Here is a 55,079-nt window from a genome sequence, read left to right as displayed (position 1 = left end):
CACCAGGAACGGCAGCACGTCCGGACCACCGAACTCGCCCGTCCACCACAATCGAGCCGACCCGTACGGCGTGAGCCACGCCCGCGCGCCTGGTGCGGCCACGGACAGTACGCCGTACAAGCCGAGCGGCAGCAGGATCGTGAGGACCGCCGCGATCCAGCCACGGCCGATCAGCAGGCCAAGCCCGGTACCGACCAACTGCGCGACGATTTGCGTGACGAAGGCCCCAACCACGATGATCGGCGCATGCTCCCACGGGCTGTTCGCGGTCGACGGCACCAACCAGGCAACGAGGATCGACGCCACCAGCCCGGCGGCCGCCAACCCCACGGCGTACCCGAGGGCCAGCTTGAACATAGACCGCTCCCGCCGAGCCGCGGCCACCGCACCGATGAACGGCACCCCGATCGAGATCAGACTCTGCGCCACGGTCGAAGTCGACGCGAAAGTCCGGTCGGCGCTGACGGCCGCGACCTGACTTCCTACCGCCCCCAGCACCCCGACAGCCCCGGTAACACCGGCTATCACACGGCAAGTTCGCATCGGATACCCCCGCTCCTAGTCGATGCCGCATCATGCCAGCGAGTAGGTTCTCGATGAGATCTCACGTCGGCTGGTCGGGAGCAGTCCCGATCGAGCATCTGTGGTTGCCACGAGTACCTCGACCTGAGTCTCAGCCAAGGGTCGGGATCCAGCGTGCCAGCGCGGTCTCGATCTCTGCTGGGGAGTCCTCGGGCAGGAAGTGGGATCCCTTGACTGTGATCTCCTGCTGGGCCGGCCAGTCGCGGCAGAACTCACGCAGTGGGCCGGTGAGCAGTGCACCGGGGGAGCCGTTGATGAACAGCTTGGGTACGTCGCAGGTCGCCATCCATCGGGCGTTGGCGGTGACGATCTGATGGACGTCGGCGGGTTCGCCGTCGATGGGGATTTCCTGGGCCCAGGTGAGCATCGGGCGGCGTGATTCACCAGGTTCGAGGTAGGGGCGCCGGTACGCCGCGAGGTCATGGTCACTCAGATGCCGCAGAGTGCCGGCCTGAAGGACTTGTTCGATGAAGATGTTGTCGGTCAGGATCAGGTGCTCGCCCGCTGGGCCGCGGAGTGGTTGGAAGAGGTCCGGGCTGGGAGCGTTGGGGCTGTCCCAGGTGACCGGCGCGACGAGGGTCTCGAGGTAGGCGATTCCGGCGACGTCGTCCGGATGACGGCGGGCCCAGCTGGTGGCGAGCACGCCACCCCAGTCGTGTCCGACGAGCACGATGGGCTGGTCCAGGTCCAGGTGCAGGGCGTCGAGGAAGGCGTCGAAGTACCGCTGGTGGGTGGTGAACCGGTACCGGTGTGGGTCGGTGCCGTCTACCGCGTCGGAGTTGCCCATGCCGGGCAGGTCGGGTGCGATGCAACGACCGAGGCGCGGGCTCATCACCTTCCGCCAGAGGTACGACGACGTCGGGTTGCCGTGGACGAACACCACCGGTCGGCCCTCGCCAACCGTTCGGCAGGCGAGCCGGAGGTCCAGGACGGGGAGCAACTCGAGCGCTTCGGCGGTCATGGCTCATTGTCACTGGGGCAGCGGACCGGCTCGACGACAGTCCGCCGTACGACACCTACATCGAGGAGACGCCGGCCTATGACCGGCTGGGATCGGTACTGCCGGTACGGCGAGCCGCTGGGCCTGCTGCCGACGGGCGTGTCGCCGCCTTGCGAGGCTCCGTCTTGCAGACGATGCAGGTGCACACGACGGAGGTGGTTGAGCCGCCGAAGTCGTGCCGACCACACGCATCGACGACCCCGTTGGAGGGGATGGTGTTGGCTTCGCTGCCGCCGGCCGGTACGTAGGCCAGATTGCAGGTGGTCGCCGAGCCGGGGCAGCCGTCGCCCGCCAGCCAGACCGAGTCGCCAGGCTTCGAGAACGCGATCTGCCCGTGCAGGTTGCCGGTCGAGGTGTCGCGCCAGAGGCGAACGCGCTGCGCGAAGTTCGTAGTCTCGGCGACGAGCGTGAAGCTTGCCGCCTTGCCGTCCAGGACCTGCGCCATCGTGTCGTCGATCTTGAGGGCGGTGGTTTGGACCCCCATGGTGACGCCGGCGGCGGAATCGGGCGCCGGGGACGCGGCGTGGGCCTGGCTGACCGTCACGAACGGCGCGACAGCCACGATCGCGGCTGTGACGAGTGCGCGAGTCTTCATCGTTTCTCTCCATCGACGTACTTCAGGGACGTCCCGGCTGGAACGCCCGGACAGTGCTGCTCACCGCTGGGCAGACCGCTGCTCCCACATCTTGGGTTCGTCAGATGTGGGAGCAGCGGCAGATGGCTACCTGAACTGCGCGCCGGCCCGCGTTGCGTTCCCTGCACCCGAGGCGCAGGTTGCCGACGTCAAGATGCCGTAGGAGTTCCAGGCGCCGTACACGATGGTGCCGTTCTGGCACTGGACCATGGCCCGGAACTGCGTGGTGCCGGCAGGGCCGCTGTAGCAGCGGATGAGGCCGGTCGCACCGCTCAGGAACCCTTCACAGTCGACGGCCGTGATTCCTGCGGTGCTGACCTCTCCGGCCGGAGCCACCCACATGCTCTTGCTGGTGACGTTGACCGCTTCCGGCCCGGCCGCAGCGGCGGGCAATGACAAGCCGAGCGCCACGAAAGACCCGATGGAGGCGGAGGCGACGGCAACTTTGCGAAGGTTGAACATGGTTCCCCAGACATGATCGTGAGACGACCACCCGCGAGTGCGAATGTCCGGCCGAACCTACGCACAGTGTGTTACCGAACGCTTACAGATCAGTGACCTCTGCCCGGACGGTGGCGGGTGACCGTGTGAGCGATCGATGGTCGTGGTGTCGGGGGAACTTTGTGATGGTGGGCGGGTATGAACAGGGCATGGTCGATGAATCCGCGGGTGACGCTGCTCAGTGGCAGGCGATGCGCGGCGGTGATATGGCTGCGCTGGGGGTGCTGTTCGATCGTCATGCGGATCGGGTGCATCGCTATTGCCGGCGGGCGGCGGGGGGATCGGTCGATTCCGAGGACGTGTTGTCGGAGACTTTCATCGAGGTCTGGCGCTCGCGGAGATCGTTCGTGGTGCGTGAAGGATCGGCGTTGCCGATCTTGCTGACGATCGCCAAGCGGGTTCTGCAGAAGCAGGTCCGGAGTGCGGAGCGCGCCACCCGGCGCGACGGGCGTGCAGGTGATCCCACACTGCTGGTGGTGCCGGATATCGCCGAGGACGCTGTGCGGGCAGTCGAGCTCGAGCGGCAGCGTGTGTGGTTGCGGCGGCAGGTGGCCGCGATGCCGGTGCCGTATCGCAATGTCTACGAGCTGTGTGTCTATGCCGAACTGGGCCAGGACGAGGTCGCCCGGCTGCTCGGGATCCCGTTGGGGACGGTGAAGTCTCGGCTCTCCCGTGCACGCAAGAACGTTGCTGAGGCTGCTCAAGAGGCGTTTGAGCAGCACACGATCGAAGGGGTTTTCTGATGGATTTCGAGAGCGCTGTACTCGAGGCCGAACCGTTGACCGATGACGGGAAGAGCCGGGCTCGCGCGACAGTTCTGGCCGGCGTCGCCGGTGTCGAGCGCCGCCGGCGGCGCAACGTGGTGCGAGGTTCGGTGGCAGCTGCCGCGGCCGTGATGGCGGGTGTGGTGACTTATCCGCTGCTGTTTCCCGCGTCGGCGTACGCGTCGTGGACGGCGATCCCGCGACCGGTGACAATTTCGGCCGATGACCCCCGTCTGGGACAGTGCACGTCGTCGGTTCCCTCTGGACCGACCGACTCGGTGGGCAGCGCGCTGCAGTTGCGGCCGGTAGTGACCGAGCAACGAGGTGACTTCACCGCCGCGCTGCTCGGCGGAGGCGACAGCATCGCGGTGTGCATCTTCGACGACACCAACCGGTCAGCCGGACGGACGATCGCCGTTGCGTTGCCTGCCGGCAGTTCCGTGTCGCTGATCGGCAACGGTGGATCGCTCGATGAGGGCGAAGGCGCCAGATACGTCTACGGGCGAGTGGCGGCCGGGGTCGAGAAGGTCAAGGTCGTGACGACCGAAGGCGTGGAAGTGACCGCGTCGGTGGCCGACGGCTACTACCTGGCGTGGTGGCCGGCACCGGCCGGGCCGGCCACGGTGACCGCGTTTGGTCGCGACGGGGCCGTTCTGCAGAAGCTGATAGCTTCGTGAACCTGACTGCCGGTCGAGGAGGCTGCGATGTTTGACCTGTCATGGTTCGATGGGCTGCTGATCGCGCTAGCGATCTTCGCGCTGGCTCTGCTGCTGCGGTGGCTGTTCAGGGCGCTCACCTCGTCAAGGCGTCGTGTCGAGACCGACGAGTGGGATGCGAAGATCAGTGAGGACCACCGCGCCGGCCGGTCGCGCGGACCTGCCCGTCCGGAGACGGACAAGCCCGCGGAACGCTAGCTAGCCGAGGTTGCAGTTGGCCCGGTACGAGTACAGCCCTGTCTTGCCGCCGCGGATCTGCATGCAGGGGTTCGCGCTGGCCCACACGACGCTGAACTTGAACGACTGTGCCTGGCGCACTGCCCAGCTCACGTTGCTGGCGCCTTGGCCTGCTCCTGCGCAGTCGGGGCCCGCTTCACGGCCGGCCCGGACGCTACTTCCTGGCTGGTCCAGTTGGCCATCCGGGCAGCGAAACGACCTGCGGCCGCGATCTCGTCACTCGACGGCGAAGGTCCCGCACACTTCAGCCCAGCCAACCTAGATGTCGGGCTGTTCGAGCGGGTTGGTTCCGACTGGAGCATGCTTGCCCGAAGCAACAATCGATAAGTTCTGGGGTGGTGCGTGGCCGAGTGCGAGCTATCACTTCGACGCAGCCAACGGGACCAGTGGAAACACCAGCGCGAGTGCTAACTTCGAGGCGTGGTGGTAAAAGGCACACCGTTGGTATCTGCTCAAGGGCTGACTGTGCGCTATGGAGCACAGTCAGCCCTCGAGGATGTCAACCTCACGCTCCAGGCCGGTGTCACTGTGCTGCTCGGACCGAACGGGGCCGGAAAGACCACCCTTGTGAAGTGCATAGCCGGCGAGAAACGGCCGGCCACGGGCGAGCTCGCCGTCTGCGGGCTGGACCCGTTCCGTCAGCGTCGCGAGATGATGAGACTGCTCGGGGTCCTGCCGCAGGAGCCACGGTTACCTCGTCGAGCGAGCATCCTTGAATTCGTCACGTATGCCGCTTGGCTGAAACAGTGCCCTCCCAAAAGGGCCGACGCGTTGGCGTCGAAGGCACTAGCTGCAGTGGGATTGACCGAGCAGGCAAACAAACCGGCCAAGAAGCTATCCGGCGGGATGCAGCGTCGGGCATCGATCGCGACGGCCATCGTGCACCGCCCGCCTGTTGTGCTCTTGGACGAGCCGATGTCGGGACTTGACCCAGCACAACGCGCCAACCTTCGGGCCACGATCAGAGATATCGCAGGCGATGACGCGTGTGTGCTGGTCACCACCCACATCCTGCAGGACGTGCCCGAGTTGGCCGACCGCGTGATCGTGCTGACCGATGGCATGGTGCGCTTCGACGGTTCGGTGGAAGAGTTCGCGAGGCGCGCCGATAGCGCGGCATCGGCAACACAGTTGCTGGAGTCGGCCTACCAGGCGATCGTCAACGCTCCCGGGGAGCCGCGTTGAGCATTCTGTATCTGATCCGGTCGTCGTCATCTCGCTACTTCACCGTACCGGCGTTCCTCGCGGGACTGGTCCAGCTCCAGGGAAACCGGCTGTGGGTCGGTGAATGGAACATGGGCCAGCAAACAGCCGTGAACTATGCGCTGGTGGCTGTCATCGGAGTGGCGGCAGGGTCAGTGCTCGACGCCCGAACGGCCCGGGCAACGGTTCCAGACCTGACGATGAGTTCACGCAGGCTGCCGCCGCAGTTGCCGCAGGTGGTGGCCAGCGCCTTCTGGGGCTACGTGGTACTTGTCTTGCTCGTGTTGGTCACCCTGGGGACCAACACGGCAGCCTCGTCATGGCGGACACCGAACTTCGCGATTCTCTTGGCAGGAGCAGCCTGGATCACCCTGCACTCCGCAATAGGCTGGCTGCTCGGCTGGTACCTCGTATTCCCGATCGCAGTACCGATGGCCCTGTTCCTGGGGTGGATGGTCAGCGCCATCCCCGCCGGCACGCCCGACGCGGCGTTCAACCTGCTGACCGGAATCGACGACGGCGGATTTCCCGCCGGCTTGGAGCCACGGACCGCGGTCATTCTCACACAATGCCTGATCTTGCTCGCGCTCGCGATCCTCGTCTCTGTGCCGACCATCTGGCGTCAACTGACGCCTCGCGCCAAGGGCGCCTTCCTGGCGGTCCCAGTAGCGGCGCTACTCGTCGCAGCGGTATCAGTGTCCGTGACCGGGCCGCAACGCCGGGTCGAACTGGTCGCGGCGAAGGGCCCGATGGTGTGTGCCGACACGCCAGTGCCGTCGTGCTCGTTCCCAGACCACGATCGGCGCAGGAACACCGCTGCCCAGTTGGTGGCGAGGATGTGGGCGCCCCTGGCCGCTGCAGGCCGGCCGCTGCCCGAAGGAATCATCGAGGATCGACTGGAACGACCCGCGAACTGGATCCCGGTCAACCTCTGGGCATCCGACCCGGTCGCAGCTGCTGGAGAGCTGGCAAGGGAAACCACAACCTGGCATCTGTGCGGCCCTGGTAATCCCGGTCAACGGGTCTTGGGGAGCGGAGCGAACCAGCGCATCGCCTGGCTGCTGTCGCAGCTCGATGACGCCACCGCGCCACAGCGCCGCGACTCCATCGCGTCCATTCTGAAGCTGCCGTCAGACCAGCAAGTTGTCTGGTGGTACCAGCGCCCACCTGATATCTCGTGCGTCTAGCCGCGACCTTTCTGCGGCTGCACGGCTTCGACCTGTTCACCGCAGCAGCAGCGGCAGCCGGTCTGCTGGGATTCGGCCTCGTACAAGTCCAGCTGCCGCAGGCCGTGGAACAGAGCTACGGCGACTACACCCGGCTGACTGGATTTCACATCTTGCCCTTGCTGTTGGCGCCGATCGTCGGATTCGTTCTCACCGGTGAGGCACCACAACTCGAGCGCCAGGCCTCACGACGAATGCAGGCTGCGAGAGGCGGTCTCCTGCTCGGCTGCACTGCGGTCGCACTCTGCGCGCTGCTGCCCGCCTCACTCGTGGTCGACGTGGATCACGCCGTCCAGGTCACAGCAGAGAACACCCTGTTCGTGCTCGGCGCGTCAGCGGTCCTGAGTGTCTGGTTCGACCGCACCTGGGCGTGGTTCCCCGTCTTCGCCATTGGCACGGCCGGGCTCATCGCAGCCGATCAGAGCACCTTGAGCGCGATCGCGGTGATCGACCGCACTCCCGGTGACACCACGATCTGCATCATCGTCTGGCTCGTCGGACTCGTCCACTACGTCGTCAAGGGCGCGAACAAGCGATCCCAGGAGACAGGCGTCGACTGACGTGGCTGTGCCCCGAGTACGACGACGCGGCGCGGATCGGTATTGCCGGTGGTCGTGAGCTGATGCGACCTGGTGAGAAAAGGTCAACTACTCGACAGGGTGGCCGCTGCTGCAGCTAGTTCGCGGTCGGCTTGGGTAGGGAGGCTGTATCGGCGGGTTTGGTCGAGGCGGGCGTGGCCCATGAGTTCGGCGACGAGGACGAGGTCGTGTCCGTCGCGGACGAGGGTGGTGCCGAAGGTGTGGCGTAGGGCGTGGCTGGTGAAGTCGTGGCCGATGCCTGCTTGGTTGGCGATGGCGCCGATGACGTCGTGGGCGCCGCGGGCGGACAGCCGGGCGCCGCGGTGGTTGAGCAGCAGCGCGCTGGTGTCGGCGGCGCCGGGCCAGGTGGGTCGTTCGTCGTTGATCCACAGGGTGAGGTCGGGGCGTAGCCCGGCGTGGATGGGTACTTCGCGGTAGCGCTCGCCCTTGCCGGCCCGGACGGTGATGAGTCCTTTGCGGGCGGACAGGGCGATGTCGTCGAGGTTGAGGGCGACGACTTCGCCGAGGCGAAGCCCTGCGTAGAACGGGATGAGAGCCAGAACCCGGTCGCGGGGGTTGACCCATCGTTCGACGGTCCGTAGCCAGCGGGTGATGTCGCGTTCGGACAATGCCCGGGGTGCGGCTTGGGGCAGGTCGAGGCGGCGCACGTCGGGGGCGCCGAGGCCGAGGCGTAGATAGAGGTCGCCGATCGCGGCGAGGGTGGTGTTGATGGTGGAGGGTTTGCGTTTGGCGACGGTCTGCAGGTGGCTGCGGTAGTCGCGGACGGCGCCGTCGCGGGCGTGGGGTTGGGTGAGTGGGTCGCCGTCGAGATCGGCGGCGTCCAGCCAGATCAGGTAGCCGCGGACCCGGGAGGCGTAGGCGCGGCGAGTGTTGTCGTCGAGCATTCCCGCGGCAGCGAGCGCAGCGGTATAGCCGGCGTGGATTGCGGCATAGCGGTCCGGCAGCTGCGCCGGCCGGCGTCCACGTCGCGGCCGATCGGGCGCCGGCGTCGTGTTACCTGGAGTCACGCCGGAGAGATTACTTCAGATAATCCGCGGTATCTGCAGTAGTGTCTCGTCGAATGGCATCGGAAGAATCCCCCTGATGGGATTGCGACTGGGAGCGTGGGTACATCGTGACTCCGTTGGTGGGGCGTTGGCGCCAGTTGAATGCGTTGCTCCAACTGGTTGCTGTCCCGCCTGTCGTGGTGCGGTTGGAGGGCGAAGCCGGAGTCGGAAAGACTCGGTTGCTGCACGAGCTCTTCGCGCACAGCGCGCTGGGGAACCATCAGAAACTGATCGGAACCTGTCAGTCCCTGCGTGAGCCGTTTCCCCTGGGCCCGGTGGTCGATGCGTTGCTGCCACTCGCCTCCGCGAAGTTGTCCGAGGCGACCGATCCGCTGCTGGGCGCGCTAGTGCCTCTCCTGCCAGAGCTCGGTTCCCGGTTGCCGCCGCCCTTGCCGCCGTTGGCGGACCTGCGAATGGAGCAGCATCGCCGATATCGCGCAATCAGTTCGTTGCTGACGGCAGCCGGCCCGGCTGTGCTGGTGCTCGACGACTTGCACTGGGCCGACTCGGGGACCATGGAGTTTCTCCAGTACCTCTTCGGTCACCTGCCTGCCGAGTTGACGGTGGTCCTCAGTTATCGGCCCGGTGAGCTGCCTCGAGGAGCCGCGGCCGACCTTGGACGGTCGGGTTCCGCAGCCACGATCGAGCTTCCGGTGCTGGCCGAGAGCGAGACAGCAGCGATGCTGCATGCGATGGTTGGTCGTGGCCGGCCGCCGCGCAAGGTTCGGCAAGCGCTGCAGCGGCGTTCAGGCGGCATACCGTTCGCTGTCGAGCAGATAGTGCACTCGGCGTTGGAGCAGCTCCACCCGGCGTCAGTGGGTTCCACCGCGTGGGATCAGTTCCTTCGAGATGATGTACCGGCCGGCTTTCGCGAGGCGATCGCGCGGCGGCTGTCGGGCCTGAGCGATACCGCCAGACGGCTTGTCGTGGCGGCCGCCGTGCTCGCGGTACCGGTAGGCGAGGAGGAACTTTTCGCTGTCGCCGACGTACCGGTGGACGCCGGCGAGCTCGCGCTCGACGACGTGCTCGATGCCGGGCTGCTGCAGGAAACGAACGGCCGGTTCGCCTGTCGGCATGAACTGCTGCAGCAAGCTGTGCGGCAGGTCACGAGCCGGTCGAGCCTTCGGCGGCTCCACCGGCGGGCCGCCTCGGTTCTCCTCGACGCATCGGGCGCCCTGCCCTACTTCCGGATCGCGTCTCATCTCGAAGCGTGCGGCGACCTGGACGGTTGGCGAGACAACAGCGAGCTCGGCGCCGATACCGCGATCTCAGTAGGGGACACCGGAGCTGCGGTGACCACACTGCTGCAGTTGATCGCTGCTGCCGAGGGAGACGAAGCCGGGCGCCTCGCCCTGAAACTCGGCCGAGCCGCACTGGACGGCTTGGACTGCGGGGCGACGGTCGAGCTGTTGCGCGCCTTGGTGAACGAGGTCCAGCAGCTGCCCTTAAGGATCCGGGGAGAGTTGCGCAACGATCTGGGATTGTTGCTGCTGAATCAGCTCGGCGACGCGACCGAGGGCTATCGCGAGCTCGAGCGTGCCGCAGGTGAACTCCGAGAACCGCGGCCCGACCTGGCCGCCCGAGTGATGTCGTCGCTGGCCAACATCCACGCTGGTCATCAGCACGTCGACACGCATCTCAAATGGCTGACCGAGGCAGACTCGCTCGCCGGCGCGATCGCCGAACCGTCGGACCGGACAGCCTTCCTGGTGAACAAGGCGACCACTCTGATGACCTGCGGCCAGCGGTCGGCATGGCCGCTCGCCGACTCCCTGTTCGAGGAGACCACCGACCCGGCGCTGGGCCGGCACAAGACGCGTGCTTGCCTGAACTTCGCGGACGCTTCGTTGTGGCTCGGCCATTACGGTCGGGCGTCCGGCTACCTGGCGTCAGGGCGGGAGCTGGCGAGCCGGTTCACCGCTGCCTACACCCGCGAACAGCTTGAAGTCGCGGAGGCGATGCTGGACTGGATGCTGGGGCGCTGGGACGCTCTGCCGGAGCGCACTGTTGCCTTGGTCAACCGGTTCGAGAGTCTTCCGCGCGTCGCGGCCGAATGCAGGCTGATCGCCGGGGCACTGGCCGCTGAGCACGGGGACGTCGACCAGGCGCTGCAGCTGATCCATCCTCTGGTGAGCGCGGACCAGCCACCCGCGCCGCCGGTCACGGCTACGGCACATACATTGCTGGCCGAGGTGCGGTTACGTCAGTCGGCGCGGACCGAGGCGCTGCGGAACGTCGACCTGGCCGTTCAGGTTCTGAGGCGGACCGGTATGTGGGTGTGGGCCGGCGAGGTCACGCCCAGCGCCGTAGAGGTCCTCACCACGCTGCGGCGACCGACCGATGCTCAGCGCCTCATCGACGAGCATCGTGAGGGGATCGCCGGCCTGGACTGCCCTGCCTCGGCGGCCGCACTGCGGTTCGGCGAAGCGGTCGTTGCCCAAAGCATCGGTAATTTTCATCAGGCGCTGGACGGCTACCTGACGGCGGAAGTCATGTTCTCGGAGTTGCCAAGGCCGTTCTGGCTCGCTCGGACGAAGCGAAGGCTGGGGGAGTGTCAGCTGCAGCTGGGTCTGGACGGTATACCGCAACTCTTGGCCGCAGAGAGGTTGTTCGATGAGCTCGGCGTACGCCGCCGGTCGCGGTCCTGCCGTGAGGTGCTTCGTGAGCAGCAAGCGGCTCCGCAGCGCAAACGCGGGCGCCCCAGCTACGGTGAACGTCTGTCGCCACGGGAACTCGAGGTCGCTGCGCTGGCTGCCGCCGGGCAGACGAACCAGCAGATAGCCACAGCGCTTGGGTTGTCGCGTCGCACGATCGAGCAACACGTCGCACGGTGCCTGCACAAGCTGCACGTGTCATCACGCAAAGAGCTGACCGTCGTATTGGCATCAGGGATTCGCACCTCGGATTGAACACCGCCGACGAACTGCGCCGGCCCGAGACAGCACGGACCGGCGCAGTCACACTGTTTGGTTGTTGCGAACGTGGTTGAGGTTCAGCCGGTGGTGATGCGGAGGTCGTCGATGCCGGCTTCGACGAGGCTGCCGCCGGAGATGTCGCCTGCTTCGATGATGAGGCGGATCGACTTGCCGGCCAGCGGGGTGAGGCTGGCGGTGGCGGTGTTCCAGGTGGCCGCGGTGTCGGCGGAGGTGGTTTTCTTGTCGAAGAGGACTGTGCTGCCGGTGGGGGTGACTGCGCGGACTCGGAGGTAGTCCGCGCCGGCGGAGTTGGACAGGTGTCCGAGGTACCACGACATGGTGAGCTTGAGGTCTCCGTTGGTGGGGAGTTGGATTGGCGCTGAGGTGGCGCTGGTGGCGCCGCCGTCGAGGTCGTGGTCGCCGACGGCTGTGCCGGCTGGTGCGCCGGTTACGAGGGCTTTGGTGCCGCTGACGGTGTTGCCGGGCTGCATGGTTTTGCCTGAGTAGTTGGTGGCTTGGGGGTCGCCGATTTCGAAGCGTCCGGAGGTGGCGCGGTCGGTGCCTTCGGTGTTGAAGGCCCATCCGGTTGTCTGCTCGAAGTCGGTCGAGAACACCGTGGTCGGCGGGTCCGGGTCCGGGTCACTGCCGCCGTTGACGGCCCTGAGGGCGTCGGCGATGCCTTCGCCGAAGTGGGAGTTCTTGGCGGCAGTGCCGGTGCATCGGCTGTCGTTGGCCGGGCAGGGGGTGTCGATGGCCTGGGCGAGGAGCATGGTGCGCAGCTGGTCGACCGTTGCCGTGGGGTGCGCCGAAGCGAGCAGCGCAACGGCGCCGGCGACATGCGGCGACGACGCCGAGGTGCCGTGGAAAGTGGTGTAGCTGTTGTTCATCCCGGTGGTGTTGATCATGGCGTAGCCGTCGCCGCCCGGACCGGTGACGTCTACTGTCTGAACGCCGAAGTTCGAGTAGTAGGCCAGCTCCTTGCGGACGTTGGTGGCGGTCACCGAGATCGCGTTGGGAAGATCTCCCGGCAGCAGAGTGCCTTGTTCGGTGTCGAGGTTGGTCGAGAAGTTGCCGGCGGCCGCGACGGTGACGGTGCCCTTGCCCTTCGCGTAGTCGACCGCGCGGCGGACGGCCTCGATGACGGCGTCCTGGTTCGGGTTGTTGGTGTAGTTGTACAGCCACGGGTCGACGTAGTAGCTGTGGTTCGTGACCTCGAATCCGTGGTCGGCCGACCACATGATCCCGCACACGACGTTCTCGGCGTACATGTACCCGGTCGGCTCCATCACCTTCACCGACGCGATCCGGACGTTCGGTGCGATCCCGACCGTCCCCTTGCCGTTCTTGGCCGCGGCGATGATGCCGGCGACCGAGGTGCCGTGCCCCGCGGCGGGTGCGTACGAGTCCGGCTCCCAGGCGCCCGGGGTGGTGTTGGGCTTGCCGTACAGGCAGGACACCGAGTTGGCCGCGTCGAAGTTGTCGCGCAGATCCTCGTGAGTGCCCTGTACGCCGGTGTCCAGGATCCCGACGGTGACGTTCCTGCTGCCGGGGTTGATGGCCCAGGCCTTGTCGGCGCCCATCTGGATGTGGTTCCACTCCGCGGCCTCGGCCGGGGCGGAGATGGCTTCGCCGAGCTGTGGCGCGAGGTGCTTCTGAGCGACACCGTTCTGCGCCGGCGCGGTCGCGCCGGTGGTCGGTACGTCGCTTTCCCGGGTGTCCCCAACCTTCTGTACGCCGGAAACCGCGCGCATCTTGGCGGCGAAGTCGCTCCCGCTCGAGTGGGCGACCACGAGTCCGATCTGCGGGTAGGTGTTCTGGACCTTGCCGTTGTTGGCGGTGACCGCCTGAGTGATCGCGTCCACGTTGCCGGGGGCGGACAACACGAGGTAGGCGCGAATGCCGGCCGGTGCCTGGGCCGCGGTATTGGCGCCGGCAGCTCCGTACGCGCCGGTCGAAAGCATCAGCGCGACTGCGCCGGCGGCTATTGTTCCCGCGCGGATCCATTGTTTCATCTGCGGTCTCCTTGGGTGAAGGCATTTGTTACCACGGGGCGGGTGTTAATTTGCCTTGCTCGAAGAATCCGCCTGGCCCGGCCGCATTTCAATGCGTATCGGCTACCTATAAAAATCGGGTGATGCGCAAAAAACTCTTCTGTCATGGCGCTCCGGTGCGGCGGGCCACGATGATCGAGAGGTGACCCAGACCCGCTCCGATTCGACAGCAGACGAGTCGCCGAGACGTGCGCCCGACGTGCGAGTTGTGGTGCGCGTCTGTTTCGGTGAGCACGTCATCGCCACCTACGTCGCCGACCCTGCGTTGGCGACCCGCTATGCGCAGGCGATGGAGCGGCGCTTCCATGGTCTGCAGATCACCACTCGTCAACTGCTGATCTCTACACCCCATCCGGAATTGCCACCGGATCTGCTTTGGCCACTGACCGTGAAATAGACTTCAATACAAGCTGAACTGAGAACCTGATAATTGGCGGGCGGTGCGGATGGCACTTGCCGACGTGTACGAATGGCTGATTCCGGACCACAAGTCGACACCGGACTGATCAACAGGGCGTTTCGCTCACCACACCCGAGGCTACCCAGATCGCAGCGACCTGGGAGCAGGAGCACCACCCGCAGTTCGTCATTGCATAGATCGAACCGGACGGGGACCGTCGTCAGCGGCTCCGAGCGCCTGTCGATCTGGCCGGTGGATCGGCTCGCGGTGGAGGCCGGGGTACTGGCTGCGGAGGACGGCTGGGCCGCGCATCCGTTGGCCGCGTTCCTGCTGTTCGCCCGGTACGGAGCTGCCGGCCCGGGGTTGGCCTGGCTGGAAGGCGGGCCGTGGGCACAGACTTCGTCATCTCTGCCGAAGCTCGCGAAGGCACTGAGGAAGCAGTAGCGCGGGCGGTGGCAGAGGCACTGACCGATCTCGCTGCCCATGGGCCCAGCGAGGAAGAGTTGACCCTGGCCGTGGCTCGTCTTGAGGAGAGCCTCGCCACCACCGACAGAGAGCTCGCGTCAGCCTTTGGCGTCATCAACGGCTGCGCGATCCCGGTCGCCCCGCAGATGTTCCACGGCTCCGGCGCCGCCCTGGACGAACTAGCACGCCGTACCGATCCCGGCCTGTGGTTCGACGAGTCGGCCTTCACCCGCGACCAAGACGACCACTAGCCGCCCTGGAGTCTCACGACTGCAAAACTTACGTGCGGCCGCACTCCCCGCGGTTGCACACAGTATCGGAACGCCTGCCGGCTGCAACCCCGCTCGATACCTGACCATGCGGAGCCGGTGACGCCGTTGGCCGGCCTGAATCGCGGCATTCGGTGCTGACCTCGACCACGACGATCGGTCACACCTTGGTCAGCGGACGACGCCGTCGGGCAGTTGCGCCGCGGCGGCCGCGGCGAAGTCAGGGAATCGGTCGGTCAGCTCATTGCGCTGCCGTTTGCGAGAAGCTTGACGTGAGCCGCCCATAGCGCACAACAATGGGCGTCACATAAACGTTAACCCGACAGGAGGGTGAGCGGTGATCCAGCAGCCCGAAGAATCCGCCGACCGGGCATCGGTCTGCTCGACGCCGACCCGAACGGGCTTCTCGGAGCGCTTGCGCAGCTGGCGGCTGCGCGAAGGACTCGCTGCTCTGACGAACCTGCCCACGGCCCAGCAACCAACGAGGCTTTTCCTCCTGGTTCGGTACGCCGACTGCCTGGCCGGAGCGGGAGATCGTGACGCGGCCGTCCAGGCCGTAACCCCTGCCGTCGGCGCGGCCAGCACCAGTAACCGAGCGGGCGTCGAGCATGAGTCGAGTTCGCTCGAGGCCGCGTTCGATAGCCGGCCCGTGATCTCACCAGGCACTTCGATGAGCTGGTGACATGAGTTCCGAACGGAGTGGACCATGAACGCGATGGATACGCAGGCAGGTGGCGAACTGGCGCGGCAGGACCTGCAACAGGCGCTACGGGCGGGGCCGTTCCCGGCGGCCCTGCACTTGGCCATCGAGGTCAGCGGGATGTCCCTCGACCAGATCCAGGAGTGGCTGGCGGGGCGTGGCGTCCAGCTCAGCGCGACGGCGCTGAATCACTGGCGTCGTGGCCGCAGCCGGCCTGAGCGGGCGGAGTCACTCCGTGCCGTGCATCTGCTGGAAGAACTACTGTCCGTTCCGGCCGACTCGCTGATCTCGCTGCTCGGACCTCGCCGCGGCCGTGGGCGCTGGATCGGCCACGTGCCGGGAAACCTCAGTCTCAGCACCTTGTTCGACGACACCCGCCCCCTCCAGGCATTGAAAGAGGTCGGCGCGCCACCCTGCGGCACCCTGAGCCGGCTCAGCACCCAGGTCAGGATCGAAATCGACAGCTCGCGGCGAACCAAGTCGATCCAGGTCCGGCAGTTGGTGCGGGCCAACGTGGACGGGGTCTCGCAGTGCGGGGTCGTGTACAAAGCAGACGGCCCCGAGCCCGCGATCCCGCCGACCCTGACCGGTTCGAAGTACTGCCGCGTCGGCCGGGTCTCGGTCGACCAGAAGATCGGAATGGTCGCGGGTGAACTCATTCTCGACCGGGTCCTGAACGCCGGTGATCCAGCGCTCCTGAAGTACAGCTGGAACATGTCACCGCGTCCGATGCTGCTGAGGTACGAACACCTGTTCTCCTCACCGAGACACGAATACGTACTACAGGTCCAGTTCGACCCGCGAGCTGTCCCCGCCCGATGTCTTCGCTACGGCCGGCGAACGAATGCCGGCGACCAAGTCAGCCAGCGCGAACTGTGGATCGGTGCTTCCGGCACTGCGCTGATCGCCGAGCTCGAGGTCACGCCCGGCATCATCGGCATGTGCTGGGAATGGCCGAACACTATTGACTGAGCGGAAGAAAACAGTGTTGGCGGGCGGATCGCCGTACCTAAGTTTGAAGGGCTAGCCCCCACGGCTACCGGTTCCTATCGTTGCTGAGAGCAAGAACAATCCGCCCTCAGTAGGAGGAAGCATGCGAATCACCAGATCGCTGTTGACCGCAGCGTTGGTCACGATCGGCGCACTCACACCCCTGGCGGCACCGGTGGCTCACGCCGGCGTCCCGTCTGAAAGCCCCCGCTCGGCCAGCGTCGAGGCCGCCCGCCCGAACCAGGCCGTGCAATCCCAAGATGCCAGCACCGGCCTCGGTGTCGGCATCACCGCACAGGACTTGGCCAAGAAGACGACGAGTACGGTCGCCCCGAAACTGGCCGGCTGGAGCACCCCGACCGCACGGTCCTACTACCTGACCTCTTCCTGCCGGCCCTGGGCCTCGGCAATCCGTAGCGGTGCAGCGGCCTGGAGCCGGCTGTCCGAAGGCGGCGGTACGCCGGTGTCCTGCCAGAACACCTTCATCAGCGGCTGCGGAGGCACCCGCGTCGTCGGCTGCAACTGGGGTCAGGGCCAGCGCATCTCGCTCTACCTGGGCTACACGAGGGACCCCGCTCTCCTCGCCGCCCACGAATTCGGCCACAACTGGTACGGCCACTCCACGAGGTACCGCTGCAGCGGCTGGAGCAGCCCGGATCACGTGATGGGCCCCAACACCTGCAGTTGACCTGAAGGCTATGACCAGCGGCCGTGCTGTACGCCGACCGCTGGTCATCGCCATTGCTCCTCCCGACCGGCTTCCAGCCAGACACTCGGAGTGGCTCCTCCTGCTCTGTCCGCTGCTACTGCGCTGCAGCAGATCCGGATCAAGGGGACGGGCCGGCGGTAAATTGAGATCAACCGGCCGGACGCGCGGGCGATCGGTGCGGATCCGGCGTAGGCCTCGATCCTGCCGGCGTCGGCGAACCGGGGCCGGTCGCACCTCGTGACGACGCGGACACCGGTAATTTGGACGTCCGCGGTTTCTGTCGGGGCCGTTCAGGTCTTCTCGGCTACCGCTGCGGCTGTAGAAGGCGCGAATGATGTTGGGTGGAGTGAATGCGTAGTCCCGAACAACAGCCTCCGCACGTGCGAACAGGTCATGAGCCTGAGGCGGCCCGGGATGCTCGTGTCCGACAGGATGGCGATGACTTTCGCGCACCCAGGTCTTGTCGATGTCGGTCGGGCGGTAGTTGAGCGGACGGTCCGGCAATGACTCGAGCAGTCCCGTGGCTCCCGGGCGTTGTTGCCTTCAGCCCCTGGTTCGAGGTTGCCGCGGCGGCTGGAGTGGGGCTTGTGTGGATCGCTGTGTCTGGCGGGTCAGGATTCGGCGAGGCCGAGTAGTTCGGTGCGGGTCATGGCGAGTTCGTCGTCGGTGATGTAGATGGTGCCCGTAGCGAGCGCGCCGGCGACTCCTTCGGCGGCGAACCGGATTGCGTGGGAGCGGGCTGGCGGCAGTCCGTCTTTGCGGAGGGCTTCGCGCCACCATTCGGCGTCGGCGCGCACCAGTTCGGCGACGTCGGCGATCTCCTCGATGCCGGCCGAGTAGGCGAAGAGGGCGAAGGTCTGGATCGCGTCTTGGCTACCGCCGCACAGGGCGCGGACGTAGCCGCGCAGGAGTTTGCCGGAGCGGTTCTCGGCGATGTCGGTGTGTTGCATGACCTCGCTTCGGAAGGTGGTGATGGCGTGGTCGACCACTGCTACGAGCAAGGCGTCTCGGTTGGGGAAGTGGTGCAGCAGGCCGCTTTTGGAGACTTGGGCGGCGGTGGCGACATCGGCGAGGCTGAACCTCATTCCGCGTGTCTGCAGGAGTTGTCCGGCGGCGGTGATGATGGCTTGCCGGGTGCGCTCGCGGTCGCGGGTTGCGGGACGTTCAGGAATGTCGGTCATGCACGGCTTCCTGTTCTTTGGTCGACGGGATTACACGCCAGGCGACGGCGGCGGCGGTCAGCAGGAGCACGGCGGCGATCAGTGAGGTTGCCTGCATACCTTCGACGAAGGCGTGCTGACCTGCGCGGGTGACCGCAGCCAGCTCCTCGCCGGCCTGGGCCGCGTAGCCGATGCCCGTGGCGAGTGACTCGTCGAATGCGGCGCGAGCCTGTTCGGGTAGCCCGGCGGGCAGGTCGAGGTTGGCTCGGTAGAGGGCGATGTGCAGTGATCCGAGCACTGCGATGCCGAGGGCGACTCCGAGTTCGTAGGCGGTTTCGGACACCGAAGAGGCGGCGCCGGCTCGTTCTTTCGGTACGGCGCCGACGACGGCGTCGGTGGACAGCGTCATGCTCACCCCGGCGCCAAGACCACAGATCGCCAGCGCAGCGCACAGCAGCCAGTAGCCGGGCGCGGCCTCGGCTACGGCCAGCAGCGCAAGACCGGCCGCGGACACGATCATCGAGATTGCGATAGCGCGGCCACGGCCCAGCACGGTCAGGGCGGTGCCGGCGATCGCAATCACGGCGATTGACGCGAGGGTGGCGGGCAGTTCGACCAGTCCCGCGTGCAGGGGTCCGAGCCCGCGCACGAGTTGCAGGTACTGCGAGAAGAAGAACAACAGCCCGATGAAGCCGAAGACCGCGATGGTCTGGGCCGCGACCGCTCCGGCGAACGCGGGGACACGGAACAACGAGACGTCCACCAGTGGATTGTCGAGCCGGCGCTGCCGGCTTGTAAACAAGACGCCGGCGCCGATGCCGACCACCGCGGAAGCTGCGACGGACAGGTCGAAGCCGTGACCGGCAAGGTGCTTGATCGCGTACACCACCGGGACGATGGTCAGCACCGACAGCACCGCCGAGGTCACGTCGATGGACTTGCCTGCGGGGTTCTTCGACTCCGGCAGCAGCACCAGGCCGCCGACCACGACCAGCACCATCACCGGCACGTTGATGAGGAACACCGACCCCCACCAGAAGTTCTCCAGCAGCGCTCCACCTACCAGGGGGCCTACCGCCGCGCCACCGGTTGCTCCTGCCGACCACACGGCGATTGCCTTCGCCCGCTGCTGAGGGTCCTCGAACAGGTTCCGCAAGATCGACAGCGTCGACGGCATGATCGTTGCGCCGAACAGGCCCAGCAGAACTCGCGCGAGGATCAGCATCTCGGGATTCGGTGCGAACGCGGCGAGTACGGACGCGATGCCGAACCCGACAGAACCGATCAGCAGCAGCCTCTTGCGGCCGACTCGGTCTGCGACGTTGCCCATCGTCACCAGTAGGCCGGCCAGGACCAGCGAGTAGATGTCGCCGGCCCACAGCACCTGCACCGCTGTCGGTTTCAGATCGGCTGTGATCGCGGGGACGGCGAGGGCGAGCACCGTGCCGTCCACCGCGAGCAGCAGGACGGCGAGCGTGAGGACAACGAGGGCCAGCCACTCACGGCGTCCGGCGCGCGCTCGAGAAGATGCGTTCATGACAGTGACTGTATCAGTTGGTCGGTATAACCGATCATCTGGTCTGTTACTTTCGGTGATCGAATCCCTTGATCGCTGGACAAGCTCAATACCCAGAACAGTCCGTTCCGGCTGCACTGTTCGCCGTGTTTACCGCTCGATCACGGTAGCCACTGGTCGAGTCCATTCACTGAACATGTGATGGCCTACGAGGTCCTCTTGACCCTGGTTGGCAGCCCGCTACCTTGCTGTTTCAGAGCGACTCCGCCCCGTCCTCCACCCCGAGGTGTGACAACCATGGTCCGATTCCGTACGACGTACAGCCGGGCATTCCTGGCTACCGTGACTGCCGGTGGTTTGCTGGCCGGCGCAGCGATCAGCACCGCTGTCGCATCAGCAACTGAAGGTGACGATCCGCCGACCGTCCAGCAGGCCGCCGGGCCGGCCGGTGAGCCGACTGAGCGCCAGCAGGTCGCCGAGAAAGTCCGGGACGCAGCCGTTGTCCTTGGCAACAGTCACGGTTGAGGCCGACGATCTCGACGGTTTTGCCGTAGCGGGCGTACTTGGTGGTGATCGCGTCGAGGGTGGCGACGGTGGAGGCGTCCCAGATGTGCGAGTCGGTCATGTCGATGACCACGTTGGCCGGATCACCGCGGTAGTCGAACTGATAGACCAGATCGTTGCTGGAGGCGAAGAACAGCTCACCGGTGACCGCGTAGACCTTGGTGTCTGCGTCGGGGTGGGCGACGTCCTTGACGGTGGTGAAGTGTGCGACGCGGCGGGCGAAGGCCACCATGGCCACGATCACGCCGACGATGACACCGATGGCGAGGTTGTGAGTGATGACGACGACCGCGACGGTGGACAGCATGACGAGGGTTTCGCTGCGCGGCATCCGGCGCAGCGTCTTGGGGTGGATGCTGTGCCAGTCCAGGGTGCCGACCGAGACCATGATCATCACCGCGACGAGTGCAGCCATGGGGATGTCGCCGACCAGGTCGCCGAGGCCGACCACGAGGATCAGCAGGAACACTCCGGCCAGGAAGGTCGAGATCCGGGTCCGGGCGCCGGAGGCCTTCACGTTGATCATCGTCTGGCCGATCATGGCGCAGCCGCCCATCCCGCCGAAGAACCCGGTGATCACGTTCGAGACGCCCTGTCCCCAGGCCTCGCGGGTCTTGCCCGAGCGGGTGTCGGTGACGTCGTCAACGAGCTTGGCGGTCATCAACGACTCCAGCAGACCGACGAGCGCCATCGCGACGGCGTACGGCGTGATGATCCGCAGCGTCTCGAAGCTCAGCGGGACATCGGGCCAGAACAGCGACGGCAGACTGTCAGGCAATTGGCCCTCGTCGCCCACGGTCGGCACGGTGACACGGGTCAGCACGACGGCCAGGGTGACGCCGAGAATCGCGATCAGTGGTGCCGGGACCGCCTTGGAGAGCCTGGGCAGGAAGACCATCACCGCGACGCCACCCGCGACCAGCGGGTAGACCAGGCAGGGCACGTCGATCAGGTGTGGCAGCTGGGCCAGGAAAATCAGAATGGCCAGCGCGTTTGACGAAGCCGACCATGACCGAGTGCGGGATGAACCGCATCAGCCGTGCGACCCCCAGAACGCCGAGGACGATCTGCAGGATTCCGGCGAGGATGACGGTGGCGATGAAGTAGTCGAAGCCGTGGTCGCGCATCACCGGTGCGATCACGAGTGCGATCGCACCGGTGGCTGCGGAGATCATCGCGGGGCGGCCGCCGAGGAACGAGATCGAGACGGCCATGATGAATGAGGCGAACAGGCCGACGCGGGGGTCGACGCCGGCGATGATCGAGAAGCTGATTGCCTCCGGGATCAGTGCGAGCGCAACCACCAAGCCGGCTAGGACTTCGGTCCGCAGCCGCCGCGGGGATCGCAGCGCAGCACGGACCGGCGTGATGTCGGCCTCGTCCAGCACAGGCGAGTGGGCAGGTTCAGGCGTGGCTGACTCAGGCGCCAGCGAGGTCATACGGTCTTCAGACAAGCGGTACGGGCGCACCTCGCGGCGGGCAAGCACGGCGCGTCATTGCGCCGGCGGCAGCACGAGGAAGTCGCGTCACAGGAATGGGAGGAGGCGGTGAGGAGCACTAGGAACGCCTCAAGACACGAACTCTACCCGAACGTAAGGGTAGAGTTGGGGTCAGGTTCCATTATCGGTCCCGGACCGACGACACCTACCGTGGCATCTGGCCGGTCGTTGGGTGGAGGCAGGGAGCGACAGTGATGGGTGAGCACATGCAGATCGGCGAGGTCGCCGAGAGGGTCAAGCTCAGCCTGCGCACGATCCGCCACTACGAAGAAGTCGGACTCGTCCCGCCGTCAGCGCGCAGCAAAGGCGGGTTCCGGCTCTACACCGAAGCCGATGTGCAGCGCCTGCTGCTGATCCGGCGGATGAAGCCGCTCGGGTTCACCCTTGAGGAAATGGCCGATGTCCTCGACCTGCTCGACGGCCTGTCTGCCGACGCCACGCCGGCCGACCGGGACGCCCTCCTGGACCGGCTGACGATGTACCGCGAGGCCGCAGGCCAGCGCATCGACGCACTGCGCGAACAGCTCGACGTCGCCGTCAACTTCGCCGACAAACTGCAGGAACACCTCGACCTGCACTCCTCGAAGCGAATCCGTACCGAACCGTAAACCGCTTCGTAGACGCCCCTGCGGCATGCTCTCCCGCTCGCTACCGCAGGGCGTTCAAACCGCAACGCAGGTGCGGCCGAGCGTCCAGGGGCGTTGCGTCATCCGATCTTCACGGAGGGGCTCGACCGGTCTCAATGTCGGTTGGAGAGGCTTGGAGAACAGGTCGATCAGCTCGGAGGTACCTCATGTCGAACGTCCTGCACAGCCCGCTCCCGTCGAAGGCGATCGTGACCGTGACCGATGCGCTGCTGGCCCGAGGTATGGCCGGGCTGCGGTGGCAGTTGCGCGATCTGGTGATGGACGGCACCTACCTGGTTGTCGTCGACCTGTCGGAGGTTGACCAGATCTCTCCTCAGCTGTTGGCGGGGTTGCTGGACACTCACCGCGCCTGTCGGCGTCGCGGTGGCGGAGTGGTGGTCCGGCACGCGAATCACCAGGTCACCGAGCTGTTGCGGCGTACGAGCCTCGACAAAGTCTTCGAGATCGAGAGTCATGGCGGACACCATCGCCGGTCTGCGCTGCGTCCGGCCGTAGGGCGGCGTGATCGCTGATGGTCCGCCGTGTCCCTCGCCCAGGACGCTGAATCAGGACAGTCGGTCGATCGTCTCGCGGCTTGATTCAGCTGCCCGTTCCCCGGCGATGATCTCTCAGTTCGGTGTAGCTCAGGCCGGGAGCGCCGGCCGCGGACATCACGAGCACCAGCGCCAGCAGGAGATGCAGCCAACTGCCGGCTTCGTTGAACGGCAGGAAGTTCCAGCTCGCCCATCCGCGGTTCAGCGCCCAGCCGTAGACGGCCAGCCCCGAATACAGCAGGCCGCCGGCAGCCAGGAGTCTGCGTGCTGCGGGTGGGCGGCGGGCGGTAGCAAGAGCGCCGGCTCCGACCGCCAGATGAACAACGTTGTGCAGCACCGACACCTGGATCAGATCAAACAGGGAGGCGGTAGACCCTCGGCCCGCCCAGGACAAACCTGACACGTGAGTCGTCAAGCCTGGCACGAATCCGAAGAGGCCCAGGGCTATCAGCGCACCGCTGATCCACCGGGCCAAGTGCTGTACCAGGGTGACGGAATCGTTGTCTCGGCTGTTGTCGGGCATGGCGGAATTCCTCCGTTGCGGACGGCCGGCATCGCTTTCCTGTATCCGGCACCATCAACGTGCACACCTGACCGGCGAACTCGTCACGCGATCTCAATGTCGACCGCCGTTAACAGCCGGCGCGCCGGGGTACCCGTCCACGGAGTCGAACGTGTCGATGTGCAGCCGGTGGAAGGGAGATCGCTGATGAGTTCCGTTCAGGGCATGGTTCGGACGTACCGGATGGATCCGGGCGGGATCGATCGGCTCTGGCTCGTCGCGTACGTCGAAGCGTGCCGGCCCCGCACGCAGGCGTGCAAGGAACTGTCCGCCGTCCTCGGCTGAGTTCTGTCATGTGGTTCGACTCGTGGTTTGGGCCTGTGCGGATAGCGCTGGTCGGCGCGACGGCGTACGTGACGCTGGTGGTCGTTCTTCGCTTGGCGGGCAAGCGGACTCTGAGCAAGCTGAACGCGTTCGACTTCGTCGTGACTGTTGCCCTCGGATCGACCCTCGCGACGATCCTGCTCAGCGAGGACGTGTCTTTCGTCGAGGGCGCCTCGGCGCTGATGCTGCTCGCGTTACTCCAGTTCGCGCTCAGTTGGACTGTGACTCACCTGCCCACTAGCCGGGGCGTCGTCAACGCGGCGGGAAGCGTGGTGTTGCTGGACGGTGAACTGCTCGAGGACGTGATGGCCCGCGAAAGGATTACCCCCGGCCAGGTTCGCCAGGCGGTTCGGGGAGCGGGGCTCGGCAGTCTGTCCGGTGCCGGCGCGGTGGTGTTGGAGACCGACGGCAGTCTGAACGTCGTGCAGCGGGCCAAGATGTCCGACCGATCCGCCTTGACCGGGTTGATACCGCGGACCGACGGTGCGACCGAGCGCAGTACGGGCGAGGTACTGCGTTCTCATCTGCACCACCGCGCCGCGGGTCGACTGACAGCAGACCTGGAGGAGAACTACCACCCTGATGTCGTTCTGCTTTCGGACCGGGGAATGCATCGAGGACATGACGGCGTACGCCGGCTGGCCGATGTCCTCCACCGGTATCACGGAAATGATGAATGGACTGGCACGCATCTCGAGATCGAGAACGAGTTCGGCTTTCTCCGATGGAGCGCGCACCACGGGCCGTACGGTGCAGAGTCGTTCGTGGTGACCGACGGCAAGATCGTCATCCACACCGTCCACTCCGGGCGACAAGTTGCCCAGCCATGAACGCGCTTCCAGCTTCTGCGCGGCCACCGCGCCGACACCCTGCCGTGGGCCGAGGCGACGACGATGCTCACTCGTACGGCGGCCAACGCTCTTCGCTGGTCAGCCCGGCAGCGATGCGTAGCGCGGCCAGTGCACGGCGGAGGTCACGACGGCTGGGCTCCTCGATGATGGGGGAGTCGCCGTACAGGCAGACCGCGACGCGGCCGTCGCTGGTTCGGCCGGCGGACTCCAGGCGGCCGTCGTCGTCGTCGAGCAGGATCCAGCCGAGTTGGTCCAGCTCGCTCAGGGCGAAGATCCAGTCGGCGGTAAGCAACGAGAGCCCGTCGACGTACTGATGGCTGTCGGGATCCGCTGCGGCGATCTCGACGGGCAAGTCGTCCGGTGGCGGCACATCGACGTCCGGCGGCGGCAAGACCAGAAAGCCGGTCCCGGAGAACGGTTCGAGGTAGGCCGTGTGGGCGGCGAAGTCCACGATCGTCACGTCGACGAAGCCGGCGCCCGGCGCCGCCTCCGGGGCCCGCGGCCGCGGGCGGTTCCGGATGGTCTGGTCGCGTCTGCAGGCAACCGCGGACGCGGCGGACTCCTGCGGTCGCCGTCGATGCGGAAGGTTCGTCGGATCAGGACGGCGGCGGAACAGACGACAGGTCGTCCTGGGGTTGTCCGTCACGCGGTGGACTCGACTTCGAAGATCCGGTCCAGGCCGGTGCGATGCAATCTGTCGGCCATCTTCCGGGAGGCGTGCCGCACGACTACTCCGCCTCCACGCTGACGGCAGACCCGATGGGTGTCGAGCAGCGCCGCCAACAGGCTCGACGAGATCTGACCGAGTTCGGAGACATCGATCACGACCAGGCTCGCTCCTTCCATCACCAGGCCGCGCAATCGCCAGCGCAGACCGGTGAGACCGTCGTCCAGATCGCTCTCGGACAGAGTCACGATCGCCTTCTGGACTGCGGAACTGTAGGTCGGTGCTGTCATCGGTACGGCCCTTTGCTTTCGTCTGGTGCTGGCCGGTACAGCTTCGTGGTCGCAGTTTGAGATCGGTCGAGGATCGGCTTTACGATCGCGTGACTTCGGCGTCCTGGGGACCGATTTGCCATGCTCGGTTGCGACGATGGCGTCATGGTGCTGCGAGTGTTGGTCGTGGAAGACGACGACAGAATCAGAGCGGTGCTCCGGCTGGCACTGGAGGATGAGGGCTACCTGGTGCGGGAGGCCGTGGACACCCAGGACGCCCTCGAACAGGTCCAGGCGGAGCTGCCGGATCTGATGATCGTCGATCTGATGCTGGGCGAAGTGGACGGATACACCTGCATTCGTGAGGTGCGCAAGCTGAGCGACATCCCGATCGTGATCGTGAGCGCGCGCGTCGACACCCATGACATCGTTGCGGGGCTGGAGGCCGGCGCCGACGACTACGTGACGAAGCCCTTTCAGGTGAAGGAGATCACGGCGCGGCTTCGGGCGCTGCGGCGGCGTCTTCGGACGGGATCCGAGCCTGCTGAGCCGGACATCGTGCTCGACTCCGATCCCGACCGGACGATGATCTTGTCGAGGGATCGTGGTGCGGTCGTCCTGCGTGGTGCGGATCTGCCGTTGACGATGACGGAGTTCCGGCTGCTCTCGGAGTTGGCACAGGTGCCCGGACGGGTCATGAGTCGCCAGACGCTGCTGGCCTCGGTCTGGGAGCACGGGTTCTACGGTGACGAGAGGATCGTCGACGTCCACGTACGCCGGTTGCGCACCAAGATCGAGCGTGACCCGGCTGAACCCGCAGTGGTGGTAACGGTTCGCGGCATGGGCTACCGCCTGGACCCGCAGTGAAGTTCACGGCGCTCCGGCCGCTGGGCCTGCGGCATCGGCTGATCGCCGCTTTCGGGCTCGTTGCCTTGCTGGTGTCGGCAGTGTTCGCCGCCAGCACCTATGTACTGGCGCGGGGTTATCTGCTGGCCCAGCGAGAACGCGCGGTACGTGATCAGACCTTCGCGGACGCGATGTTCGTCCAGCGCCGACTGGAGACCGCGGGAGCCGATGTCTCGGCGATCCTCACGGCCGCCGGTCCTTCTGCCGAGTCGACGATCGTTCTGCACTGGAGTGGGCAGTGGTACTCGTCGGCGCTGAACGAAGGACGAGAGATCGTGCCTTCGAGGATGCAGCCGCTGGTCACCGGCGGCCGGTCGGCGACCCAGCGTTTCCAAGGCACCGACGGTCCCGCTCTCGCTGTAGGTGTGCCGCTGCCGGGAGTGGGTGCCGAGCTCTACGTGATCGCTCCTTTGGAGGAGCTGGACGGGATCTTGCGTCTGCTGAGCGGGATCATGCTGGGTGGGGCAGCACTGGCGACGGCCGCCGGCGCGGGACTCGGAGCCTGGGCCAGTCGGTCGGTGATCACTCCGCTCAATCGAGTGGCGATCACCACCGCGGCGATCGCCGGAGGCCAACTCGACTCCCGGCTGCCGGCCACCCTGGATCCGGATCTCGCGACAATAGTTGCCTCTTTCAACAGTATGGTCGACACGTTGCAGCGGAGGATCGAACGGGACGCCCGGCTGGCGGCCGATGTCAGTCACGAGTTGCGTTCTCCGCTGACCACGTTGGTGGGCAGCGTCGATCTGCTGAACTCACGCCGTGAGGATCTTCATCCGAGATCGCGGCAGGCCCTGGATCTGGTGACGGCCGACCTCGACAGGTTCCGGGGTCTGCTGGACAACCTGCTGGAACTCGCCCGCTCCGATGCCGGGCTGGACGACGGCTGCGGCGAGGTGATCGACCTCGACCAACTTCTCCGCCATGTGCTGACCGAAGCCGGTGCCGAGTCGGTGCAGGTCGGTGGTGTGACCGGGGTACGGGTGGTCGGCGACAAACCACGGATCGGCCGAATGTTTCGTAATCTGTTCGAGAACGCCGATCGCCACGGTGGCGGTCTGGTGGCGGTCGACGTCAGCCGAACCGGGACCGACGTGATCATCGCCGTGGACGACGCGGGCCAGGGCGTCGCGCCGGAGGAGCGGGAACGGATCTTCCACCGGTTCGCTACCGGCTCGAACGGACGGGGCTCGTCTTCCGGGACCGGTTTGGGGCTGTCGCTGGTGGCGGAGGCGGCCGGCGCTCATGGTGGCGCCGCCTGGTGCGCGGTGGCCCCGCGGGGCGGCGCGCGATTCGTCGTACGGTTGCCGGCGGTGACGTCATGAGGAAGGCGGCTCTGGCTGTGGCAGCAGCGCTGGTCCTGGCGGGTTGCGGGGTCCCGGTGCAGGACGATCCGGTGGAGGTGCGGCCGGAGATCGTCCCCTCCCAGTTGCGGCCCGAGGCGACCGCGCGGCCCGGGCCGCCGACCACAGTCGATCCGAGCAGCCCGAAGACGTTGGTGCAGTTCGTCCGCGCGGACAGGTTGGTGGGTTCTGTTCGAGACGTGCGAGCCGGCTCTTTGGAGGATCGTCTCGGAGCGGTGCTGTCGGCGCTGATCGCAGGCCCGACCGACGACGAACAGACGAAAGGCATCTCGACCGCGCTCCCGGCTGAGTTGCAGATTCGGGTTCTCTCCCTCGAGCCGCCTCGGGTGACGCTGGAGTTGAGCGGTGACACCGACGGGAAGTCCGCGGCCGAGAATGTGCTCGTTGTTGGTCAGATCGTCTTGTCCGTCACGGCTTTGAGCCCGGTGTCGGAAGTACGTCTGGCTCGCGACGGCCTGCCGGTCGAGGCCTTGCTGGCGGACGGTGCGCTGACGGCCGAGCCGCTCAGAGCGGTCGACTACGCCGCTCTGCGTTGACCCCACCCCGTGGCCAGGACGTGATGACATCACCGCCGATGCTGGTGCAACTTCATGAACTCTCAAAGATCTACTCGACAGACTTTGAGATCTCATGTCATCGCCCGCGCGGTGCAGACTCGTGCGGCACAAAGAGCTAGACAGGTACGAAGCAGCCTTGTGGAGAGGATGGTTGTCGTGACCGAGCGTCTGCCCGCGTCCCGTTTTCCTGTGCTCGATCTGGTCGAGCGCGAAGGGTGGGACTGACGGATGCGTGCCTACCGGGCTGTCTGGAGTACGTGGACGGCGCTGACTGTCTGTGTGGGCGTAGCGCTGTGCGCGGCGACCTCCCCGGTATTCGTCGTCGTACTGCTCTTCGCGACCGTCGGTGTCTGCGCCGGGGTGATCAGCGGAAATCTTCACCTGCTCGCGGAGAAGCCCGCCCCCGCCACCCGGGTGCTGGTGACCAAGGTCGCCAAGTCGGCGGTGTGCGCGGGTTCGGCGGCCGTGGCCTGCTATGGCTTCGGGCCGACGATGGGTGCCGCCCTGGTGCCGCTGGTCGTCGGGGTGGCATGCACTTCGCCGCCGTTCGTCGGAAGGGTGCGCAGGTGGGCGGACGGTGAGTCAGGACCAGCAGACAACACTCTCGGAGCGGCTGCGGCCGAACCGCGTCCGACGGCGTACCAGGAGCTCGCTTACTGGAGCGATGCCGAGCTCTATGCGGTGTGGTGCTCGAGCCTCGCATCGATCTCGCGCCCCAGTGGTTCTGGTCAGAAGGTGACGGTCGCCTCCGCGCGCGAATACCTGTTGACCGAGTTCGAGCGGCGGCATCCAGAAGAAGTCTCTGCCTGGCTGAACTCCGGTGCGGGGCTGGCCGGCGACCCACCGCGCTTTCTGCTCGATCGGGACAACTGAGGCCAGGTACTCGAAGGCCGGCTTGACGGCGGCGCTGCGAACACTTTGAGATCCCGTGTATTTCCGTCGTGAGCCGAGAATTTCGCCGCAGGGCAGGCTAGACAGGCAGTTGAGCAGCGGTGAGGAGAAGTGATGGCTGTGATTGATCGTTCCCTACCGGAACGGCCGGTTCTGCAGTTGATTTGGGAGGGCATGCCGGTCATCGATGTCGACGGTGCGCTGATTGGGGCGGTGAAGTACGTCCGAGAAGGCGATCCGTCCGCTTCGGTACCGGACAAGGACAAGCCGTTCGCCGAGGAAGACCTCAACGAGGCCTTCGCCCGGGCCTTGATGTCGGCCGAACCGCAAGTGGACCCGCAACTTGCCGGGCGGTTGATCCAGCGTGGGTTTCTGAAGGTGGCGGGGGCCGGGCTGATGGACCACGACCGCTACGTCGCGGCGGATCAGATCGCCGGCGCGAACGAGGACGAGGTTCGGCTGGCGGCCCGTGCGGATCAGTTGGTCGTCGAGCGGGAGCGATGGATCTGACGGTGGCCGGCGCCCATCGCAATCATCGCGATCCCCAGAGTGCCGTGCAGCCAGGCATCGGCCGGGGCATCGGGGACCAGGCTGTCGAGTAGGGGATCGGTCGCCAGTTGCCCGTACGCCACAAGCATCGTCATCGCGATCCCGGCGCCGAGCAGGAAGCCGCGCGCCCACCGGTCGGCGCTTGAGGCGAACAGGGCTGCTGCTCCGAGGAGCAGATGGAGGAAGTTGTGCAGCAACGAGACCTCGGACAGACCGAACAGTCGCGCATCAGCAGCAGTGCTCCACCAGGTGCTGAATACCTCGAGATTCTTCGTTGCTGCCGGCAGGAGTCCGAAGAAGCCGAGCGAGATGAGCAGGCCGGCGACCCACAGGACGGCCTCCTGGGAAATCGTGGCGATCGATCGGTAGGGCGGCCCGTCCTTCATCGGATCACTCCCTCTGTCGGTGTCACACCGTCGCGGTTCGGGTGCAGCCGCCATCACATCACTGGTGACGTGACTGCGGGTTGACGCGAGCTTTGAGACTTCGTGACATCGGCCGATCGGAGTCAGCGGTACGGGAAGCGTGGGGGCGTGTAGCCGGCGGTCCAGTACGGCGCTGCTCCGTAGTAGCCGTAGATGTCAGCGAAGTAGCGAGGTGGTTCCCTTCGCGCGAGGTCGGGATCGTAGCCGGGTCCGCGGGCGACGTGCTCGCGGTCCTGCTCGACCTGGACCACGTCGACGCTGACTGCGATCACTGCGTCGACGGGAACCAGTTGGATGGTCTTGCCGATGCCCAGGAAGCCTCCGGAACTGACCTCCAGCAGTCGGACGCGGCACTCCTCCCGGTCGATGAACAATCCTTCGACCTTGCCGACTGGTTCGCCGTCGCGGTCGACGACGTCGCGGCCGCGGACATCGTCCTCGATGTTGCTGAGGGTCAGATCAGTGTCGTCGAGGCGCTCGAGTGTGGGTTGTGGCTCGGTTCCGGCCATCTGCATCCTCCTTGTGCTGGACATTCGGATCACGTCGGTCCGGTGTCCATTGCCGCGGCGGCCCAATCCGTTTTCGCCGCCGCGCAAAGGAAACGTCAAGTGATCGAAACCGGCCGGTCAAAGTTTGGTTACGAACGCCCACCGAGACCGACTCGGGCGAGGGCGGCCGCGATTTCAGGGAGACTGCGCCGACAGAGCTCCACCTTTCAGGTCGTCGCCCTCGGGATCCAACTCTTCGACTGGCCCGGCGACCGCTGTGAGCTGGAACGACCGACGGCTGCTCACCGTGGAGAGGGTCTGTCCGGAGCTGGTGTGAGGTCGGCGTTCTCGAAGGAGCGGGCGACCAACACGTCAGTGGAAGAGTGGGCCACGATCGACAACACGATGGTGAGGGCGACCAGGTGGAAGACTTCGTCGGCCACCGGGATACCGGACTCCAAGACGATCAGGCCGTAGACCACCGAGGCGAACCCCTTCGGCCCGAACCACATCGCGGCCACCTGTTCCCGCAGCCCGAGACCCGACCCCAGGAACGACACCGCCAACGCCGCCGGGCGCGCGACGAGCAGTGCGATCACCGCGAAGACCCAACCCTGCCAGGAGATCTCACTGAGAAACTCCAGCGAGATCAGGGCACCGAAGACCAGGAGCGCGGCCAGTTTCAGACTTTCGGAGATCAGCTCGCCGAAGTGCTCGAAGGCCTTGCGTTGAGCCGGTCCGAACGTCGCCACGGTGATACCCGCGGCGAAGGCGGCCAGGAAGAGGTTTCCGTGCAACGTTTGCCCCAGCGCCAGTACGAGCACGACGATCGCGACCGCGTTCAACGGCTCGTACTGCGTCGACGCCGAGAAGAACCTGGTCCGCTCCAGCCGGATCGCGATCCAGGGAACCGCCACCCCGATGACGATGCCGAGGGCAAGCTCCGTCGCGAGCTCACCGCCATGCAGGTCGTCGGATCCGGCGGCGACCGCCAAGAAGACCATCACGAAGGGCAGCGCTAGCCCATCGTTCACACCCGACTCAACGTTCAGCAGGTGCCGCAGTCTCGCCGGCACCTTGTCGTTACCGACCAGCGCAGACGCGAACACCGGGTCGGTCGGAGCAAGGATCGCGCCGATCAGCAACGAGGCCGGCCAGTCGAGGCCGACGATGTAGTGAGCGGCCAGCGACGTGAGGCCGAGTGTCAGCGGCAGCCCCCAACCGAGCGCCCGGCCGGGCAGGCGCCAGGCCGACCGGAGGTCGGTCCAGCCGACCCGCATCCCATCGGTGAAGAGGACAGCGAACAACGCCAGCTCCGCCAAGATCGAGACCACCGGCGAGTCCGGCTGAAGGTCGAGTACGCCGGTCGATTCAGGACCGAGCACGAAACCCGCAACCAGGAACAGCACGGCCGTGGACAGGATCGTCCGATTGGCCAGACTTGAGACCAGTACGGCGACCAGCAGAGCGACCGCAAAACACAACAGCAGCATCGCCACGTCACTCCGGCTCCTCCGGCGCCGGCGGCCGGGTTCGAACACATCTCATCGTCAGGAAAAGTACCGGAGCAAAGGTGTCGTGCGGCGGTTGTGGTCGTTATCATGCCGCGGTCAGGAGCCAGACCCAGATCGACAGGCCTGGTCGGATTCCGAACAGCCCGGCAGCCACGCCGATCACCGCCAGAACCGGCCGAACTCAGCCGAGGGCGGCCAGCAGTTCCTTGCAAGCCTGTTCGCACCGCCGGCACGCGGTCGCGCAGATCCGGCAATGATCGTGATGGTTGGCGTGTCGCTCACATTCGTCAGCACAGGTACCGCAGGCCTTGCCGCAGGCTTCGAGCACCGCCTTGGTCAGTTCGGCGTCGTGACCGGTGTGGCGGGACAGAACGTTCACGGTGGCAGCGCAGATGTCGGCGCAGTCGAGGTTCGTCCGGATGCACTTGGTCAACTCACTCACGGCATCCTCCGCCAGGCACGCGTCGGCACAAGCCGTGCACGTCTGCGCGCAGGACAGACACGCTTCGACGCACGCGACCAGCCTGCCCTGATCGATACCACCCAGATCCTTCGGGTACGTCCGCACCATCTCGTGAACGGCACTCATCAGCAACTTCCCTTCCACCGTCGGGTCACGACACCTCCGTCGATCGCGGAGGGGTACCCGATCGCGCCGACCGTTAACGGAGAAGTCAGCAATTTCTGGCGCGGAGATTGTTGGTCGCCGACTGATCAAGGGGAGCAGCGAACGGCTGACATCTTGGAGGAACGGTCCTCGGACGGCAGCGCCAGTTCCCGCATCACGGGAGGCTGCTGGATTGATCGCCGGTGGCCGGGCGAGAGCCGACTCAGGGGAAAGGCATGCGTAAGCTTAGCGGTGGCGGTTCCGGAGTTCGCGTTTGAGAATTTTGCCGGCGCCTGAGGTGGGGAGGGAATCGACGAGCTCCAGGCTGCGCGGGGCCTTTTAGCCGGCGATCAGGGTCTTGGTGTGTTCGCGGAGGTCTTCGAGAGTTGGGGACTGGGCGGGGTGCGGTACGACGACGGCGTGGACGCGTTCGCCCCAGTCGGGGTCGGGGATGCCGATGACGGCGCATTGGGCGACGGCGGGGTGACGGGCTATGACGTTCTCCACCTCGGCGGAGTAGACGTTTTCGCCGCCCGTGACGATCATGTCCTTGAGGCGGTCGACGACGTAGAGGTAGCCGTGGTCGTCGAGATAGCCGGCGTCGCCGGTATGTAGCCAGCCGTTGTGGAGGGCGGCGGCGCTTTCGGCGGGTTTGTCCCAGTAGCCGCGCATGATGTGGTCGCCGCGGACCGTGATCTCGCCGACGGTGGCCTGAGGCACTTCGTTGCCGAGAGCATCGATGATGCGGAGTTCGGAGTGGGGTGCGGCTTGGCCTGCGGAGCGGAGGAGCCCGTTCTGGTGGTCGATGGGGGTCAGGATGGTGACGATGGGGGCGGTCTCGGTCAGGCCGTAGCCCTGGGTGAAGCTGACACTGGGTAGGACCTTCATCGCTCGCTCGAGAAGCGCCGCCGGGATCGGCGAGGCGCCGTACAGGACGGCGTGGAGGCTGGTCAGGTTGTAGTCGCCGATGGTGGGGTGGTCGACGAGCAGTTGGATCATCGTCGGCACCACCAGTACGTCGGTGACACCGTGTGCCGCGATTGCCTCGAAGACGAGCTGGGGTTTGAAGCTCGGGACGAAGACGTGCCGGCCACCGGCCAGGAGGGCGGCGCCCCAGACCGCCAGCGCAGCGAGGTGGAACATCGGCGCGCAATGGAGGGCCCAGGAGTCCTTGGTTGGCATGCAGCCGGTGGCTGCCGAACCGAGCCAAGAGGTGGCGAGGTTCGTGTGGGTCAGCATGACCCCTTTGGGGAAGCCGGTCGTGCCACCGGTGTAGAAGATGCCGGCCAAGGTGTCACCACCGCGGCGGGCGTCAGCCATCGGCTGAGACCCCGCGATCAGCGCCTCGTAGCCCAGCGCGCCGGGCCCGGAGTCGAGGTGGATCACCGTGGTCAGATTCGGTACGGCAGTCCGGAGCGCGGGAAGCATCGGCGCGAACGCGTCGTCGACGAACAGGACACGGGTGTCACAGTCCGCGAGTGAATAGGCGATCTCGGCCAGGCTCCAGCGGATGTTGACCGGGTTCAGTACGGCGTTTGCCCACGGCACCGCGAGCAGGTATTCGGCGTATCGGTCGGAGTTGAGGGCGAGGATCCCCACCCGGTCCTCTGGTTCGACCCCCAGACCGCGCAGCGCTCCGGCCAGGCGAGCGACCCGGTCGGCCACCTCCCGGAAGGTGCGGCGGCGGTCGCCGCAGATCGTCATCAGCGTGTCGGGTTGCTGTTGCACGGCCCGGTGCAGGCCTTGGGTCAGGTACATCGAACACCCCCTGGTCAAAGTGGGAAGATAGCCCTTACAGTTATTCCACTTCAAGGCGTAGCGTATTGGAGAGTACCTGTGGCTGGACGTCCCCGGAACCCCGAACTTGAGAAGCGATTGCTGCAGGCAACCTGGGACTTGCTGACCGAGCGCGGGTACGACGCACTGACGCTGGCTGAGGTGGCGACCGCGGCCGGAGCGCACCGCACGGACGTCTATCGGCGCTGGTCGAGCAAGGCCCAGCTCGTGGTCGACGCCTTGACCGAGCATCTGCCGCCGATTGTTGCTCTGGACACCGGATCGTTGATGACCGACCTCCGGTCGATCCTCGGTGCGTTCGCCGAATCCTGGTCCTCGTCGTGGATCGATGGCGTGGTCGCGCTCTCCGCCGACCTGCAACGGGACCCGGACGCGGAGCTGGCCTTTCGTCGGATGGCCGAAGGACGTGGCGCGGTGCTGTCCCAGGCGATCGATCGAGCGATCAGCCGCGGCGAGATCGCTGCCAGCACTGATCGTGCGCTCATCGGCGACCTCATCGAAGGGCCGCTGATGCACCGGCGGATCGCCGGTCGTCAGGCGCTCCCCCCGGAGTTCCTCGACACCCTCGCCGTCGTCGTCCACCAGGTTCTGACCGCAGGGTCCTCAGCGAAACGGTGATTCCATGGAGCTTTTCCCAGGCGACGGGCTGGCCGAGGCGTACGCCGTGCTCCCCGACGGCCGGCGTTTGCGCACAGTCACCGCAGGCGGGGGCGACGGCCCGCTCGTCGTCTTCGAGGCGGGCATGAGTGCGCCGGCCGCCTGCTGGGTGCACACTCAGCGCGAGCTCAGCGCGCACGCCCGCACGTTGTCCTACGACCGCGCCGGATACGGCGGCAGCGACGTCGACCCGGCCGCCCGGACGCTCGAGCGGATCACCGACGACCTCACGGCCCTGCTCGACACCATCGGCGAGACGCATCCTGTGGTCCTCGTCGGGCACAGTTGGGGCGGTCCGATCCTGCGCCTGTTCTCCGAGCGCCACCCAGACCGTGTTGCCGGGCTGGTGTTTATTGACGCGACCGTCATCGAGGTCATGCCCGAGAGCGACAGCAAGTTGCTGGTCAGATCGTTTGCGGTGATGGAGCTGCTGGCTCGGCTCGGCGGCAAGGGGGTCATCGTCAAGCAGACCTTGCCGCACTGGTCGCCCGACATCACCGCCGCCGATCGGGCCATCCTCGTGCGCGACTATGCCTGCGCCCGCGCCATGCGCGCCGCGCGCCGCGAGGCTCACCAGGTTGTCCCCGCCTTGCAGACCATGCGCAGACTTCAAGCGGCCGGAACACCGGACGTGCCGACGATCTGCCTCCAGGCAGGCCGGGTCGACCGCGGCATGAAGAAACGCCGCTCCGCCTTCAATGAGGCGACCGAGGCGCTGATGGCCGCCGTGCCGAACGGTCGGGTCGAGGTTGTCGCAGGCGCTGGGCACCTTGTCCCACAGGAGAATCCGGCCGCCACGCGGGACGCCATTCTCGAGATCCTGGCTCTCGCGCGGCACTGATCGCACCGAACGCTTGCACGGTTCGCCGGACAGCTCTACATTACTTCAACTGCACAGTGTAGCGAAATGAGGTGGTCGGGGTGCACGAGCTGTCTGCGACGGCGCAAGTGGCGGCACTACAGGCCGGGGAGTTCAGCTCTCACGAGCTGACCACGCACTACCTGGAGCGGATCGCCAAGTACGACGACGCGCTCGGCGCCTTCGTCACCGTCACGCCGGAGCTCGCGCTCGTTGAGGCGAAGCGGGCCGACCAGCGGATCGCTGCGGGTGACGGGTCGGCGCTGCTCGGCCTCCCGCTGGGGATCAAGGACCTCTACGTGACCGCCGGCGTACGGACGACTTTCGGTTCGGCAGCGCTTGCCGACACCGTGCCGGACGCCGACGGCTGGGCCACCGGCTTGTTGCGGCAGGCGGGCGCCGTGCTGGTCGGAAAGACCAACACCCCCGAGTTCGGCGCCACCTGCTACACCGAGAACGCGGTCACGGCGCAGCCGTCGGTCACCCCGTACGACGTGACTCGGTACGCGAGCGGTTCGAGCGGGGGTGGGGCCGCGGCGGTCGCCGCCGGGTTGCTGCCGGTTGCGCACGCCAGCGATGGGGCAGGCTCGATCCGCACCCCCGCCACGACCTGTCACCTGGTCGGCGTGAAGCCCAGCCTTGGTTTGGTGACGGCCGCGGTCCCGCCCGGCTCTTTCTTCCCCACCACGACCGAGGGACCGCTCGCGCGAACCGTCGCGGATGCGGCGCTCCTGCTGGACGTCATGGCTCAGCCGTGGATCGGGGACCTCAATGGATGGCGGCCGGACCAGTCGTTCGCCGCCGCGATCGCGAAGCCACCGCGGCCACTGAAGGTCGCCCTCTGGACCGACACCGGGCTGGACGACGTCAGCCCTCATCCTGAGTGTGTGCGGGCCGTCGAACGGACGGCGACCTTGCTCCGGGAGCTGGGCCACGAAGTTCGGGAAGTGCCGATCCCGGCTCGCTGGGAGGAGAGCGTCCGGCAGGCGATGCGGACGCACTTCGGCTATCTCGTCAACCTGGTCGTGGCCGGCCTGATCCCCGCGGAGCGCGCCGGCCTACTGACGCCGTACACGAAGTATCTGAACGACGTCGGTGCCAAGCTGTCCGGAGCGGACGTCCTGCAGGCACAGACGATCCAGGTTCGTTATGCCAGCGCCTTTGCCGCCACGGAGGCCGACGTCGTCCTGACGCCGGTGACGAGCGGGCCGCCGGTGCCGCTCGGGTACTTCGAGACCACCGGCATCGAAGGAATCATCGATCGAATGCTGGAGTGGTCGGTCTACACCCCGTGGGCCAACCTGACCGGCCAGCCGGCGGTCGCCCTGCCGTCACATCTCGACCACGACGGGCTGCCGTACGGCGTGCAGCTCGTCGGACGCCCTCGCCACGATCTCGAGCTGCTCGCGTTGGCCGCGCAACTCGAAAGTGCCGCCCTGTGGGGCGACGCACACCCACCCTGCTGGAGCCAGTAACGCTACGGAGAGAACATGAAGAGAATTTCTGCACCCGCTGCTGTTTGCGCAGCGGTGCTGGTCGCCTCGGGCTGCGGCGGCGCGAGCCCCGCGGCCGAGGATCAGGCCCTGGTCGACGGCGCCACGTTCACGTTCAACATCGACTCCGACCCCGGCAACCTCGATCCGCAGGCCGGAGCCAGCAGCTGGGTCCAGCAGCTCGGGCGGTTCGGCTACGACCCACTCATCCATATCGATGCCAACGGCAAGCTTCTGCCGGGCCTGGCCATCGCGTGGACGGTGGAGGGCAACCAGGTCGAACTCACCGTCAAGAAGGGTGTCACCTGCTCCGACAGTGCGCCGTTCACCGCAGCGGACGTGGCCACCAACATCGCCTGGGTCGCGGACCCGAAGAACAAGAGCCCGCTGCTCGGCGTCTATCTCCCGGCCGGCACGAAGGCGATGGCGGACGATACCGCGGGCACGGTGACACTGACCGCGCCGCGCGTCGGTTCGTTCGTGCTCAACGGGTTGGCGAAGCTCCCGATGGTCTGCGGCAAAGGCCTGCAGGACCGCAAAGTCCTGGCCCAGGGAATGTCCGGCACCGGCCCCTACACGTTGACGTCGGTTGCGGCGAACGACCAGTACACGTTGACGAAACGCGATGGTTACATCTGGGGACCGGACGGCTTCGGTACGGCGACCAGCGGTCTGCCGCAGAAGGTTGTGGCCAAGGTCGTCCCGAGCGCGACCACCGCCGCGAATCTCCTGCTCTCCGGCGGACTGAACGCCGCCACCGTGCTCGGACCGGACGTCAAGCGACTGCAGGGCGCGAACCTGTACACCGCCAAGATGCCGCTCCTGGTCGGTGAGATGTGGTTCAACCAAGCTGCGGATCGCCCAGCTGCCTCCCAAGAGGTCCGCGAAGCGCTCACACGTGCTCTCGACCTACCGCAGCTCGCCAAGGTCCTCACCTCCGGATCCGGTACGGCGCCGACCACGCTCTCGTCCGTCGTGCCTCTGGCGTGTCCCGGCGACTCGGTTTCTGCGGTCCTGCCAACCCATGACCTGGAAAAGGCGAAGCAGCTGCTGGACCAGGCGGGTTGGGTCGCGGGAGCAGGCGGCGTACGGGCCAAGGCCGGCAAGCCGCTGGCACTGACCTTCTCATTCAACACTGCGTTCGGGACCGGGATCTCGGCGGCCGGTGAGCTGGCCACGAAGGCCTGGACGGAGCTCGGCGTCAAGATCACGTCGAAGCCGAAGGACACCACCGCGATCAACGGGTCGCTGTTCGGGACCGGTGACTGGGACATCGCCTGGGTCGGCGTCGGCTCCAGCTCCCCCGACCAGCTGGTGCCGTTCGTCTCTGGTCCGGTGCCGCCGAGCGGGACCAACTTCGCGCACATCGACAATGCGGCGTACGGCGCTGTGATCGCTGCGGCAGCCAAACTCCAGGGCGCGGACAGTTGTGCCGCGTGGCTGAAGGCGGAGTCGGAACTCGTGGCTGATGTCGACGTGGTTCCGTTCGCGAACGATGTCATCCAGACCTTCGGCAAGGGCGCGCGGTTCGAGAACATCGGCGGTCTCGTGCCGTCGAGTATCCGGATGCTGGCCGGCTGACATGGTCACCGTAGAAGCCACGCCGGTGTTCGACCATCCCTGGATGCGGTTCGCGGCCCGCCGGCTTGGCCGGATCGTGGTGTCGGTCTGGGTACTGATCACGGCGGCGTTCCTGATGATCCACCTCGTGCCTGGCGACCCCGTGCGCACCGTGCTCGGGCCGACCGCCACGGCCGAGGTGGTCGCCGCCAAGCGCGAGGCGCTCGGGCTGAACGATTCGCTGTGGCTGCAGTATGTCCACTACCTGCAGGGCATGCTCAGCGGCGACCTCGGTACGGCGCTCACATCGAATCTGCCGGTGTCCCAGGTGATCGGTCAGCGGCTGCCGACCACCGCCACGCTCGCAGTGCTGGCGTTCTTGCTCGCGGTCGTGGTCTCGATCCCGATCGGGGTGTTCATGGGCGTGCTGACGCGCGGTGGACGTGCTCGGCGTGCCGAGTTGTCCTTCACCAGCATGAGCGTCGTGCTGGGTGCGATTCCCGAGTTCCTGCTGGCGGTGGGGCTGGTCTACGTGTTCGGGGTGAGTCTCGGCTGGCTGCCGGTGGCCGGCCGATCCGGACCTGCGTCGTACGTGCTGCCGGTGGTTGCGCTCGCGATCGGACCGGCCGCCGTACTGAGCCGGATCGTGCGGGTGGAGATGCTGAGCGTGTTGTCGGCCGACTACGTGCGGACTGCGCGGGCCAAGCGGCTTCGGCCCGCGGCGGTGTACTTCGAGCATGCGTTGCCGAACACGCTGACCGCGACGCTCACGCTCGGCGGGCTCTTGCTGAGCGTGATGGTCGCGGGGACGGTGCTCGTGGAGAACGTGTTCGCGTGGCCGGGGCTCGGGACCACGATGATCAGCTCGATCCTGGCCCGCGACTATCCGATCGTCCAGGCAATCGTGCTCGTGTACGGCGTCGGAGTCCTGCTGGTGAATCTCGTCGTCGATGTGGCTCTCGCGGTGCTTGATCCGCGGTCCGCGATCAGGGAGAGCTGATGAGAAGTCGATGGCTGTCGGTACTGCGGACGCCCGTTGGGCTGAGCGCCGGGCTGCTGCTGTTCGCCGTGCTTGCGCTGGCGGTGGTCGCTCCGATGTTGTGGTCCGGACGAGCCGATCACGTGAACACGGACGCGATGCTGGAGGGGGCGTCGGCCCGGCATTGGGTCGGTACGGATGACCTCGGGCGGGACCTGTTCTTCCGGGTGCTCGTCGCGACCCGGTTGTCGATCCAGTTGGCCTTGATGGCCACGCTGATCGCAGTCGTGGTCGGTCTCGTCCTGGGGACGCTCCCCGCGCTGGTCGGGCGGCGCCTCGGACGACTCGTCGTCGCAGCGGTCAATGTGGCGGTGGCCTTCCCGGGGCTTCTGCTGGCGTTGTTCTTCGCGGTGATCTTTGGTGTCGGTGCGCCTGGCGCCGTGCTGGCGATCGGGTTGGCGAGTGCACCGGCCTTTGCGCGCTTGACGCAGACACTCGTGGCTGGGGTGATCTCGCGGGACTACGTGGCTGCGGCTCGGACCGCTGGGATCGGGCGGTTCCGGGTGCTGCTGCGACATGTGCTGCCGAATATCGCGGAACCGCTCGTGGTCAACGCCACGATCGGCGCTGGTGGCTCGCTGCTCGCGTTTGCCGGATTGTCGTTTCTCGGGCTGGGGGTGCAGGCGCCGCAGTACGACTGGGGACGACTGCTGGGTGACGGTCTGGACGGGATCTATGTGACTCCTGCGGCCGCGTTGGCGCCTGGCGTGGCCGTAGTGATCACGGGGCTGGCCTTCAACCTGTTCGGCGAGGCTGTGGCCAAGGGTTTCGGCTTGACGACGCCCGTCGGACGGTTGCTGCAAGCACCTAGTGTGCCGGTAGCAGTCGACGTACCGGAGCTCGATACCGAGCATGTGCTGGACGTCCGGTCGTTGTCGGTCACGCTGCCGAACGGGCTTCAACCGGTGCGTGAGGTGAGCCTGCGAATCCGGCGCGGTGAGGCGGTCGGTGTGGTTGGCGAGTCCGGATCCGGCAAGTCGCTGACAGCGCTCGCGATCGCGAAACTGGTCGAGGAACCCATCCGGGTGACGGCGTCGCGATTGCGGTTCCGAGGGACGGATCTGCTGACGGGATCACATCGGCGGTTGCTGGGCACGTCGCTGGCGATGGTCTTCCAGGATCCGATGACCGCCTTCAACCCGGTACGCCGAATCGGCGCCCAATTGGCCGAGGGCGCCCGCGAACATGACGCTCTGACGCGGAAAGCGGCGTACGCGCGAGCTGTTGATCGGCTGCGGGCGGTGCGAATCCGGGAGCCGGAACGGCGCGCGGGCCAGTATCCGCACGAGTTTTCCGGTGGGATGCGGCAACGTGCGCTGATCGGAATGGGAATGATGGGCAAGCCCGCGCTGATCATTGCCGACGAGCCGACCACGGCGCTGGATGTGACTGTGCAGCAGCAGATTCTGCAGTTGCTCGAGGAGGTCCGGCTGGCCGACGAGGTCGCGCTGCTGCTGATCAGCCACGACGTCACGGTTGTCAGCGCGATCTGCGATCGGGTGCTGGTGATGTATGCCGGCCGGATCGTCGAGGACCTTCCGGCCTTGGAGCAGGCGCGGCACCCGTACACGCGAGCCCTGGTGGCGGCGGTACCGACTATGCAGACGTCGTTGGAGGAACCGCTCGCGGTCATCCCGGGGCGGATGCCAGACCTGGCGGAGGTCTCGGCCGGTTGCGCTTTCGCACCGCGCTGCCCGCTGGCCGACGACCACTGCCGCCAGGTCGAGCCGCCGTTGGAGACGTCGTCCGACGGCGGACGCGTCGCCTGCTGGCACGCCCACGACCTGGCTCTCGCCACTCAGGGGTCCTGATGCCTGAACTGCGCTTCCAATCCGTCACCATCCGCTACGGCCACGGCCGCCACCGTCTGACCGCGGTCGACGACGTCAGCCTGACTGTGCCGTCGGGCGAGATCGTCGGACTGGTCGGTGAATCCGGTTCCGGCAAATCGACGCTGGCCCGCGCCGCGGTCGGGCTGGCCCCGATCTCGGCCGGCCGGATCACCCTCGACGGGCAACCGATCGACGTACGGGCTGGGGTGCGACGGTCAGTGCAGATGGTCTTCCAGGATCCCTATCAGTCGCTCGATCCGCGGATGACCATCGGGAAGTCGATCGCCGAGACCATGCCCAAGGGCTCGGACCGGGCCGCCGAGGTCCGTCGGCTGCTCGAACTCGTCGACCTCGATCCCGCACGGGCGGCTCAGTTCCCCGTGCAGCTGTCCGGCGGCCAACGGCAACGCGTCGCCCTGGCGCGGGCCCTAGCCGGAAAGCCGGAGGTGATCATCGCCGACGAAATCACCTCAGCCCTCGACGTCTCCGTCCAAGGCACGGTCCTGAACCTGATCCGCGAGCTGCAAGCTCAACTGAGCCTGTCGATGTTCTTCATCTCCCACAACCTGGCCGTCGTCCGGTACGTCGCCAGCCGCGTCGTCGTCATGTACCAAGGCCGCATCGTCGAGCAGGGCCCGACAACCGACGTACTGGCCGACCCGCAACACCCCTACACCCGCGAACTACTGGCCTCAGCTGCGGGGGTGCGCGCGAGCGGGGTGGCGTAGCAACCAAAGCGCGCCGACTGTGATTGTGAAGACACCGGGCTGACCCGACTGTACGCGGTCAGCCGGATCCGGACCGAAGGAACGCTGCCCTCGGCATCGATCGACATGTGCGCGAAGAACGGCGGCACGGCTGCGTGCGGGTCTTCGTCGCCCGCCTCGGGAAACTCCAGATCGACCTCGAGCCACAGCGTCGGCAGTTCCTCGTCAAGATCCGGCGCCGTCAGCGCGATATGGAAGTCCTCCCGGCGAACGGTCCGCTGCGAGACCAGAGGGCTGAAGAGCCGGGACAGCTGATTCGATGGGTTGGATTCTGTTTTTGGGCCAGTCGAGAGTTCTGGCGACTTCTTCGCGGGTGAGGCCTGTGCCTTCGACGCGGGCGATGGTGTGGCTGATGTCGACGATGGCTGCGTCGAGGTCGACTTGGAACCAGAGGACGGCGAGGGATTCGCCGATACGGGCGCCGGTGCCGAGCACGAAGGTGACCAGGTCGGCCCGGACGACTGTTTCGTCGGCTTGAGTTGTTTCCGGAGGAGGTGTGAGGTGACACACAGTCACGAAACGGTGAAGGCGCGGGTGATCGCAGATCTGGGCGATGGAGGATGCGGGATCGGCCGCCGGGGCCTCGGCTGAGAGCGAGGCTCGCCAGCGTGGTGGGTCAGTGGTGTGCGCGAGATACACGAAAGCCCTGGAACAGATTGCGATGTCTGCCAGGGCTTAGGTGTTGGTGCGCCGCCAGGGACTTGAACCCCGAACCCGCTGATTAAGAGTCAGCTGCTCTGCCAATTGAGCTAGCGGCGCATGTTCAGTTTTGCGGTGTTGCCTTCGAACGAAGAGGAGCTTAGCAGGGGATTCGGGTGGATGTGAAATCGGTTCTTCAGGGGCGTTGGGTGAGGACGGCCTGGGCGGCGTTGTGGCCGGCGATGCCGCTGACGGCGCCGCCGCGGCGGGCGCCGGAGCCGCAGATCAGGAGGTTGGCGACGTCGGTCTCGACGCCCCAGCGGCCGGCTTGGGAGTCGTCTTCGGCCCAGGGCCACTGCAGGTCGCCGTGGAAGATGTGGCCGCCCGGCATGCCGACGGATTCCTCGATGTCGAGCGGGGTCTTGGCCTCGATGCAGGGGTTGCCGTCGGGGTCGCGGGCGATGCAGGGGTCGAGCGGTTCGGCCAGGTAGGACTCCAGGCCGGCCAGTGTGCGGCGGACGGACTCGGCCCGGGCCGCCTCGTTGTCGGCGGCAAACAAGCGGCTCGGGAAGTGGACGCCGAAGACGGTCAGGGTTTGGTGGCCTGAGGCAACGAGTTCGGGGCTGAGGATGGACGGGTCGGTGAGGGAGTGGCAGTACACCTCCGACGGCGGTACGGCGGGCAGCGAGCCGCCGGCGGCCGACCGGTACGCCGTCTCGAGCTGGCTGTAGTCCTCGTCGATGTGGAAGGTGCCCGCGAACGCCTTGGTGGGATCGTCGCCGCTCCGCAGTCGGGGGAGCCGGGAGAGCAGCAGGTTGATCTTCAGTTGCGAGCCTTCGGGCTTGGCCACGACCGGCCGGCCACGCAGCGCGTCGAGCGTCGCGGGCGCGACGTTGGCGAGCACGTACGAGCAGTCGACGGATCGCTCTCCGTCACCGCCGAGCCAGGTCACCGAGCCGCGCTTGCCGTCGGCTTCCACCGAGGTCACAGCGGCGTCGACGACCAGCGAGGCGCCTGCCTGGCGGGCTGCCTTGGCGAGGGCGTCGGTGACCGCGCCCATGCCGCCGACGGGCACCCGCCACTCGCCGGTGCCGTTGCCGATCAGGTGGTAGAGGAAGCAGCGGTTCTGGATCAGCGACTCGTCGTGCAGCCCGGCGAAGGTGCCGATGACCGAGTCGGTCGCCACCACGCCTCGTACGGTGTCGTCCTTGAACCGGCGCTCCACGACCTCACCGAACGGCCGCTCGACCAGTTCCTCCCACAGCACTGGGTCTACTTGCTTGCGGATCGCCGCGACGGTGGTGAGTGGCTCTAGCAGAGTAGGCGCGACCACACTCGCCAACGAGGCGACGGAGTCGTAGAAGGACGTCCAGGCCCCGTACTCCGAGTCGCTGCCGGTCAGCGCCCTGAACGACTCCCGCGTCGCCGCACCCTCGGGCCGCTCGACCATGAGCCCCAGGTCGCGCCCGTCCCGGCGTACCGGGGTGTACGACGCTACTGAGCGCGAGCGGAGCTCCAGCGACAGGCCCAGGTCGGCGACGATCTTGTCGGGCAGCAGGCTGACCAAGTACGAGTACCGGGAGAGCCGGGCGTCGACACCCGGGAACACCTGCTGGCTGACCGCTGCGCCACCCGTGTGCGCCTGCTGCTCCAGCACGAGCGTGCTCAGCCCGGCGCCGGCCAGGTAGGAAGCCGCGACGAGGCCGTTGTGGCCACCGCCGACGATGACGACGTCGTAGAAGTCCCTCATCAGACCGGCCAATCCAGTTCGCGGTACGCGGCGTCCCAGAACATCCACTCGTACCTGGTGGTCGTGGCGAAGTGCCGGTGGCAACGCTCGCGTTCACCCGGGCCCACCTCGGCGCCGAGCCGGTCAGTCACCGCCAGCACCGACTCTACGACGGCATCGAACTCTTCGGACCCGTACGCCGCGATCCACTCCGCGTACACGGGGTCCGGCGAGGAGTGCTTGAGCAGTTCGCGGCCCACGTCGCGGTAGATCCAGTAGCAGGGCAGCACCGTCGCCACTGCCTCGGCGTACGTCCCGGTGGCGCAGACGGCAGTCAGATAAGACATGTACGCCGTTGTGGTGGGCCCGGAGCCGATGGAGTCGACGTCGGCGGAGGTGAGGTCCAGTGAGCCCAGCAGCGAGCTGTGCAGTTCCCGCTCGACCTCGATCGCGTCGGCCGCGTGCCGGGCGAACATGCTGACCGCGTCTTCGTCCACGGCCCGGGCGGCGACCAGCGCGAGAGCGCGGGAGTAGGAGCGCAGGTAGTGGCTGTCCTGGACGATGAAGTAGCGGAACGCGTCGCGACTCAGCGTCCCGTCGGTCAGCCCCGTGATGAAGGGGTGCTGGACGATCTCGGCGTACACCTTGGCGGCGCCGGACTCCCACAGCTCCTCGGAAAACGTCATCCCCAGCTCCTCCTGCTCGACTGCGACCGACCCTAGCCGCCGGAGTCCGGGCTGACACACGACGAAGATCACCTGGCGGCCTTACCCTGGCGCCATGACGATGCAGGGGGAGAGCCTGAGCAGCGCCGCGGCGGCTGCCGGCACCGGTACGGACCAGGACGCCGGCCGCGACCTGATGCCGCCGGACACCCCGCTGCTGGCGCGGATCCGCGCGTCGGTGATCGGTGACGACCAGGTGATGCCGGGTCCGTACGGCCCGCGCCGGGTCACGTACGCCGACTACACCGCGTCCGGCCGGGCGCTCGGTTTCCTCGAGGACTTCATCCGCGAGGAGGTGCTGCCGCGGTACGCGAACACCCACACCGAGTCCAGCGGCACCGGCCTGCAGACCACCCGGTTGCGCGAGGACGCGCGCAAGATCATCCACGACAGCGTCGGCGGGGACGACGAGACCGCGGTGATCTTCTGCGGCTCCGGCGCGACCGGCGCGATCGACAAGCTGATCGGCGTCCTCGGCCTGCGGATCCCGGCCCAGCTCGACGACGAGTACCGGCTGACCGAGCAGATCCCGCTCGAGCAGCGGCCGGTGGTCTTCATCGGCCCGTACGAGCACCACTCGAACGAGCTGCCCTGGCGCGAATCGATCGCCGACGTGGTGGTGATCGGCCAGGACGGCGACGGGCACATCGACATCCCGCTGCTGGAGAGCAAGCTGCTCGAGTACGCCGATCGCCCGCTCAAGATCGGTTCGTTCTCGGCCGCCAGCAACGTCACCGGCATCGTCAGCAACACCCACCGCGTCTCGGCTCTCCTGCACCGGCACGGCGCGCTGTCGTTCTGGGACTTCGCCGCCGCCGCGCCGTACATCGAGATCGACATGTACGGCGGCCGCGACGCGGATCCGCTGGCCTACAAGGACGCGATCTTCCTCAGCCCGCACAAGTTCATCGGCGGCCCCGGTACGCCGGGGGTGCTGGTGGCCCGCCGCGAACTGCTGCGCAACCGCGTTCCCGACGTACCGGGTGGTGGCACGGTCGCGTTCGTGAACCCGACGGGACACCGCTATCTCGAGGACCCGGTCCACCGGGAGGAGGGTGGCACCCCCGCGATCATCGAGTCGATCCGGGCCGGCCTGGTCTTCCAGCTCAAGCAGAAGGTCGGCATCGAGGTGATCCGCGCCCACGAGGACGCCTACCTGCGGCGCGCGGTGGAGGCCTGGCGCGACGAACCGGGCCTGCAGATCCTGGGCAACCTGGACGCCGAACGCCTGTCGATCGTGTCGTTCGTGGTGAAGGCGCCCTCAGGCCGCTACCTGCACCACAACTACGTGGTGGCCCTGCTGAACGACCTGTTCGGCATCCAGTCCCGTGGCGGCTGTTCCTGTGCGGGCCCCTACGGCCACACGCTGCTCGACATCGATCTGGCCCGCTCCGCCGAGTTCGCCGAGGAGATCGTGCACGGCTGTGAGGGCATCAAGCCCGGCTGGGTGCGCGTCAACTTCAACTACTTCATCTCCGAAGCGGTCTTCGAGTACGTCGTGGAAGCGGTCAAGCTGGTGGCCCAGGAGGGCTGGCGGCTTCTCGGGGACTACCGGTTCGACCCCGCGAGCGGTCTCTGGAAGCACTACCGGGGACCGGTCGAGCCGCCGATGCGTCTGTCGCAGGTCGGCTACGACGCCGATGGCAAACTCCGCTACCCCCGCCACGACGACACCGCCCCGGAGGAAGCTCTGGTGGGCTACCTGGTGGAGGCGCGCGAACTGCTGGCGGCCTGCCACCACGCGCACTCCGACCCCGAGGCGACGGTGAACGAGGAGTTCGACCACCTCAGGTGGTTCGACCTCCCGTCGAGCTGCATCACGAAGTAGCTGCGCGCAGAGCCTCTTCGTACTGACCGCTTTCGCCCACCGTCCAGGGCACCCCGTTGAGCAGCAACGTCCGCTTGCCCACGGGTGCTTTGGTGACCGCGAGCACCGGCTCCGCCTTCAACTTGCACCCACCGCGATACCTCCGCTGGGTCACCCGGACGTCAACCGCTCCAGGACCCTCGGCGTACGTGATCGCCTGAGGCTTCTGCGCACACCCGGTAGGCGTGGCGACAATCAGCACCAGCGCCCGCGGATTCCCCTCCACGACCTGCACTTCCATCACCCCGGCAGCCGTAGGCCGAACCACCCGCTGAGCAGGCGAAGGCGAAGCACTCGGACTGGCAACCGCCTCCGGAACACTCACCGGCGCCTCTTCGGCACCAGAAGACCCGAACACCTTCGCCAGCACGAACACCCCGAACGAGAGCACCCCCACCAGAAAAGTCACCAGAACAGCAACCCCGTACCCGAACCACACAGACCCCGACGCTTTCACCCGAAAGATCCTCGCAGCCCGGCAACCTCAAACCAACAAGACCCGCCACAGCCCAGACAGACGCAAGAGAAAACCGGCAAGCGACTCACAGCGAAGGTGAGCGACCCACCCAACTCAACCACCGACAGGGGGGTGTGGGTGGCGAAGCCCCCACTCGCGCCGAAGGCGCACAAAATGCCGAAGGCGACCCGCTCCGCGTTTTCCGCGGACACAGATCGCCTTCGACGCCGGGTGAGTAACGGGACTTGAACCCGCGGCCCCCTGGACCACAACCAGGTGCTCTACCAGCTGAGCTATACCCACCATGTTCTACCGCCTCGATCAGCGCGGCTCGGCAATCATAGCGATGAAGGTCAGATACCTGAAATCGGGGCGCTGACCAGGTGCGCGGCGGCCTTCGCGGTGTCGGTGTCGGGGCCGGGCTGGGGCACGAAGACGGTCTGCCGGTAGTAGCGCAGTTCGGCGATCGACTCGGTGATGTCGGCCAGTGCGCGGTGGTTGCCGTTCTTGGCGGGGGTGGCGTAGTAGACCCTCGGGTACCAGCGGCGGACGAGTTCCTTGATCGAGCTGACGTCGACGTTGCGGTAGTGCAGGTGGGACTCGACCCTGGGCATGTCGCGGACCAGGAAGGTGCGGTCGGTGCCGACCGAGTTGCCGGCCAGGGCGGCCTTGCGCGGGTCCTTGACGTAGCCGGCGATGAAGTCGAGCACCTGCTGCTCGGCGTCGGCGAGCGCGATGCCGTTGGGCAGCTCGTCGAGCAGCCCGGAGCCGGTGTGCATGTCGCGGACGAAGTCACCCATCTGCTCCAGGGCGGCCGCGGGCGGCGCGATCACCAGGTCGATGCCGTCGCCGAGCACGTTCAGCTCGTAGTCGGTGACGAGCACAGCGACCTCGATCAGGGCATCCTTTTCGAGATCGAGTCCGGTCATCTCACAGTCGATCCACACCAGCCGGTCGTTCATGGGCACCCACCTTACGGCGACACGCCGACCCGGTGGCGGCCGGTAGCGTCAACGCCGGGCGTGGCGCCGATCGGACGGCGTACCGTTTGCCTCGCGCAACGGGTCGGCCGGGGGCGGCGTACCGGGTGGAAGTGCCGGTGAGATCGGAGCGGCACTGTTGCGGCGTCACTACCCACAGTGCTGTCCTGTCCAGGTAGCCGGCATCGGGTGCGGCGCGTACCGGGGGAGGAAGGTGTGGCTATGGAGGGGACCGTCGCGCGACCGCGGCTGACCGAGCTGCTGGGCGAGGGCGTCCGGCGACGCCTGCTGACGGTGGTGGCCGATGCCGGGTTCGGCAAGTCCACTCTGCTCGGCTCCTGGGCCGCCGAGCGCCCCTGCGCCTGGTACACGGTCCGCGCTGAGGACCGCTCGCTCGCCGCGATGGTCACCGGCCTGGTCGAGGCACTGCGGCGCCAGGTGCCTGCGCTGTCCGCAGTGCTCGCTGCTGAGCTGCAAGGCCCGCGTGGTCCGGACGCCGATGCCGAGCAGGCCACCAGAGCTCTCGCGTACGCCGCTCTACTGGCCGACGCACTCGAGCAGAACCTCAGCGGTGACCTGGTGCTCGTGCTGGACGACCTGCACGAGCTCAACCCTGGTGACCCCGCCACGAAGCTGATCGAGTGCCTGGTACGAGTCGCGCCGCCGTCCCTGCATCTGGTGATCGCGTCTCGCACCCCGATGCCCTTCGGCATCGACAGGCTTCGCGGCCGGGGGCAGGTGCTGGAGATCGACGCGACCGCGCTGGCCTTCACCGTGCAGGAGACGCTCGCCGTACTGGATGTAGTACTGGGTGAGGGGTCCGAGGAGCTTGCCGGGCCGCTGCAGGCCGCAGTACAGGGGTGGCCTGCTGCAGTGCGGCTTGCTGTCGAGGCGCTGCGGACAGTACCGGCCTCTGAGCGGCAGGGCAGGTTGCGGAGAGCCGTGCGGTCGGATGGCCCGCTCTACGACTATCTGGCCGAAGAGGTCTTCTCTGCAGAGCCTCCCGCCGTACGGCGATTGGTTGCTGCCGTTGCTGTCCTGCCCAGGTTCAGTGCCGAGCTCTGCCAGGCGGTGGGGCTGACCGAGACCGCGGAAACCCTGCAGCAGTTGCGTACCAGAGGCCTACTCGTCTCGGCCGGCGAGGTGGACGGCTACGAACTCAACCCGCTCGTCCGCGACTTCGCCATCGATCGGCTGTCCCGAGATGAGGTCGGGATGGCCGAGCTGACTCTGCAGGCGGGCCAGTGGTTCGAGTCGGTCGGGGACCAGCGAGACGCCTTGGCCTGCTACCAGGCGGTGGATCCGGCTCATGTCGCCCGGATGCTCACCGAACGCGGGCATGCGATGGTGAGCGGCGGCATGGCCGAGACCGTGGTCGTAGCCGTCACTTCGCTGCCGGACGAGCTACGAGACGTCGCGATGGACCAACTGGAAGGCGAAGCCCGGCAGGTGCTCGGCGACTGGCAGGGTGCGGAGAAGTGCTTCGACCGCATCATCGAGCCCGACGGCGAGATCCCGGTCGGGATCGCCTGGCGGCTGGGTTTGATCCATCACCTGCGCGGCCGGACCGACGTCGCGGTCGCCATGTACCGGCGGGGGCGGATCGATGGACAGTACCCCGCTGACGAGGCGCTGTTGCAGGCTTGGTGGGCGGGCGCGCACTGGCTGCGTGGCGAGTTCGACGAGTGCCGGGAGCTGATTGCGGGCGCCGAGGTGTCCGCCCGGGTGTCAGGTGACGACCGCGCTCTTGCGATCGTCCACACGGTGCTGGCGATGCTGGCCGCGGTCGACAGCGACCCACGCGGCAATGCATCGCACTACCTGCGCGCGCTGGAGCATGCGGAAAGAGCAGGCGACCTCCTGCAGTCGATCCGGATCAGGGTCAACCGGGCCTCGCACCACATCGCCGAGGGTGACTACTCTCGCGGCCTGGCCGAGCTGGAGATCGCACTAGAACTGGCGGACCGTGCAGGCTTCGCGGTGTTCCGTGCGCTGGCGCTGAACAACCGCGGCGAGGCACTGCTTCGCCTAGGTCGCCTGGACGAGGCGATCGGTGAGCTGGAGGCGTCGCGGGCGCTCTACCAGAAGCTGGAGTCGAAACGGGTGGCACAGCCACTCGCAGTACTAGGGGAGGTCTACCGCGAGCGCGGTGATCGGGCGATGGCCAGGGCTTGCTATGAGGAAGCCATCGCCATGGCAGACGACACCAAGGACATGCAGTCGCTGGTCCCGTCACTGGCCGGCCTTGCCAGAGTCCTTGCGGTGGAGGAGCCGGAGCGAGCTGCGGAGCTTGCGGAGATCGCCAGGCAGGCAGTGGCCTACGGACCGGTTCCTGGACTCTCGGGTGCTCTAGTGGCGCTGGGCTGGGTGACCCTGCATGCAGGGAACAAGGTGGACGCAGCGGCCGCGGCAGAGGAGTCCGCTGCACTCTGCCGTCGCCGCCGCGACCGGGCAGGCCTGGCAGACGCGCTGGAGCTGCTTGCGGCTGCAGAGGGCGGCGAGGTGCTGCACGAAGTACTGAACATCCGGCATGAGCTGGGTGATCCGTTGGGGCAGGCGCGGGCCGAGTTGATGCTCGCCGAGCGTACGCAAGGTGCTGAGGGGCGCGAGCTTGCCTTGAGGGCTCACCAGCAGTTCCTGGCCGCGGGGGCGACGCGGTACGCCGCAGCCGCCCTGGCCGCCAGCCAGCAGACAGGGCCGGCGCCGGTGCGTATCGAGTGCCTGGGCGGCTTCCGGGTACTGCGGGACGGCAAAGCGGTCCAGCTGGGGGAGTGGCCCTCCAAGAAGGCTCGCGACCTCCTCAAGATTCTGGTCGCCCGCCGCTGCCGTCCGGTCGCGCGAGTGCAGCTCCTGGACCTGCTCTGGCCCGACCAGGGTGAATCAGTCGCTTCACCCAGACTCTCGGTCGCCCTGTCGACCGTCCGCTCGGTGCTGGACCCGGAGAAGCGATTCCCGGCCGACCGCTTCGTCGGCGCCGACCGCGCCACCATCTGGCTGGACGGCGACCAGGCCTCCGTCGACGTCGAGGGCTTCCTCCGCGACGCGCGTGCCGGGCTGGACGGGAACAGCATGCCGCTGCTGCGCGCGGCAGAGGCGGCGTACAGCGGGGACTTCCTGGAAGAGGACGTGTACGCCGACTGGGCGGCCGGCATGCGGGAAGAGGCCAGGGCGCTCTACGTCCGAGTGGCACGGGTCCTTGCCGAGCGCGGCAAGGACGACCCCGATGCGACTGCCGGGTACCTGTTGCGGATCCTCCAGCGCGACCAGTACGACGAACGCGCGCACCTGGGCCTGGTGACCGCCTTCCAGGCCAGTGGCGCTCATGGTGAGGCCAGGCGGGCCTACCGCACCTACATCCAGCGGATGGCCGAGCTGGAGGTCGAGCCGGCGCCGTACCCGGCGGTGCCGGCCAGGGTCTGAGACTTGACCGAGACAGCTCTTTAAGGCTGTCTGAAGGTTGCCCAGCACTCTCATGGCATGGCAGCTCCGGTACACAACGCGGACGTGACCTGCGAGTTCGGGGTCGCAGGCGACGGCGGGCACGGCTTCCACTCGGGCCGTGACTACCGTGCCGCAGCCGGTACGCCGATCAGGGCCACTATGGCCGGGGTCGTCGTCCGGGTGTCGGCGGAGCAGGTGGTGGTCGAGTCCAATGCCATCTGGCACCTCTACGACCACCTGGCCGGGCCGGAGGTGCGTCAGGGCGACACGGTGGAGACAGGGGATCGCCTTGGCGCGGCTGCCGGGCCGCATCTGCACTACGAGGAGCGCGTCACGCCGTACGGGGTCGGTGATCAGCGGAGCCCGTTGTTCGACCTGCACCCGAACGCGCGCCGTCATGGATAGCGGACAGGTGGCGTCGGGCGGGCCGGCAGTGGAGGGAGCTGCCGAGCCGCTCGCCGCTACCTTGAACAGATGATCGCGACCAGCTTCAGTACCGAGCGGCTCACTCTGCTGCCACTACGAGTCGAGTACGCCGATGCGATGGCGGAGGTGCTCGCTGACCCGGGGCTCTATACCTTCACCGGTGACGAGCCGCCGACGGCCGCGGCTCTGGCGGAGCGCTACCGGCGGCAAGTGGCCGGTCCGGGGCGCCCGGGGGAGACGTGGCTCAACTGGGTGATCAGCATCACGCAGTACGACGTACTGGCGGGGTACGTCCAGGCCACTGTGATCGGTGACGAGGCGGAGATCGCCTGGGTGCTGGGGACGGCCTGGCAGGGGCAGGGCATGGCCAAAGAGGCGGCCGTCGGCCTGGTCGGCTGGCTCGAGGCTCACGGGGCGCAGCGGATCATCGCGCATGTCCATCCCGGCCATGCGGCGTCAGCCGCCGTCGCGGCCGCCGCGGGACTCCGCGAGACGGACGAGGTGAACGACGGCGAGAACCAGTGGGTCCGGTAAAAAGAACAAGCCCGGCCGAGAACGGCCGGGCTTGCTCAAGCGGTGGTTCAGACCGGGCGGACGTTCTCCGCCTGCGGGCCCTTGGGGCCCTGGGTCAGGTCGAACTCGACCTTCTGGTTCTCATCGAGCGAACGGTAGCCGTCCGCCGCGATCGCCGAGTAGTGCACGAAGACGTCGGCGCCGCCGCCGTCCTGAGAAATGAAGCCGAAGCCCTTTTCACCGTTGAACCACTTCACTGTTCCGCTGGCCATGATCTGCTCCTTGTGTGGGGCGGGTAACAGGTCCCGACGGTCGCCGGTCCCCTGGTTGCCGAACGAGCCCTCCCACACCGGACCGAGGCCCAGAAATGAGAAAACGCCCTGCGGATCACAAATCCGCGGGCGTTTCAAAAACGAACGGGGAACTGCAAAACTGCAACCGCCGGAAACGGTAGCACATTGGCGCGGCCCGCACCCAGTAAGACCAGCCGGTAATTCGCCGCGCGCCGCGACCGCCTCGAAGTCGTCCGCCTGGGCCGCCCCGTGTGGCCACGACGTCCCTGCTGGTCAGCCGGTCCGGTGCTCGCCGGTGACCTCATCGGGCGTGCCTATCAAGCGATCGAAAATGTGATCTACATCATGCATTGACCCGTAAAATTGCTCAGCCTACTGTATGCGGTATACCAAGCAACTCTGGCCCACACGACAGGAGGACCAGCGGATGAAGGTGGCTGTTCTCGGCGCCGGCGCGATCGGTGCCTATGTCGGCGCGGCCCTGCACCGCGGCGGGACCGAGGTGCATCTAGTTGCCCGGGGCCCGCATCTGCAGGCGATCCGGGCCGGTGGGGTGAAGGTGCTGAGTCCACGGGGTGACTGGGTGGCTCGTACTCCGGCGACCGGCGACCCTGCCGAGATCGGGCCGGTCGACGTCGTGTTCCTGGGGCTGAAGGCGAACTCGTACGCCTCCTGTGGCCCGTTGATCCAGCCGCTGCTGCACGCCGGGACGGCTGTGGTGGCCGCGCAGAACGGCATCCCCTGGTGGTACTTCCACGGGCTCCCGGGCCCGTACGAGGGGCGCCGGATCGAGTCGGTGGATCCCGGCGGTGAGGTCACCCGGGTGCTTTCGCTCGACCGCGCGATCGGTTGCGTCGTCTACTGCTCGACCGAGCTGGAGAGTCCGGGTCTGGTCAGGCATCTGGAGGGCACCCGGTTCTCGATCGGTGAGCCGGCCGGTGGCCGCTCGGACCGGTGCGTGGAGTTCAGCGAGGCGATGATCGCCGGCGGGCTGAAGTGCCCGGTCGAGGAGGACCTGCGCGACGACATCTGGATCAAACTGCTCGGCAACGCCGCCTTCAACCCGATCAGTGCGCTGGCCCGGGCGACGATGGTGGAGATCGCC

At 66.9% G+C, this 55,079-nt stretch carries 59 protein-coding genes and 2 tRNA genes (2 of these 61 cut by a window edge); 34 read left to right on the top strand and 27 right to left on the bottom strand.

Going from position 1 to position 55,079, the window contains the following annotated elements; genetic code table 11:
- The 4 genes from OX958_RS25995 to OX958_RS25980 all read right to left on the bottom strand — a co-directional run.
- A protein-coding gene (locus OX958_RS25995) for a hypothetical protein (protein ID WP_270132135.1) crosses the window boundary here: on the bottom strand, positions 1-429 show its 5' portion. It extends 75 nt beyond the left edge of the window; the window shows 429 of its 504 coding nt (coding positions 1-429); it begins with the start codon at positions 427-429; its stop codon lies off the left edge, out of view.
- Positions 430-673: 244 nt separating this feature from the next.
- Positions 674-1,543, bottom strand: coding sequence for a haloalkane dehalogenase (locus OX958_RS25990; protein WP_270132133.1), 870 nt, complete (start codon positions 1,541-1,543; stop codon positions 674-676).
- Between the two features lie 76 nt (positions 1,544-1,619).
- Positions 1,620-2,177: a hypothetical protein gene (locus OX958_RS25985; protein ID WP_270132132.1), complete on the bottom strand. Its 558-nt coding sequence runs from the start codon at positions 2,175-2,177 to the stop codon at positions 1,620-1,622.
- 126 nt (positions 2,178-2,303) lie between these two features.
- Positions 2,304-2,678: a hypothetical protein gene (locus OX958_RS25980; RefSeq protein WP_270132130.1), complete on the bottom strand. Its 375-nt coding sequence runs from the start codon at positions 2,676-2,678 to the stop codon at positions 2,304-2,306.
- 188 nt (positions 2,679-2,866) lie between these two features.
- Between OX958_RS25980 and OX958_RS25975 the strand changes: the two genes are divergently transcribed.
- Genes OX958_RS25975 through OX958_RS25965 form a run of 3 tightly spaced genes read left to right on the top strand, consistent with a single transcriptional unit; the run spans position 2,867 to position 4,395 of the window.
- Complete coding sequence (locus tag OX958_RS25975) at positions 2,867-3,460, top strand: RNA polymerase sigma factor (protein WP_270132128.1); 594 nt, start codon at positions 2,867-2,869, stop codon at positions 3,458-3,460.
- Positions 3,460-4,158: a hypothetical protein gene (locus OX958_RS25970; RefSeq protein WP_270132125.1), complete on the top strand. Its 699-nt coding sequence runs from the start codon at positions 3,460-3,462 to the stop codon at positions 4,156-4,158. Before OX958_RS25975 ends, OX958_RS25970 begins: the two co-directional genes overlap by 1 nt.
- A 27-nt stretch (positions 4,159-4,185) precedes the next feature.
- Positions 4,186-4,395 carry a hypothetical protein gene (locus OX958_RS25965; protein ID WP_270132123.1) on the top strand — a complete coding sequence of 70 codons (210 nt, stop codon included), beginning with the start codon at positions 4,186-4,188 and terminating at the stop codon, positions 4,393-4,395.
- Here the strand turns inward: OX958_RS25965 and OX958_RS25960 are convergent, their stop codons facing one another.
- Positions 4,396-4,527, bottom strand: a complete 132-nt coding sequence (locus OX958_RS25960) for a hypothetical protein (RefSeq protein ID WP_270132121.1) — start codon at positions 4,525-4,527, stop codon at positions 4,396-4,398.
- Between the two features lie 327 nt (positions 4,528-4,854).
- Here OX958_RS25960 and OX958_RS25955 point away from each other — a divergent pair, with 327 nt between their 5' ends.
- From OX958_RS25955 to OX958_RS25945, 3 genes are read left to right on the top strand one after another with little or no spacing between them, the layout of a single operon-like run.
- Positions 4,855-5,619, top strand: a complete 765-nt coding sequence (locus OX958_RS25955) for an ABC transporter ATP-binding protein (RefSeq protein WP_270132118.1) — start codon at positions 4,855-4,857, stop codon at positions 5,617-5,619.
- A complete protein-coding gene (locus OX958_RS25950) occupies positions 5,616-6,824 on the top strand; it encodes a hypothetical protein (RefSeq protein WP_270132117.1) in 1,209 nt (402 codons plus the stop codon). Before OX958_RS25955 ends, OX958_RS25950 begins: the two co-directional genes overlap by 4 nt.
- Positions 6,815-7,423 (top strand): hypothetical protein, encoded by a 609-nt coding sequence (locus OX958_RS25945; RefSeq protein ID WP_270132115.1) that lies wholly within the window; start codon positions 6,815-6,817, stop codon positions 7,421-7,423. The genes OX958_RS25950 and OX958_RS25945 overlap by 10 nt, the downstream gene beginning before the upstream one ends.
- Before the next feature lie 83 nt (positions 7,424-7,506).
- Here the strand turns inward: OX958_RS25945 and OX958_RS25940 are convergent, their stop codons facing one another.
- Positions 7,507-8,469 (bottom strand): tyrosine-type recombinase/integrase, encoded by a 963-nt coding sequence (locus tag OX958_RS25940; RefSeq protein ID WP_270132114.1) that lies wholly within the window; start codon positions 8,467-8,469, stop codon positions 7,507-7,509.
- 107 nt (positions 8,470-8,576) lie between these two features.
- Here OX958_RS25940 and OX958_RS25935 point away from each other — a divergent pair, with 107 nt between their 5' ends.
- Positions 8,577-11,417, top strand: coding sequence for an ATP-binding protein (locus OX958_RS25935; protein ID WP_333486434.1), 2,841 nt, complete (start codon positions 8,577-8,579; stop codon positions 11,415-11,417).
- An 83-nt stretch (positions 11,418-11,500) separates the two neighbouring features.
- Here OX958_RS25935 and OX958_RS25930 read toward each other — a convergent pair whose 3' ends face one another.
- Entirely contained in the window at positions 11,501-13,435 is a 1,935-nt protein-coding gene (locus OX958_RS25930; protein WP_270132113.1) for a S8 family peptidase, read from the bottom strand.
- A gap of 181 nt (positions 13,436-13,616) precedes the next feature.
- Between OX958_RS25930 and OX958_RS25925 the strand changes: the two genes are divergently transcribed.
- The 6 genes from OX958_RS25925 to OX958_RS25900 all read left to right on the top strand — a co-directional run bounded on the left by OX958_RS25925 (position 13,617) and on the right by OX958_RS25900 (position 16,986).
- Positions 13,617-13,871, top strand: a complete 255-nt coding sequence (locus tag OX958_RS25925) for a hypothetical protein (protein ID WP_270132111.1) — start codon at positions 13,617-13,619, stop codon at positions 13,869-13,871.
- A gap of 192 nt (positions 13,872-14,063) precedes the next feature.
- Positions 14,064-14,318 carry a hypothetical protein gene (locus tag OX958_RS25920; RefSeq protein WP_270132109.1) on the top strand — a complete coding sequence of 85 codons (255 nt, stop codon included), beginning with the start codon at positions 14,064-14,066 and terminating at the stop codon, positions 14,316-14,318.
- Between the two features lie 8 nt (positions 14,319-14,326).
- The gene (locus OX958_RS25915) at positions 14,327-14,590 is read left to right on the top strand and encodes a hypothetical protein (RefSeq protein ID WP_270132107.1); all 264 of its coding nucleotides are present in this window, start codon (positions 14,327-14,329) and stop codon (positions 14,588-14,590) included.
- A gap of 355 nt (positions 14,591-14,945) precedes the next feature.
- Positions 14,946-15,290 carry a hypothetical protein gene (locus OX958_RS25910; protein ID WP_270132105.1) on the top strand — a complete coding sequence of 115 codons (345 nt, stop codon included), beginning with the start codon at positions 14,946-14,948 and terminating at the stop codon, positions 15,288-15,290.
- A 24-nt stretch (positions 15,291-15,314) separates the two neighbouring features.
- Entirely contained in the window at positions 15,315-16,280 is a 966-nt protein-coding gene (locus OX958_RS25905; RefSeq protein ID WP_270132103.1) for a hypothetical protein, read from the top strand.
- A 121-nt stretch (positions 16,281-16,401) separates the two neighbouring features.
- Entirely contained in the window at positions 16,402-16,986 is a 585-nt protein-coding gene (locus OX958_RS25900; RefSeq protein ID WP_270132101.1) for a hypothetical protein, read from the top strand.
- Between the two features lie 632 nt (positions 16,987-17,618).
- Here OX958_RS25900 and OX958_RS25895 read toward each other — a convergent pair.
- From OX958_RS25895 to OX958_RS25880, 4 genes are all read right to left on the bottom strand, one after another.
- Positions 17,619-18,188, bottom strand: coding sequence for a TetR/AcrR family transcriptional regulator (locus OX958_RS25895; protein WP_270132100.1), 570 nt, complete (start codon positions 18,186-18,188; stop codon positions 17,619-17,621).
- Positions 18,172-19,704 (bottom strand): MFS transporter, encoded by a 1,533-nt coding sequence (locus OX958_RS25890; RefSeq protein ID WP_270132097.1) that lies wholly within the window; start codon positions 19,702-19,704, stop codon positions 18,172-18,174. The genes OX958_RS25895 and OX958_RS25890 overlap by 17 nt, the downstream gene beginning before the upstream one ends.
- Positions 19,705-20,059: 355 nt before the next feature.
- A complete protein-coding gene (locus OX958_RS25885; protein ID WP_333486521.1) occupies positions 20,060-21,079 on the bottom strand; it encodes a SulP family inorganic anion transporter in 1,020 nt (339 codons plus the stop codon).
- The gene (locus OX958_RS25880; RefSeq protein WP_270132095.1) at positions 21,018-21,686 is read right to left on the bottom strand and encodes a SulP family inorganic anion transporter; all 669 of its coding nucleotides are present in this window, start codon (positions 21,684-21,686) and stop codon (positions 21,018-21,020) included. Before OX958_RS25880 ends, OX958_RS25885 begins: the two co-directional genes overlap by 62 nt.
- 266 nt (positions 21,687-21,952) lie before the next feature.
- On the opposite strand from OX958_RS25880, the gene OX958_RS25875 reads away from it, so the two are divergent.
- Both OX958_RS25875 and OX958_RS25870 read left to right on the top strand, forming a co-directional pair.
- The gene (locus OX958_RS25875; RefSeq protein WP_270132092.1) at positions 21,953-22,354 is read left to right on the top strand and encodes a MerR family transcriptional regulator; all 402 of its coding nucleotides are present in this window, start codon (positions 21,953-21,955) and stop codon (positions 22,352-22,354) included.
- Between the two features lie 185 nt (positions 22,355-22,539).
- The gene (locus OX958_RS25870; protein WP_270132090.1) at positions 22,540-22,905 is read left to right on the top strand and encodes an STAS domain-containing protein; all 366 of its coding nucleotides are present in this window, start codon (positions 22,540-22,542) and stop codon (positions 22,903-22,905) included.
- Between the two features lie 67 nt (positions 22,906-22,972).
- Here OX958_RS25870 and OX958_RS25865 read toward each other — a convergent pair whose 3' ends face one another.
- Entirely contained in the window at positions 22,973-23,449 is a 477-nt protein-coding gene (locus tag OX958_RS25865) for a DUF4383 domain-containing protein (protein WP_270132088.1), read from the bottom strand.
- Between the two features lie 186 nt (positions 23,450-23,635).
- Here OX958_RS25865 and OX958_RS25860 point away from each other — a divergent pair, with 186 nt between their 5' ends.
- Together OX958_RS25860 and OX958_RS25855 are read left to right on the top strand one after the other, a co-directional pair.
- A complete protein-coding gene (locus OX958_RS25860; RefSeq protein WP_270132086.1) occupies positions 23,636-23,773 on the top strand; it encodes a hypothetical protein in 138 nt (45 codons plus the stop codon).
- A gap of 35 nt (positions 23,774-23,808) precedes the next feature.
- Positions 23,809-24,642, top strand: coding sequence for a YetF domain-containing protein (locus OX958_RS25855; RefSeq protein WP_270132083.1), 834 nt, complete (start codon positions 23,809-23,811; stop codon positions 24,640-24,642).
- 67 nt (positions 24,643-24,709) lie between these two features.
- Here OX958_RS25855 and OX958_RS25850 read toward each other — a convergent pair whose 3' ends face one another.
- Both OX958_RS25850 and OX958_RS25845 read right to left on the bottom strand, forming a co-directional pair.
- Positions 24,710-25,309 (bottom strand): hypothetical protein, encoded by a 600-nt coding sequence (locus OX958_RS25850; RefSeq protein ID WP_270132081.1) that lies wholly within the window; start codon positions 25,307-25,309, stop codon positions 24,710-24,712.
- Entirely contained in the window at positions 25,306-25,620 is a 315-nt protein-coding gene (locus tag OX958_RS25845) for an STAS domain-containing protein (protein ID WP_270132080.1), read from the bottom strand. The genes OX958_RS25850 and OX958_RS25845 overlap by 4 nt, the downstream gene beginning before the upstream one ends.
- A 144-nt stretch (positions 25,621-25,764) precedes the next feature.
- Between OX958_RS25845 and OX958_RS25840 the strand changes: the two genes are divergently transcribed.
- From OX958_RS25840 to OX958_RS25820, 5 genes are all read left to right on the top strand, one after another.
- Entirely contained in the window at positions 25,765-26,466 is a 702-nt protein-coding gene (locus OX958_RS25840; protein ID WP_270132078.1) for a response regulator transcription factor, read from the top strand.
- Positions 26,463-27,830, top strand: coding sequence for a sensor histidine kinase (locus OX958_RS25835; RefSeq protein WP_270132075.1), 1,368 nt, complete (start codon positions 26,463-26,465; stop codon positions 27,828-27,830). The genes OX958_RS25840 and OX958_RS25835 overlap by 4 nt, the downstream gene beginning before the upstream one ends.
- Complete coding sequence (locus OX958_RS25830) at positions 27,827-28,405, top strand: GerMN domain-containing protein (protein ID WP_270132073.1); 579 nt, start codon at positions 27,827-27,829, stop codon at positions 28,403-28,405. The genes OX958_RS25835 and OX958_RS25830 overlap by 4 nt, the downstream gene beginning before the upstream one ends.
- Before the next feature lie 249 nt (positions 28,406-28,654).
- On the top strand, positions 28,655-29,299 hold the full coding sequence (locus tag OX958_RS25825; protein ID WP_270132070.1) for a hypothetical protein: 645 nt from the start codon (positions 28,655-28,657) through the stop codon (positions 29,297-29,299).
- Between the two features lie 132 nt (positions 29,300-29,431).
- Positions 29,432-29,827, top strand: a complete 396-nt coding sequence (locus OX958_RS25820) for a hypothetical protein (protein WP_270132068.1) — start codon at positions 29,432-29,434, stop codon at positions 29,825-29,827.
- Here OX958_RS25820 and OX958_RS25815 read toward each other — a convergent pair.
- From OX958_RS25815 to OX958_RS25795, 5 genes are all read right to left on the bottom strand, one after another.
- Positions 29,794-30,252, bottom strand: a complete 459-nt coding sequence (locus OX958_RS25815; protein ID WP_270132066.1) for a DUF4383 domain-containing protein — start codon at positions 30,250-30,252, stop codon at positions 29,794-29,796. The two genes, OX958_RS25820 and OX958_RS25815, sit on opposite strands and share 34 nt — an antisense overlap.
- Before the next feature lie 122 nt (positions 30,253-30,374).
- Positions 30,375-30,800 (bottom strand): PRC-barrel domain-containing protein, encoded by a 426-nt coding sequence (locus tag OX958_RS25810; RefSeq protein WP_270132064.1) that lies wholly within the window; start codon positions 30,798-30,800, stop codon positions 30,375-30,377.
- A 281-nt stretch (positions 30,801-31,081) separates the two neighbouring features.
- Positions 31,082-32,272, bottom strand: coding sequence for a cation:proton antiporter (locus OX958_RS25805; protein WP_270139150.1), 1,191 nt, complete (start codon positions 32,270-32,272; stop codon positions 31,082-31,084).
- A 202-nt stretch (positions 32,273-32,474) separates the two neighbouring features.
- Positions 32,475-32,864, bottom strand: a complete 390-nt coding sequence (locus OX958_RS25800; protein WP_270132061.1) for a four-helix bundle copper-binding protein — start codon at positions 32,862-32,864, stop codon at positions 32,475-32,477.
- A 375-nt stretch (positions 32,865-33,239) separates the two neighbouring features.
- Entirely contained in the window at positions 33,240-34,658 is a 1,419-nt protein-coding gene (locus OX958_RS25795) for an AMP-binding protein (RefSeq protein WP_270132058.1), read from the bottom strand.
- 78 nt (positions 34,659-34,736) lie between these two features.
- Here OX958_RS25795 and OX958_RS25790 point away from each other — a divergent pair, with 78 nt between their 5' ends.
- The 7 genes from OX958_RS25790 (at position 34,737) to OX958_RS25760 (ending at position 42,865) form a co-directional block, all read left to right on the top strand.
- On the top strand, positions 34,737-35,315 hold the full coding sequence (locus OX958_RS25790; RefSeq protein ID WP_270132056.1) for a TetR/AcrR family transcriptional regulator: 579 nt from the start codon (positions 34,737-34,739) through the stop codon (positions 35,313-35,315).
- 4 nt (positions 35,316-35,319) lie between these two features.
- Complete coding sequence (locus OX958_RS25785) at positions 35,320-36,195, top strand: alpha/beta fold hydrolase (protein WP_270132054.1); 876 nt, start codon at positions 35,320-35,322, stop codon at positions 36,193-36,195.
- An 80-nt stretch (positions 36,196-36,275) separates the two neighbouring features.
- Positions 36,276-37,688 carry an amidase gene (locus OX958_RS25780; protein WP_270132052.1) on the top strand — a complete coding sequence of 471 codons (1,413 nt, stop codon included), beginning with the start codon at positions 36,276-36,278 and terminating at the stop codon, positions 37,686-37,688.
- 15 nt (positions 37,689-37,703) lie between these two features.
- A complete protein-coding gene (locus OX958_RS25775; protein WP_270132050.1) occupies positions 37,704-39,287 on the top strand; it encodes an ABC transporter substrate-binding protein in 1,584 nt (527 codons plus the stop codon).
- Position 39,288: 1 nt separating this feature from the next.
- The gene (locus OX958_RS25770; protein WP_270132047.1) at positions 39,289-40,266 is read left to right on the top strand and encodes an ABC transporter permease; all 978 of its coding nucleotides are present in this window, start codon (positions 39,289-39,291) and stop codon (positions 40,264-40,266) included.
- Positions 40,266-42,116, top strand: a complete 1,851-nt coding sequence (locus tag OX958_RS25765) for a dipeptide/oligopeptide/nickel ABC transporter permease/ATP-binding protein (protein ID WP_270132044.1) — start codon at positions 40,266-40,268, stop codon at positions 42,114-42,116. Before OX958_RS25770 ends, OX958_RS25765 begins: the two co-directional genes overlap by 1 nt.
- Positions 42,116-42,865: an ABC transporter ATP-binding protein gene (locus OX958_RS25760; protein WP_270132041.1), complete on the top strand. Its 750-nt coding sequence runs from the start codon at positions 42,116-42,118 to the stop codon at positions 42,863-42,865. The genes OX958_RS25765 and OX958_RS25760 overlap by 1 nt, the downstream gene beginning before the upstream one ends.
- Before the next feature lie 204 nt (positions 42,866-43,069).
- Here OX958_RS25760 and OX958_RS25755 read toward each other — a convergent pair whose 3' ends face one another.
- The 4 genes from OX958_RS25755 to tenA form a co-directional block, all read right to left on the bottom strand.
- Complete coding sequence (locus OX958_RS25755; protein WP_270132039.1) at positions 43,070-43,543, bottom strand: hypothetical protein; 474 nt, start codon at positions 43,541-43,543, stop codon at positions 43,070-43,072.
- A gap of 44 nt (positions 43,544-43,587) precedes the next feature.
- Positions 43,588-43,663, bottom strand: a tRNA-Lys gene (locus OX958_RS25750).
- Between the two features lie 76 nt (positions 43,664-43,739).
- Positions 43,740-45,293 (bottom strand): phytoene desaturase family protein, encoded by a 1,554-nt coding sequence (locus OX958_RS25745; RefSeq protein ID WP_270132037.1) that lies wholly within the window; start codon positions 45,291-45,293, stop codon positions 43,740-43,742.
- Entirely contained in the window at positions 45,293-45,958 is a 666-nt protein-coding gene (tenA, locus tag OX958_RS25740; RefSeq protein WP_270132034.1) for a thiaminase II, read from the bottom strand. Before tenA ends, OX958_RS25745 begins: the two co-directional genes overlap by 1 nt.
- Before the next feature lie 94 nt (positions 45,959-46,052).
- Here tenA and OX958_RS25735 point away from each other — a divergent pair, with 94 nt between their 5' ends.
- The gene (locus OX958_RS25735; protein ID WP_270132033.1) at positions 46,053-47,825 is read left to right on the top strand and encodes an aminotransferase class V-fold PLP-dependent enzyme; all 1,773 of its coding nucleotides are present in this window, start codon (positions 46,053-46,055) and stop codon (positions 47,823-47,825) included.
- Here the strand turns inward: OX958_RS25735 and OX958_RS25730 are convergent.
- The 3 genes from OX958_RS25730 to orn all read right to left on the bottom strand — a co-directional run bounded on the left by OX958_RS25730 (position 47,815) and on the right by orn (position 49,283).
- Positions 47,815-48,273 (bottom strand): hypothetical protein, encoded by a 459-nt coding sequence (locus OX958_RS25730; RefSeq protein ID WP_270132031.1) that lies wholly within the window; start codon positions 48,271-48,273, stop codon positions 47,815-47,817. The two genes, OX958_RS25735 and OX958_RS25730, sit on opposite strands and share 11 nt — an antisense overlap.
- Positions 48,274-48,551: 278 nt before the next feature.
- Positions 48,552-48,624, bottom strand: a tRNA-His gene (locus OX958_RS25725).
- A 50-nt stretch (positions 48,625-48,674) separates the two neighbouring features.
- Positions 48,675-49,283 carry an oligoribonuclease gene (orn, locus tag OX958_RS25720; RefSeq protein ID WP_270132028.1) on the bottom strand — a complete coding sequence of 203 codons (609 nt, stop codon included), beginning with the start codon at positions 49,281-49,283 and terminating at the stop codon, positions 48,675-48,677.
- Positions 49,284-49,523: 240 nt separating this feature from the next.
- Here orn and OX958_RS25715 point away from each other — a divergent pair, with 240 nt between their 5' ends.
- The 3 genes from OX958_RS25715 to OX958_RS25705 all read left to right on the top strand — a co-directional run bounded on the left by OX958_RS25715 (position 49,524) and on the right by OX958_RS25705 (position 53,702).
- Positions 49,524-52,721 (top strand): tetratricopeptide repeat protein, encoded by a 3,198-nt coding sequence (locus tag OX958_RS25715; RefSeq protein WP_270132026.1) that lies wholly within the window; start codon positions 49,524-49,526, stop codon positions 52,719-52,721.
- Positions 52,722-52,778: 57 nt separating this feature from the next.
- Entirely contained in the window at positions 52,779-53,147 is a 369-nt protein-coding gene (locus tag OX958_RS25710) for a M23 family metallopeptidase (protein WP_270132024.1), read from the top strand.
- Between the two features lie 69 nt (positions 53,148-53,216).
- A complete protein-coding gene (locus tag OX958_RS25705) occupies positions 53,217-53,702 on the top strand; it encodes a GNAT family N-acetyltransferase (protein ID WP_270132023.1) in 486 nt (161 codons plus the stop codon).
- Positions 53,703-53,749: 47 nt separating this feature from the next.
- On the opposite strand, the gene OX958_RS25700 is transcribed toward OX958_RS25705, so the two are convergent.
- Positions 53,750-53,953 carry a cold-shock protein gene (locus OX958_RS25700; RefSeq protein WP_026163488.1) on the bottom strand — a complete coding sequence of 68 codons (204 nt, stop codon included), beginning with the start codon at positions 53,951-53,953 and terminating at the stop codon, positions 53,750-53,752.
- A gap of 448 nt (positions 53,954-54,401) precedes the next feature.
- Between OX958_RS25700 and OX958_RS25695 the strand changes: the two genes are divergently transcribed.
- Positions 54,402-55,079 carry the 5' portion of a 2-dehydropantoate 2-reductase gene (locus OX958_RS25695; protein WP_270132019.1) on the top strand. 312 nt of this gene lie beyond the right edge of the window, so only the first 678 of its 990 coding nucleotides appear in the window; it begins with the start codon at positions 54,402-54,404; the stop codon falls past the right edge of the window.

Origin of the sequence: Kribbella sp. CA-293567 (assembly GCF_027627575.1) — a bacterium.
In the GTDB taxonomy this organism is placed as follows: Bacteria; Actinomycetota; Actinomycetes; order Propionibacteriales; family Kribbellaceae; genus Kribbella.
This window is presented reverse-complemented; position numbering and strand designations above follow the sequence as displayed.

Bases quoted from the DNA above. Each gene is read 5' to 3' on its own strand.
- OX958_RS25990 (WP_270132133.1), bottom strand. From the start codon at position 1,543: ATGACCGCCGAAGCGCTCGAGTTGCTCCCCGTCCTGGACCTCCGGCTC.
- OX958_RS25985 (WP_270132132.1), bottom strand. From the start codon at position 2,177: ATGAAGACTCGCGCACTCGTCACAGCCGCGATCGTGGCTGTCGCGCCG.
- OX958_RS25980 (WP_270132130.1), bottom strand. From the start codon at position 2,678: ATGTTCAACCTTCGCAAAGTTGCCGTCGCCTCCGCCTCCATCGGGTCT.
- OX958_RS25975 (WP_270132128.1), top strand. From the start codon at position 2,867: ATGGTCGATGAATCCGCGGGTGACGCTGCTCAGTGGCAGGCGATGCGC.
- OX958_RS25970 (WP_270132125.1), top strand. From the start codon at position 3,460: ATGGATTTCGAGAGCGCTGTACTCGAGGCCGAACCGTTGACCGATGAC.
- OX958_RS25965 (WP_270132123.1), top strand. From the start codon at position 4,186: ATGTTTGACCTGTCATGGTTCGATGGGCTGCTGATCGCGCTAGCGATC.
- OX958_RS25930 (WP_270132113.1), bottom strand. From the start codon at position 13,435: ATGAAACAATGGATCCGCGCGGGAACAATAGCCGCCGGCGCAGTCGCG.
- OX958_RS25905 (WP_270132103.1), top strand. From the start codon at position 15,315: ATGAACGCGATGGATACGCAGGCAGGTGGCGAACTGGCGCGGCAGGAC.
- OX958_RS25900 (WP_270132101.1), top strand. From the start codon at position 16,402: ATGCGAATCACCAGATCGCTGTTGACCGCAGCGTTGGTCACGATCGGC.
- OX958_RS25895 (WP_270132100.1), bottom strand. From the start codon at position 18,188: ATGACCGACATTCCTGAACGTCCCGCAACCCGCGACCGCGAGCGCACC.
- OX958_RS25890 (WP_270132097.1), bottom strand. From the start codon at position 19,704: ATGAACGCATCTTCTCGAGCGCGCGCCGGACGCCGTGAGTGGCTGGCC.
- OX958_RS25880 (WP_270132095.1), bottom strand. From the start codon at position 21,686: ATGACCTCGCTGGCGCCTGAGTCAGCCACGCCTGAACCTGCCCACTCG.
- OX958_RS25875 (WP_270132092.1), top strand. From the start codon at position 21,953: ATGCAGATCGGCGAGGTCGCCGAGAGGGTCAAGCTCAGCCTGCGCACG.
- OX958_RS25870 (WP_270132090.1), top strand. From the start codon at position 22,540: ATGTCGAACGTCCTGCACAGCCCGCTCCCGTCGAAGGCGATCGTGACC.
- OX958_RS25865 (WP_270132088.1), bottom strand. From the start codon at position 23,449: ATGCCCGACAACAGCCGAGACAACGATTCCGTCACCCTGGTACAGCAC.
- OX958_RS25860 (WP_270132086.1), top strand. From the start codon at position 23,636: ATGAGTTCCGTTCAGGGCATGGTTCGGACGTACCGGATGGATCCGGGC.
- OX958_RS25845 (WP_270132080.1), bottom strand. From the start codon at position 25,620: ATGACAGCACCGACCTACAGTTCCGCAGTCCAGAAGGCGATCGTGACT.
- OX958_RS25840 (WP_270132078.1), top strand. From the start codon at position 25,765: ATGGTGCTGCGAGTGTTGGTCGTGGAAGACGACGACAGAATCAGAGCG.
- OX958_RS25830 (WP_270132073.1), top strand. From the start codon at position 27,827: ATGAGGAAGGCGGCTCTGGCTGTGGCAGCAGCGCTGGTCCTGGCGGGT.
- OX958_RS25825 (WP_270132070.1), top strand. From the start codon at position 28,655: ATGCGTGCCTACCGGGCTGTCTGGAGTACGTGGACGGCGCTGACTGTC.
- OX958_RS25820 (WP_270132068.1), top strand. From the start codon at position 29,432: ATGGCTGTGATTGATCGTTCCCTACCGGAACGGCCGGTTCTGCAGTTG.
- OX958_RS25815 (WP_270132066.1), bottom strand. From the start codon at position 30,252: ATGAAGGACGGGCCGCCCTACCGATCGATCGCCACGATTTCCCAGGAG.
- OX958_RS25810 (WP_270132064.1), bottom strand. From the start codon at position 30,800: ATGGCCGGAACCGAGCCACAACCCACACTCGAGCGCCTCGACGACACT.
- OX958_RS25805 (WP_270139150.1), bottom strand. From the start codon at position 32,272: ATGCTGCTGTTGTGTTTTGCGGTCGCTCTGCTGGTCGCCGTACTGGTC.
- OX958_RS25800 (WP_270132061.1), bottom strand. From the start codon at position 32,864: ATGGTGCGGACGTACCCGAAGGATCTGGGTGGTATCGATCAGGGCAGG.
- OX958_RS25795 (WP_270132058.1), bottom strand. From the start codon at position 34,658: ATGTACCTGACCCAAGGCCTGCACCGGGCCGTGCAACAGCAACCCGAC.
- OX958_RS25785 (WP_270132054.1), top strand. From the start codon at position 35,320: ATGGAGCTTTTCCCAGGCGACGGGCTGGCCGAGGCGTACGCCGTGCTC.
- OX958_RS25775 (WP_270132050.1), top strand. From the start codon at position 37,704: ATGAAGAGAATTTCTGCACCCGCTGCTGTTTGCGCAGCGGTGCTGGTC.
- OX958_RS25770 (WP_270132047.1), top strand. From the start codon at position 39,289: ATGGTCACCGTAGAAGCCACGCCGGTGTTCGACCATCCCTGGATGCGG.
- OX958_RS25765 (WP_270132044.1), top strand. From the start codon at position 40,266: ATGAGAAGTCGATGGCTGTCGGTACTGCGGACGCCCGTTGGGCTGAGC.
- OX958_RS25760 (WP_270132041.1), top strand. From the start codon at position 42,116: ATGCCTGAACTGCGCTTCCAATCCGTCACCATCCGCTACGGCCACGGC.
- OX958_RS25745 (WP_270132037.1), bottom strand. From the start codon at position 45,293: ATGAGGGACTTCTACGACGTCGTCATCGTCGGCGGTGGCCACAACGGC.
- tenA (WP_270132034.1), bottom strand. From the start codon at position 45,958: ATGACGTTTTCCGAGGAGCTGTGGGAGTCCGGCGCCGCCAAGGTGTAC.
- OX958_RS25735 (WP_270132033.1), top strand. From the start codon at position 46,053: ATGACGATGCAGGGGGAGAGCCTGAGCAGCGCCGCGGCGGCTGCCGGC.
- orn (WP_270132028.1), bottom strand. From the start codon at position 49,283: ATGAACGACCGGCTGGTGTGGATCGACTGTGAGATGACCGGACTCGAT.
- OX958_RS25715 (WP_270132026.1), top strand. From the start codon at position 49,524: ATGGAGGGGACCGTCGCGCGACCGCGGCTGACCGAGCTGCTGGGCGAG.
- OX958_RS25710 (WP_270132024.1), top strand. From the start codon at position 52,779: ATGGCAGCTCCGGTACACAACGCGGACGTGACCTGCGAGTTCGGGGTC.
- OX958_RS25705 (WP_270132023.1), top strand. From the start codon at position 53,217: ATGATCGCGACCAGCTTCAGTACCGAGCGGCTCACTCTGCTGCCACTA.
- OX958_RS25700 (WP_026163488.1), bottom strand. From the start codon at position 53,953: ATGGCCAGCGGAACAGTGAAGTGGTTCAACGGTGAAAAGGGCTTCGGC.